The organism is Paracoccus niistensis (genome assembly GCF_042432925.1).
GTDB lineage: Bacteria > Pseudomonadota > Alphaproteobacteria > Rhodobacterales > Rhodobacteraceae > Paracoccus > Paracoccus niistensis.
The window spans coordinates 54855-108908 of sequence record NZ_JBHLWE010000002.1 but is presented as its reverse complement, the minus strand read 5'-3'; the positions used below and the strand labels follow the sequence as shown (position 1 = coordinate 108908).

At 69.7% G+C, this 54054-nt stretch carries 58 protein-coding genes and 2 tRNA genes (2 of these 60 running past the window's edge); 36 read left to right on the top strand and 24 right to left on the bottom strand.

What is annotated here, in order from left to right; genetic code table 11:
• A protein-coding gene (locus ACFFII_RS00635; RefSeq protein ID WP_377696948.1) for a glycosyltransferase crosses the window boundary here: on the top strand, positions 1 to 1267 show its 3' portion. The gene continues 1100 nt to the left of window position 1, outside the view; only the last 1267 of its 2367 coding nucleotides appear in the window; its start codon lies off the left edge, out of view; it ends in the stop codon at positions 1265 to 1267.
• A gap of 39 nt (positions 1268 to 1306) precedes the next feature.
• Here the strand turns inward: ACFFII_RS00635 and ACFFII_RS00630 are convergent, their stop codons facing one another.
• Positions 1307 to 1693: a DUF2147 domain-containing protein gene (locus ACFFII_RS00630; protein WP_377696947.1), complete on the bottom strand. Its 387-nt coding sequence runs from the start codon at positions 1691 to 1693 to the stop codon at positions 1307 to 1309.
• 139 nt (positions 1694 to 1832) lie between these two features.
• Between ACFFII_RS00630 and hisA the strand changes: the two genes are divergently transcribed.
• From hisA to ACFFII_RS00605, 5 genes are all read left to right on the top strand, one after another.
• The gene (gene hisA, locus ACFFII_RS00625; protein WP_377696946.1) at positions 1833 to 2549 is read left to right on the top strand and encodes a 1-(5-phosphoribosyl)-5-[(5-phosphoribosylamino)methylideneamino]imidazole-4-carboxamide isomerase; all 717 of its coding nucleotides are present in this window, start codon (positions 1833 to 1835) and stop codon (positions 2547 to 2549) included.
• A 164-nt stretch (positions 2550 to 2713) separates the two neighbouring features.
• Positions 2714 to 3241 carry a preprotein translocase subunit SecG gene (secG, locus tag ACFFII_RS00620; RefSeq protein ID WP_377696945.1) on the top strand — a complete coding sequence of 176 codons (528 nt, stop codon included), beginning with the start codon at positions 2714 to 2716 and terminating at the stop codon, positions 3239 to 3241.
• A 147-nt stretch (positions 3242 to 3388) separates the two neighbouring features.
• Positions 3389 to 5035, top strand: a complete 1647-nt coding sequence (gene pyrG / locus ACFFII_RS00615; protein WP_377696944.1) for a CTP synthase — start codon at positions 3389 to 3391, stop codon at positions 5033 to 5035.
• A 240-nt stretch (positions 5036 to 5275) separates the two neighbouring features.
• Positions 5276 to 5761, top strand: a complete 486-nt coding sequence (locus ACFFII_RS00610) for a hypothetical protein (protein WP_377696943.1) — start codon at positions 5276 to 5278, stop codon at positions 5759 to 5761.
• 45 nt (positions 5762 to 5806) lie between these two features.
• The gene (locus ACFFII_RS00605; protein WP_377696941.1) at positions 5807 to 5959 is read left to right on the top strand and encodes a hypothetical protein; all 153 of its coding nucleotides are present in this window, start codon (positions 5807 to 5809) and stop codon (positions 5957 to 5959) included.
• Between the two features lie 2 nt (positions 5960 to 5961).
• On the opposite strand, the gene mfd is transcribed toward ACFFII_RS00605, so the two are convergent.
• Complete coding sequence (gene mfd / locus ACFFII_RS00600; RefSeq protein ID WP_377696940.1) at positions 5962 to 9615, bottom strand: transcription-repair coupling factor; 3654 nt, start codon at positions 9613 to 9615, stop codon at positions 5962 to 5964.
• 54 nt (positions 9616 to 9669) lie between these two features.
• Positions 9670 to 10239, bottom strand: coding sequence for a hypothetical protein (locus tag ACFFII_RS00595; protein WP_377696939.1), 570 nt, complete (start codon positions 10237 to 10239; stop codon positions 9670 to 9672).
• Positions 10240 to 10364: 125 nt separating this feature from the next.
• Between ACFFII_RS00595 and hemB the strand changes: the two genes are divergently transcribed.
• Complete coding sequence (gene hemB / locus ACFFII_RS00590) at positions 10365 to 11369, top strand: porphobilinogen synthase (RefSeq protein ID WP_377696937.1); 1005 nt, start codon at positions 10365 to 10367, stop codon at positions 11367 to 11369.
• Between the two features lie 99 nt (positions 11370 to 11468).
• Positions 11469 to 12698 carry a glycosyltransferase gene (locus tag ACFFII_RS00585; protein ID WP_377696936.1) on the top strand — a complete coding sequence of 410 codons (1230 nt, stop codon included), beginning with the start codon at positions 11469 to 11471 and terminating at the stop codon, positions 12696 to 12698.
• A 51-nt stretch (positions 12699 to 12749) separates the two neighbouring features.
• Here the strand turns inward: ACFFII_RS00585 and ACFFII_RS00580 are convergent, their stop codons facing one another.
• The 4 genes from ACFFII_RS00580 to ACFFII_RS00565 all read right to left on the bottom strand — a co-directional run bounded on the left by ACFFII_RS00580 (position 12750) and on the right by ACFFII_RS00565 (position 15795).
• A complete protein-coding gene (locus ACFFII_RS00580; RefSeq protein ID WP_377696934.1) occupies positions 12750 to 13415 on the bottom strand; it encodes a lytic transglycosylase domain-containing protein in 666 nt (221 codons plus the stop codon).
• Between the two features lie 136 nt (positions 13416 to 13551).
• On the bottom strand, positions 13552 to 14067 hold the full coding sequence (gene ssb, locus ACFFII_RS00575) for a single-stranded DNA-binding protein (RefSeq protein WP_377696932.1): 516 nt from the start codon (positions 14065 to 14067) through the stop codon (positions 13552 to 13554).
• A gap of 67 nt (positions 14068 to 14134) precedes the next feature.
• Positions 14135 to 15235 (bottom strand): 3-dehydroquinate synthase, encoded by a 1101-nt coding sequence (gene aroB / locus ACFFII_RS00570; RefSeq protein ID WP_377696930.1) that lies wholly within the window; start codon positions 15233 to 15235, stop codon positions 14135 to 14137.
• A complete protein-coding gene (locus ACFFII_RS00565; protein WP_377696929.1) occupies positions 15232 to 15795 on the bottom strand; it encodes a shikimate kinase in 564 nt (187 codons plus the stop codon). The genes aroB and ACFFII_RS00565 overlap by 4 nt, the downstream gene beginning before the upstream one ends.
• 164 nt (positions 15796 to 15959) lie before the next feature.
• On the opposite strand from ACFFII_RS00565, the gene ACFFII_RS00560 reads away from it, so the two are divergent.
• From ACFFII_RS00560 to aat, 9 genes are all read left to right on the top strand, one after another.
• A complete protein-coding gene (locus tag ACFFII_RS00560) occupies positions 15960 to 16184 on the top strand; it encodes a hypothetical protein (RefSeq protein ID WP_377696927.1) in 225 nt (74 codons plus the stop codon).
• On the top strand, positions 16171 to 17784 hold the full coding sequence (locus tag ACFFII_RS00555) for a hypothetical protein (protein ID WP_377696926.1): 1614 nt from the start codon (positions 16171 to 16173) through the stop codon (positions 17782 to 17784). Before ACFFII_RS00560 ends, ACFFII_RS00555 begins: the two co-directional genes overlap by 14 nt.
• Entirely contained in the window at positions 17781 to 18806 is a 1026-nt protein-coding gene (locus ACFFII_RS00550; protein WP_377696925.1) for a tyrosine recombinase, read from the top strand. The genes ACFFII_RS00555 and ACFFII_RS00550 overlap by 4 nt, the downstream gene beginning before the upstream one ends.
• Positions 18807 to 18989: 183 nt before the next feature.
• Positions 18990 to 21011, top strand: coding sequence for a transketolase (gene tkt, locus ACFFII_RS00545; protein WP_377696924.1), 2022 nt, complete (start codon positions 18990 to 18992; stop codon positions 21009 to 21011).
• 112 nt (positions 21012 to 21123) lie between these two features.
• On the top strand, positions 21124 to 22035 hold the full coding sequence (locus tag ACFFII_RS00540) for a DMT family transporter (RefSeq protein WP_377696923.1): 912 nt from the start codon (positions 21124 to 21126) through the stop codon (positions 22033 to 22035).
• Positions 22032 to 23015 (top strand): lysophospholipid acyltransferase family protein, encoded by a 984-nt coding sequence (locus tag ACFFII_RS00535; protein ID WP_377696922.1) that lies wholly within the window; start codon positions 22032 to 22034, stop codon positions 23013 to 23015. Before ACFFII_RS00540 ends, ACFFII_RS00535 begins: the two co-directional genes overlap by 4 nt.
• A 51-nt stretch (positions 23016 to 23066) precedes the next feature.
• Positions 23067 to 23579 carry an acetyl-CoA carboxylase biotin carboxyl carrier protein gene (gene accB / locus ACFFII_RS00530; RefSeq protein ID WP_377696921.1) on the top strand — a complete coding sequence of 171 codons (513 nt, stop codon included), beginning with the start codon at positions 23067 to 23069 and terminating at the stop codon, positions 23577 to 23579.
• A gap of 9 nt (positions 23580 to 23588) precedes the next feature.
• Positions 23589 to 24944: an acetyl-CoA carboxylase biotin carboxylase subunit gene (gene accC / locus ACFFII_RS00525; protein ID WP_377696920.1), complete on the top strand. Its 1356-nt coding sequence runs from the start codon at positions 23589 to 23591 to the stop codon at positions 24942 to 24944.
• 97 nt (positions 24945 to 25041) lie between these two features.
• Complete coding sequence (gene aat, locus ACFFII_RS00520; RefSeq protein WP_377696919.1) at positions 25042 to 25758, top strand: leucyl/phenylalanyl-tRNA--protein transferase; 717 nt, start codon at positions 25042 to 25044, stop codon at positions 25756 to 25758.
• On the opposite strand, the gene ACFFII_RS00515 is transcribed toward aat, so the two are convergent.
• From ACFFII_RS00515 to ACFFII_RS00505, 3 genes are read right to left on the bottom strand one after another with little or no spacing between them, the layout of a single operon-like run.
• Positions 25665 to 26204 carry a DUF2155 domain-containing protein gene (locus tag ACFFII_RS00515; RefSeq protein WP_377696918.1) on the bottom strand — a complete coding sequence of 180 codons (540 nt, stop codon included), beginning with the start codon at positions 26202 to 26204 and terminating at the stop codon, positions 25665 to 25667. The genes aat and ACFFII_RS00515 overlap by 94 nt on opposite strands.
• On the bottom strand, positions 26201 to 26674 hold the full coding sequence (gene mlaD / locus ACFFII_RS00510; RefSeq protein WP_377696917.1) for an outer membrane lipid asymmetry maintenance protein MlaD: 474 nt from the start codon (positions 26672 to 26674) through the stop codon (positions 26201 to 26203). The genes ACFFII_RS00515 and mlaD overlap by 4 nt, the downstream gene beginning before the upstream one ends.
• A gap of 4 nt (positions 26675 to 26678) precedes the next feature.
• Entirely contained in the window at positions 26679 to 27053 is a 375-nt protein-coding gene (locus tag ACFFII_RS00505) for an NADH:ubiquinone oxidoreductase subunit NDUFA12 (protein WP_377696916.1), read from the bottom strand.
• A gap of 151 nt (positions 27054 to 27204) precedes the next feature.
• Here ACFFII_RS00505 and ACFFII_RS00500 point away from each other — a divergent pair, with 151 nt between their 5' ends.
• Together ACFFII_RS00500 and ACFFII_RS00495 are read left to right on the top strand one after the other, a co-directional pair.
• Complete coding sequence (locus ACFFII_RS00500; RefSeq protein WP_377696915.1) at positions 27205 to 28377, top strand: NAD(P)/FAD-dependent oxidoreductase; 1173 nt, start codon at positions 27205 to 27207, stop codon at positions 28375 to 28377.
• Between the two features lie 81 nt (positions 28378 to 28458).
• Positions 28459 to 29058, top strand: coding sequence for a (d)CMP kinase (locus ACFFII_RS00495; RefSeq protein ID WP_377696914.1), 600 nt, complete (start codon positions 28459 to 28461; stop codon positions 29056 to 29058).
• Between the two features lie 91 nt (positions 29059 to 29149).
• Here the strand turns inward: ACFFII_RS00495 and ACFFII_RS00490 are convergent, their stop codons facing one another.
• The gene (locus ACFFII_RS00490) at positions 29150 to 29611 is read right to left on the bottom strand and encodes a GatB/YqeY domain-containing protein (RefSeq protein ID WP_377696913.1); all 462 of its coding nucleotides are present in this window, start codon (positions 29609 to 29611) and stop codon (positions 29150 to 29152) included.
• A gap of 115 nt (positions 29612 to 29726) precedes the next feature.
• Between ACFFII_RS00490 and carA the strand changes: the two genes are divergently transcribed.
• A complete protein-coding gene (carA, locus tag ACFFII_RS00485) occupies positions 29727 to 30878 on the top strand; it encodes a glutamine-hydrolyzing carbamoyl-phosphate synthase small subunit (RefSeq protein WP_377696912.1) in 1152 nt (383 codons plus the stop codon).
• Between the two features lie 70 nt (positions 30879 to 30948).
• A complete protein-coding gene (locus tag ACFFII_RS00480) occupies positions 30949 to 33009 on the top strand; it encodes a glycosyltransferase (protein ID WP_377696911.1) in 2061 nt (686 codons plus the stop codon).
• 137 nt (positions 33010 to 33146) lie between these two features.
• On the opposite strand, the gene ACFFII_RS00475 is transcribed toward ACFFII_RS00480, so the two are convergent.
• Positions 33147 to 36017 (bottom strand): [protein-PII] uridylyltransferase family protein, encoded by a 2871-nt coding sequence (locus ACFFII_RS00475; protein ID WP_377696910.1) that lies wholly within the window; start codon positions 36015 to 36017, stop codon positions 33147 to 33149.
• Positions 36018 to 36279: 262 nt separating this feature from the next.
• Between ACFFII_RS00475 and ACFFII_RS00470 the strand changes: the two genes are divergently transcribed.
• The 3 genes from ACFFII_RS00470 to ilvN all read left to right on the top strand — a co-directional run bounded on the left by ACFFII_RS00470 (position 36280) and on the right by ilvN (position 39580).
• Positions 36280 to 37092, top strand: a complete 813-nt coding sequence (locus ACFFII_RS00470; protein ID WP_377697019.1) for an arginyltransferase — start codon at positions 36280 to 36282, stop codon at positions 37090 to 37092.
• 153 nt (positions 37093 to 37245) lie between these two features.
• Positions 37246 to 39009, top strand: coding sequence for an acetolactate synthase 3 large subunit (locus ACFFII_RS00465; RefSeq protein ID WP_377696909.1), 1764 nt, complete (start codon positions 37246 to 37248; stop codon positions 39007 to 39009).
• A 10-nt stretch (positions 39010 to 39019) separates the two neighbouring features.
• Positions 39020 to 39580: an acetolactate synthase small subunit gene (ilvN, locus tag ACFFII_RS00460; RefSeq protein WP_377696908.1), complete on the top strand. Its 561-nt coding sequence runs from the start codon at positions 39020 to 39022 to the stop codon at positions 39578 to 39580.
• Between the two features lie 168 nt (positions 39581 to 39748).
• On the opposite strand, the gene ACFFII_RS00455 is transcribed toward ilvN, so the two are convergent.
• Positions 39749 to 40549, bottom strand: coding sequence for a M48 family metallopeptidase (locus ACFFII_RS00455; protein ID WP_377697018.1), 801 nt, complete (start codon positions 40547 to 40549; stop codon positions 39749 to 39751).
• Positions 40550 to 40688: 139 nt separating this feature from the next.
• Between ACFFII_RS00455 and ACFFII_RS00450 the strand changes: the two genes are divergently transcribed.
• Positions 40689 to 40931 carry a DUF8831 family protein gene (locus tag ACFFII_RS00450; protein ID WP_090755727.1) on the top strand — a complete coding sequence of 81 codons (243 nt, stop codon included), beginning with the start codon at positions 40689 to 40691 and terminating at the stop codon, positions 40929 to 40931.
• Here ACFFII_RS00450 and ACFFII_RS00445 read toward each other — a convergent pair.
• Positions 40928 to 41188 (bottom strand): DUF167 domain-containing protein, encoded by a 261-nt coding sequence (locus ACFFII_RS00445; RefSeq protein ID WP_377696907.1) that lies wholly within the window; start codon positions 41186 to 41188, stop codon positions 40928 to 40930. The genes ACFFII_RS00450 and ACFFII_RS00445 overlap by 4 nt on opposite strands.
• Before the next feature lie 105 nt (positions 41189 to 41293).
• Here ACFFII_RS00445 and ACFFII_RS00440 point away from each other — a divergent pair, with 105 nt between their 5' ends.
• Both ACFFII_RS00440 and ACFFII_RS00435 read left to right on the top strand, forming a co-directional pair.
• A complete protein-coding gene (locus tag ACFFII_RS00440) occupies positions 41294 to 41860 on the top strand; it encodes a nitroreductase family protein (RefSeq protein ID WP_377696906.1) in 567 nt (188 codons plus the stop codon).
• The gene (locus ACFFII_RS00435) at positions 41857 to 42549 is read left to right on the top strand and encodes an EI24 domain-containing protein (RefSeq protein ID WP_377696905.1); all 693 of its coding nucleotides are present in this window, start codon (positions 41857 to 41859) and stop codon (positions 42547 to 42549) included. The genes ACFFII_RS00440 and ACFFII_RS00435 overlap by 4 nt, the downstream gene beginning before the upstream one ends.
• Here ACFFII_RS00435 and ACFFII_RS00430 read toward each other — a convergent pair.
• Both ACFFII_RS00430 and mce read right to left on the bottom strand, forming a co-directional pair.
• Positions 42530 to 42799 carry a DUF1467 family protein gene (locus ACFFII_RS00430; protein WP_377696904.1) on the bottom strand — a complete coding sequence of 90 codons (270 nt, stop codon included), beginning with the start codon at positions 42797 to 42799 and terminating at the stop codon, positions 42530 to 42532. The two genes, ACFFII_RS00435 and ACFFII_RS00430, sit on opposite strands and share 20 nt — an antisense overlap.
• Positions 42799 to 43203, bottom strand: coding sequence for a methylmalonyl-CoA epimerase (mce, locus tag ACFFII_RS00425; RefSeq protein ID WP_377696903.1), 405 nt, complete (start codon positions 43201 to 43203; stop codon positions 42799 to 42801). The genes ACFFII_RS00430 and mce overlap by 1 nt, the downstream gene beginning before the upstream one ends.
• Before the next feature lie 126 nt (positions 43204 to 43329).
• Between mce and ACFFII_RS00420 the strand changes: the two genes are divergently transcribed.
• Positions 43330 to 44061, top strand: a complete 732-nt coding sequence (locus ACFFII_RS00420; protein ID WP_377696902.1) for a response regulator — start codon at positions 43330 to 43332, stop codon at positions 44059 to 44061.
• Positions 44062 to 44113: 52 nt separating this feature from the next.
• Here ACFFII_RS00420 and ACFFII_RS00415 read toward each other — a convergent pair whose 3' ends face one another.
• A complete protein-coding gene (locus tag ACFFII_RS00415) occupies positions 44114 to 44383 on the bottom strand; it encodes a DksA/TraR family C4-type zinc finger protein (protein WP_377697017.1) in 270 nt (89 codons plus the stop codon).
• 207 nt (positions 44384 to 44590) lie between these two features.
• Here ACFFII_RS00415 and ihfA point away from each other — a divergent pair, with 207 nt between their 5' ends.
• The 4 genes from ihfA to ACFFII_RS00395 all read left to right on the top strand — a co-directional run bounded on the left by ihfA (position 44591) and on the right by ACFFII_RS00395 (position 46874).
• Positions 44591 to 44890, top strand: a complete 300-nt coding sequence (gene ihfA / locus ACFFII_RS00410) for an integration host factor subunit alpha (RefSeq protein WP_377696901.1) — start codon at positions 44591 to 44593, stop codon at positions 44888 to 44890.
• A 7-nt stretch (positions 44891 to 44897) separates the two neighbouring features.
• Positions 44898 to 45590: a MerR family transcriptional regulator gene (locus ACFFII_RS00405; protein ID WP_377696900.1), complete on the top strand. Its 693-nt coding sequence runs from the start codon at positions 44898 to 44900 to the stop codon at positions 45588 to 45590.
• A 67-nt stretch (positions 45591 to 45657) separates the two neighbouring features.
• Positions 45658 to 45735, top strand: a tRNA-Pro gene (locus ACFFII_RS00400).
• Positions 45736 to 45800: 65 nt separating this feature from the next.
• Entirely contained in the window at positions 45801 to 46874 is a 1074-nt protein-coding gene (locus ACFFII_RS00395; RefSeq protein ID WP_377696899.1) for a 2'-deoxycytidine 5'-triphosphate deaminase, read from the top strand.
• A gap of 3 nt (positions 46875 to 46877) precedes the next feature.
• On the opposite strand, the gene ACFFII_RS00390 is transcribed toward ACFFII_RS00395, so the two are convergent.
• The 5 genes from ACFFII_RS00390 to ACFFII_RS00370 all read right to left on the bottom strand — a co-directional run bounded on the left by ACFFII_RS00390 (position 46878) and on the right by ACFFII_RS00370 (position 50607).
• On the bottom strand, positions 46878 to 47096 hold the full coding sequence (locus tag ACFFII_RS00390) for a hypothetical protein (RefSeq protein ID WP_377696898.1): 219 nt from the start codon (positions 47094 to 47096) through the stop codon (positions 46878 to 46880).
• Between the two features lie 10 nt (positions 47097 to 47106).
• Complete coding sequence (gene scpB / locus ACFFII_RS00385; RefSeq protein WP_377696897.1) at positions 47107 to 47730, bottom strand: SMC-Scp complex subunit ScpB; 624 nt, start codon at positions 47728 to 47730, stop codon at positions 47107 to 47109.
• On the bottom strand, positions 47727 to 48494 hold the full coding sequence (locus ACFFII_RS00380) for a segregation and condensation protein A (protein WP_377696896.1): 768 nt from the start codon (positions 48492 to 48494) through the stop codon (positions 47727 to 47729). Before ACFFII_RS00380 ends, scpB begins: the two co-directional genes overlap by 4 nt.
• Before the next feature lie 150 nt (positions 48495 to 48644).
• On the bottom strand, positions 48645 to 49265 hold the full coding sequence (gene rpsD, locus ACFFII_RS00375) for a 30S ribosomal protein S4 (RefSeq protein ID WP_090757048.1): 621 nt from the start codon (positions 49263 to 49265) through the stop codon (positions 48645 to 48647).
• A 133-nt stretch (positions 49266 to 49398) separates the two neighbouring features.
• Complete coding sequence (locus tag ACFFII_RS00370) at positions 49399 to 50607, bottom strand: multidrug effflux MFS transporter (RefSeq protein WP_377696895.1); 1209 nt, start codon at positions 50605 to 50607, stop codon at positions 49399 to 49401.
• Positions 50608 to 50711: 104 nt separating this feature from the next.
• Here ACFFII_RS00370 and ACFFII_RS00365 point away from each other — a divergent pair, with 104 nt between their 5' ends.
• From ACFFII_RS00365 to ACFFII_RS00350, 4 genes are all read left to right on the top strand, one after another.
• Positions 50712 to 51137: a DUF1489 family protein gene (locus ACFFII_RS00365; RefSeq protein WP_377696894.1), complete on the top strand. Its 426-nt coding sequence runs from the start codon at positions 50712 to 50714 to the stop codon at positions 51135 to 51137.
• A 40-nt stretch (positions 51138 to 51177) separates the two neighbouring features.
• A tRNA-Gly gene (locus tag ACFFII_RS00360) sits at positions 51178 to 51251 on the top strand.
• A gap of 107 nt (positions 51252 to 51358) precedes the next feature.
• On the top strand, positions 51359 to 52114 hold the full coding sequence (locus ACFFII_RS00355) for a sulfite exporter TauE/SafE family protein (protein WP_377696893.1): 756 nt from the start codon (positions 51359 to 51361) through the stop codon (positions 52112 to 52114).
• 2 nt (positions 52115 to 52116) lie between these two features.
• Positions 52117 to 52464: a RidA family protein gene (locus tag ACFFII_RS00350; RefSeq protein WP_377696892.1), complete on the top strand. Its 348-nt coding sequence runs from the start codon at positions 52117 to 52119 to the stop codon at positions 52462 to 52464.
• On the opposite strand, the gene lpxB is transcribed toward ACFFII_RS00350, so the two are convergent.
• A complete protein-coding gene (lpxB, locus tag ACFFII_RS00345) occupies positions 52448 to 53602 on the bottom strand; it encodes a lipid-A-disaccharide synthase (protein ID WP_377696891.1) in 1155 nt (384 codons plus the stop codon). The two genes, ACFFII_RS00350 and lpxB, sit on opposite strands and share 17 nt — an antisense overlap.
• A 55-nt stretch (positions 53603 to 53657) precedes the next feature.
• On the bottom strand, positions 53658 to 54054 hold the end of the coding sequence (locus tag ACFFII_RS00340; RefSeq protein WP_377696890.1) for an LpxI family protein. 401 nt of this gene lie beyond the right edge of the window; 397 of the gene's 798 nt are visible here — the last part of the coding sequence; its start codon lies off the right edge, out of view; the stop codon is at positions 53658 to 53660.

The following is a 54054-nucleotide window of genomic DNA, read 5'->3' as shown; positions in this document are numbered from 1 at the left end:
GGCCGAGGCCATGCTGCGCCTGATCCGCGACCCGGCCTTGCGCGTGCGCCTTGGCGCGGGCCTGCGCGCCCATGTCGAGGCGACCTACTCGACCGAGGTCGTGATCCCGCAATGGCAGGCGCTGATCCACGAGGTGCTGGACGAGGTTCCTGCCGCGCCCCCGCCCTCGCTGTTCCGCAGCTTCGTTCTGGGCGGCTGGGAGTGCTCCACCCACCGGCGCGGCTGGGGTCCGCACCGCGACATCATGGCCGCGGTCGGCCATGACCGGCACGCGGCGCAGGACTACCGCCAGCTCGGCGGGCTGGGCATCCGCAGTTGCCGCGACGGCGCGCGCTGGCACCTGATCGACCGGGGCGGCGCCTATGATTTCTCAAGCTTCACCCCCATGGTCGAGGCGGCGCGGGACACCGGCACCCAGGTCGTCTGGGACCTGCTGCATTACGGCTGGCCCGAGGACATCGACATCTACCGTCCCGAATTCGTCCATCGCTTCGCCCGCTATGCCGGCGCCGTGGCCGAGCATGTCCGCGGGCTGACGGACGAGGTGCCCTTCTGGTGCCCGGTGAACGAGATCAGCTTCCATGCCTGGGCGGGCGGGGACGCGCGCTACCTCAACCCCTATGGCGCCGGTCGCGGCTGGGAGCTGAAGTGCCAGCTGGCCCGCGCCTCGATCGCCGCCATGATCGAGCTGCGCGCCGTGGACCCCCGCGCCCGCTTCGTTCATGCCGAGCCGCTGATCGCCATCCATCACGTGGACTGGTCCGGCCGTCCTCGGTGGGAGGCCCATGGCTGGCACGACGCCCAGTTCCAGGCCTTCGAGCTGCTGGGCGGCTGGATGTGGCCGCAGATCGGGGGCGATCCGTCCTTCGTCGATATCGTCGGCGTCAACTACTACTGGAACAACCAGTGGAACCACGGCGGCCTGACGGTGGACGTGGACGACGTGATCTATCGTCCGCTTTCGGACCTGCTGTTCGAGGTCTCGGCCCGTTATGGCCGCCCCATGCTGATCGCCGAAACGGGGACCGAGGGCGACCGCCGCGGCGCATGGTTCGACTACGTGGCCGCCGAAACCGCCCGCGCCCGTGTCCGTGGCGTCCCGGTCGAGGGGATCTGCCTTTACCCGGTGGCCGACCATCCGGGCTGGGACGACGACCGGATGTGCCCGAACGGGCTTCTGGGCATCGACCCGTCGAACGGCGGGCGCAGTGTCGATCCGGGGCTGGCGGCGGCCATCCGCCGCTCGGGGCTGGTCGCGCGCCGCTGACTTAATTGGCCGCGCCCTGCCCGGGCGCGGCCGCTTGTCTCATTTCAACTTGGTCCAGGTCTGCGACTTGCAGATCAGCCCGCCCGCGACGCAGCCCGACAGCTTCATCGATCCACCGCTGACCTGCGCCTTGCCGTTGTAGGTCTTGTTGTCGGCGGGCCGCAGGACCTTGCCTGCATAGGCGCCGCCGCCCGAGGGCGCCATGCCGATCACGATCTGCTTGCCGAGGTTGGGGGACTTGTACTCCTCCTTCCCCTTGAAGGTCTTGACGATGGTTCCGCAATAGGCGCCGCCGCAGGGCGCGATCTGGACCAGCGCGACCGCGCCCTCGTCGGGCTGGGTCTGCCAGATGCCCTCGATCGGGTCGGCGGCCAGCGCGGCCCCTGCGGCCAGTGCGAAGGCGGCGGCGAGCGAGATGGTTCTCATGGGGTCCTCCCTTGTCTCCCTGCCCACGATTGGTGTCGGGGGCAGGCCGTCGGGCAAGCGTGACGTGAAGTCAGGCCGCACTTTCCCCCCTGCCCCGCCTGTGGCATGGGGGGCCGATTGCCCAAGCGGAGCCCCAACGATGATCCTTTACCCCGCCATCGACCTGAAGGACGGCGCCTGCGTGCGGCTTCTGCGCGGAGACATGGAGGCGGCGACCGTCTTCGGCACCGACCCTGCCGCTCAGGCGCGGGCCTTCCGGGACGCGGGCGCGCGCTGGCTGCATCTCGTGGACCTGAACGGCGCCTTCGCAGGTCAGCCGGTGAACGGCGAGGCCGTGCGCGCGGTCCTGGGCGCCGTGGACATTCCCGTCCAGCTGGGCGGCGGCATCCGTGACATGGCCATGATCGAGGCCTGGCTGGAGCATGGCGTCGCCCGCGTCATCCTGGGCACCGTCGCGGTCGAAAACCCCTCGCTGGTTGACGAAGCAGCCCGCCGCTTCCCCGGACAGGTCGCCGTCGGCATCGACGCCCGCGGGGGCCGCGTGGCCACGCGCGGCTGGGCCGAGGAAACCGAGGTCGTGGCGACCGACCTTGCCCGCCGTTTCGAGGACGCGGGCGTGGCAGCCATCATCTATACCGATATCGACCGCGACGGGGCCATGCAGGGGCCGAACGTCCAGGCAACGGCGAATCTGGCACGGGCCGTGTCGATGCCCGTCATCGCCTCGGGCGGCGTGTCGCGGCTGGCGGACCTGATCGAACTGCGCAACACCGGCGTGATCGCGGGGGCTATCTCGGGCCGGGCGCTTTACGACGGCGCGCTGGACCTGGCCGAGGCGCTGGCGGCGCTGGGCTGAAAGGGCCACGGGTTCGCCCTGCACGGGTATCGGGCCAGGAAAAAGACCCTCGCGTTCCGTGACGTGACCGCTCGGCCGGAATGCACCGGCAGCCCGAGCGGCGGCTTGCCTTCCGGCAACCCCGTGCCTAGATAGGCGCGTTCCGAAACATAAGGCTGCCGCCCGTGGAAAACGTCGTCCTGACCGTGCATCTCATCCTCGCCCTTCTGCTGATCGGCGTGGTCCTGCTGCAGCGGTCCGAAGGGGGCGGCCTGGGCATGGGGGGCGGCGGTGGCGGTGTCATGACCGGCCGCCAGGCTGCGAACGCCCTGACGCGCGGAACCTGGATCATCGCCTCGGCCTTTCTGGTCACCTCGATCGCGCTGACCGTCATCGCCGCGCGCAACTCGGTCGGCGCCTCGGTCGTGGACCGGATCTCGCCCGCGCGCGAAAGCGCCCCGGCGGGCCTGCCGACCCTTCCCACCTATACCCCACCGCCGGGCGTGGGCCAGCCGGTCCTGCCGCCCGGCGCCGCGCCCGCCGCGACGGCGCCTGCCGTGCCGGCAGAGGCTCCTGCGGCGGCAGAGCCGGCCGCTGCCGCCCCTGTGCCCGCAACGGCCCCGGCAGTTGAACAGCCGGCGCAGGCGCCTGCCGAGGCTTCGGGCAACGTCATCACGCGGACCGTGCCGATCACCCCGGCGCCCGCGAACTGAACCACCAGAACCCGTGGCGCGCGGCACCCGCGCGCCCACAACACATCGCGGGTCCGTTGCGGCGTCGCGGAGAATCGGCTATGTCCCGACTCCCGTGATGGCGGTTGCGGACCGTTGCCGCATTGCCGAACTCACGGGGGCTTTCTCATGGCGCGTTACATCTTCATCACCGGCGGCGTGGTGTCCTCGCTGGGCAAGGGCCTCGCCTCGGCGGCACTGGGCGCGCTGTTGCAGGCACGCGGCTATACCGTCCGGCTGCGCAAGCTGGACCCCTACCTGAACGTCGATCCGGGAACGATGTCGCCCTTCGAGCATGGCGAGGTCTTCGTCACCGACGACGGTGCGGAAACCGACCTGGACCTGGGCCATTACGAGCGTTTCACCGGCGTGTCCGCCCGCCGCACCGACACGGTCAGCGCGGGTCGCGTCTATTCCAACGTGCTGGAAAAGGAACGCCGGGGCGAATACCTCGGCAAGACCATCCAGGTGATCCCGCACGTTACCAACGAGATCAAGGATTTCCTTGCCATCGGTGAGGACGAGGTCGATTTCATGCTGTGCGAGATCGGCGGCACGGTCGGCGACATCGAGGGCCTGCCCTTCTTTGAGGCCATCCGCCAGTTTTCCCAGGACCGCCCGCGCGGCCAGTGCATCCTGATGCACCTGACGCTGCTGCCCTGGCTCGCGGCCTCGGGCGAACTGAAGACCAAGCCCACGCAGCACTCGGTCAAGGAACTGCGCTCCATCGGCCTGCAGCCCGACGTGCTGGTCTGCCGGTCCGAGCAGCCGATCCCGGACCGCGAGCGCGCCAAGATCGCGCTGTTCTGCAACGTGCGCCCCGATGCGGTGATCCCGGCCTATGACCTCAAGTCGATCTACGAGGCGCCGATGGCCTATCACCGCGCGGGGCTGGACCGCGCCGTGCTGGACGCCTTCCAGATCAGCCCCGCCCCCAAGCCCGACCTGCGGCGGTGGGAGGACGTGATGGACCGCCTGACCAACGCCGAGGGCGAGGTCAAGATCGCCATCGTCGGCAAGTACACGCAGCTTGAGGATGCGTACAAGTCCATCTCCGAGGCGCTGACCCATGGCGGCATGGCCAACCGGGTCCGCGTGCGCCCCGAGTGGATCGCGGCCGAGGATCTGGAAAAGGAAGACGGCATCCATCTGCTGGACGGCTATCACGGCATCATCGTCCCTGGCGGCTTCGGCGAGCGCGGGACGGAAGGCATGATCGCCGCCGCGAAATACGCGCGTGAGAAGCACGTCCCCTACCTTGGCATCTGCCTGGGGATGCAGATGGCGGTGGTCGAGGCGGCGCGGAACCTTGCGGGGATCAAGGACGCGGGCTCCGAGGAGTTCGACCACGAGGCGGGCGCCGACCGCTTCACCCCCGTCGTCTATCACCTCAAGGAATGGGTGCAGGGCAACTACACCGTTCAGCGCAAGCTGTCGGACGACAAGGGCGGGACCATGCGGCTGGGAGCCTATACGGCCGTCCTGAAGTCCGGGAGCCGCGTCTCCGAGGTTTATGACGGTGCGACCGAGATCGAGGACCGTCACCGCCACCGCTACGAGGTGGATGCGAAATACCGCGAGAAGCTGGAATCCTGCGGGCTGATCTTCTCGGGCATGTCGCCCGACGGCCGCCTGCCCGAGGTGATCGAGATCGAGGGCCACCCGTGGTTCATCGGCGTCCAGTCGCACCCGGAACTGAAGTCCAAGCCCTTCGCCCCCGCGCCCCTGTTCGCAGATTTCGTCCGCGCCGCGAAGGAACAGGAACGGATGGTTTGATTCCTCCGCGAGGGTCAAGCCGCGCTTGGTTCGACCCTTCGCCATCCGGAAGACACGCCCGGCCCTTGAGGCCCTTATCCATGCTGAACAACGCTGGCACGCGCAGCAGGCTCGTGACGCTGCAGCCTGCGGAAATACATGCCTCATCCGCGATATCACTGGCCAGTCGCGACGATCTTCCCAAGCGCTCACCTGTCTGCCTGGTCTTGAGCGACCCGAAAGCATCTCTAGACTGAAGCCATGAAGAATCCGTCAGCATCGAGCCTGATCGCCGCCCTGCTGGTTGCCGCCTGGGCCGTCCCGGTCCTGGCGGATGCGCCGCTGTTCGTGGTCGATCCCTCGCAGGTGCCCTTTGACCTCGGCCCCGGCGCGCCGGCGAACCAGCCGTCGCATCGCGCGAACCTGCCGGGTGCACCGGGCAACAGCGGGGGCGCGCCGGGCAACGGCTCGGGGCTGCGAGCCAATGCGCCGGACAACCCCGCCAACGGCCCGGATGGTGGACGCGGGATCTGGGCGGGTGACGAGATGTTGGGCTACTACACCCGCAACGGCGGGACGCTGAACCTGTTCGATCTGCGCGGGCGGCGGGTGGCCTATCGGCCGGGCGGAGGGCACACGCGCTCGCTGTTCTCCCCGGACGGGCGCTGGTGCGGGACCGTGGCGGACACGGGCGGCGGCATGGCCTTCGGCATGACGCAGGCCTGTGTGGGGCGGTTCTTCCGCTGAAGGCGGCCTGTTGACGCAAACTCCCTGCGCGCCCATCTTTGGGCCATGCACATCCTGGCGGGACTTGGCTTTGCTGCGGCGATCCTGTGCTTCTACAGGGCGTGGCGGCTTGGCTTTCCGCAGCCTTGGGTGATCGCCGGGGTGGTCCTGTTCCTCTGCGCACGCCTGGCGTTCGAGATCGCCCGGCGCGGCATTTGAGCCTAGCGGCCTCGCGGCTTGCCCGAGACGCCGGGACGCGACACCTGTGACCAGCGCGTGCGCCCCACCTCGCCCAGCTTGGACGCCGGCTTGCCTGCTGGGACGCGCTGGCCTTGAACGGGCTTGGCGGCAGGCTGCGCCGCCTTGGCCTCGGAACGCGCAGGGGCCGGCTTGGGGGCAGCGGGCTTCTCGGCGGGGCGGGGCGAGTCCGGCTTGGCCGTGCCCGCCTTGATCTTGGCCGCCAGATCCTTGGCCACGGCAAAGGCGCCCTTGATGCGGTCGGCCTCGGTCGGCCAAGGACGGCTGACGACCAGCTTGTTGTCGCTGATCCGCGCCGCGCCCTTCTGCTCGTTCAGGAATTCCACCAAACCGCCCGGGTTCGGGAACTTGTCCTGATGGAACTGGATCGTCGCGCCCTTCGGCCCTGCCACCAGCGAAGAGATGTTCGCCCGCTTGGCCATCGCCTTGATGCGGATGACCAGAAGCAGCGTGTTCACCTCGCGCGGAAGGGGTCCGAAGCGGTCGATCAACTCGGCGGCGAAGCCCTCCAGCTCGACCTTGGTGGTCAGCTGCGCGAGGCGGCGATACAGGTCCAGCCGGACGTCCAAGTCCGGGATGTAGCTGTCCGGGATCGTCACCGGCACGCCTAGGTTCAGCTGCGGCGCCCATTCGTCGTCGGGGGTGCCCTCAAGCTCGCCCGATTTCAGCTTGGCAATCGTTTCCTCCAGCATCTGCTGGTAAAGCTCGAAGCCCACTTCCTTGATGTGGCCCGACTGCTCCTCGCCCAGCAGGTTCCCCGCGCCGCGCAGGTCGAGGTCCTGAGACGCGAGGTTGAACCCCGCCCCAAGCGAGTCGATGGAGCCGAGAAACTTGAGGCGCCGGATCGCTTGCGGGGTCAGCGGCACGCGCGGCTTGGTGGTCAGGTAGCAATAGGCGCGGGTCTTGGACCGGCCCACGCGGCCCCGGATCTGGTAAAGCTGCGCCAGCCCGAACATGTCCGCGCGCCAGACGATCATCGTGTTGGCCGTGGGGATGTCGAGGCCCGACTCCACGATGGAGGTCGCCAGCAGCACGTCATGGCTGCCGTCGTAGAAGGCGTTCATCCGCTGGTCGAGGTCGCCCGCCGCAAGCTGGCCGTGGGCGACGATGGTGCTGACCTCGGGCACGTGTTCGCGCATCCAGTCCTCGACCTCGGGCAGGTCCGACAGGCGCGGGACGACGAAGAAGCTCTGCCCGCCGCGGTATTTCTCGCGCAGCAGGGCCTCGCGGATGGTGACGCTGTCAAACTCCGACACGTAGGTGCGGATCGCGAGGCGGTCCACCGGCGGGGTGCCGATGACCGAAAGGTCGCGCACCCCCGTCAGCGACAGTTGCAGCGTGCGCGGGATCGGTGTCGCGGTCAGGGTCAGGACGTGGATGTCGGACCGCAGCTCCTTCAGCCGTTCCTTGTGGGCCACGCCGAAGTGCTGTTCCTCGTCGATGATGAGCAGGCCGAGGTTCTTGAACTTCACCTGCTTGGCCAGCACCGCATGGGTGCCGACGACGATATCGACCGTGCCATCGGCCAGCCCCGTCCGGGTCAGGGCCGCGTCCTTGGCCGAGACAAAGCGCGACAGTGGCCGCACGTTGATGGCGGTGCCCCGGAATCGTTCGGCAAAGCTGCGGTAATGCTGGCGGGCAAGCAGCGTCGTGGGAGCCACGACGGCGACCTGCATCCCTTGGCTTGCCGCGATGAAGGCCGCGCGCATGGCGACCTCGGTCTTGCCGAAGCCCACGTCGCCCACGACAAGGCGGTCCATCGGGCGGCCGGCGGAAAGATCCTCGGCCACGTCGGCGATGGCGGCGGCCTGGTCGTCGGTTTCCGCGTAGGGGAAGCGGGCGGCGAAGGCCTCCCACTCGTGGTGCTCGGGTTCCAGGACAGGGGCGTTGCGCAGCAGCCGTTCCGCCGCGACGCGCATCAGGCGGTCGGCGATCTGGCGGATGCGCTCCTTGAGCCGCGCCTTGCGGGCCTGCCATGCGCCGCCGCCGAGCTTGTCGAGCAGGCCTTCCTCATGCCCATAGCGGGTCAGCAGCTCGATGTTCTCGACGGGCAGGTAAAGCCGGTCGCCACCCGCATATTCCAGCGCCACGCAGTCATGCGGCACGCCCAGTGCGGTGATCGTTTCCAGGCCCCGGTAGCGGCCGATCCCGTGTTCGACATGGACCACGAGGTCGCCCGGCGACAGCGAGGTCGTGTCCTTGAGGAAGTTCTCGGCCCGCCGCCGCTTCTTGGCGCCCCGGATCAGGCGGTCGCCCAGAACGTCCTGTTCCGAGATCACCGCCAGCGGCCCGGTCGCCTGCCCGTCCGTGACGAAGCCTTCCTCGAGCGGCCAGACGGCGAGGCCCAGCGCGCCCTTGGTGTCCGGCAGGGCGCGGATGTCGTCGATGGGGACGCCGGTCAGACCCTCGTCGGACAGAAGCCCGGTCAGGCGCTCCCGCGCGCCTTCCGAAAAGCTGGCGACCACCACGCGGCGAGTCTTCTGCAATTCGCGGACATGGGTGGCAAGCGCGGCGAACAGGTCGGTCTTCTCGGCCTGCCGCTCGGGCGCGAAGTTGCGGCCCACGCGGCCGCCCGCGTCCAGCACGCCAGGCCCTGGCGGATGCGCCAGCACGGACAGCGCGATGGTGCGGTGCGCGGCCAGCCAGCGGCGCCATTCGCCCTCGTCGGCGAACATCGCGGTGGGCTCGACCGGGCGATAGACGCTGTCGGCGCCGCGCTTGCCCATCGCCTCGCGCCGGGCGTCGAACTGCTCGGAGATGGTGTCCCAGCGGGCGGCGCGGTGCTGCTCGATATGGTCGTCCAGCACCACGGACGCGCCGGGCAGGTAGTCGAAGAGGCTGTCCAGCCGCTCGTGGAACCACGGCAGCCAGTGTTCCATCCCGGCGACCTTCTGGCCTGCGCTGACGGCCTCGTACAGCGGGTCGTTCGCGCCGCCGCCATAGGCCGCGCGATAGTTCTGGCGGAAGCGGGTGATGGCGTCCTCGCCCAGGATCACCTCGGACATGGGCGCGATTTCCACGCGGTCCAGCGCCCCCAGGCTGCGCTGGCTGTCGGGATCGAAGCGGCGGATGCCGTCCAGCACGTCCCCGAACAGGTCCAGCCGCACCGGCCCGCCCGGTCCCGGAGGATAGATGTCGATGATCCCGCCCCGGATGGCATAGTCGCCCGGCTCGGTCACGGTCGGGGACTGGGAAAAGCCCATGCGCGACAGGAAGCCGCGCAGCTGCGCCTCGTCCAGCCGCTCGCCCACCTTGGCCATGAACGAGGCCGCCCGGACCGTTTCGGCAGCAGGCAGGCGCTGGACGGCGGCGTTGACAGTCGTCAGCAGCACGAAGGGCGGCCTGATCGCCCCGCTCGCCAGCGTCGCCAGCACCTGCAGGCGCTGCGCCATGATCTCGCCCGAGGGCGACACGCGGTCATAGGGCGTCGTGTCCCAGGCGGGCAGCTCCAGCACCGCCAGATGCGGCGCAAAGAAGGCCAGGGCCGCACGCATCGCAGCCATCCGGCGGTCGTCGCGGGCGATGTGGATGACGGGCGCGCCGCGCTCGGCCTCGCGCGCGATCAGCGCGGCGTCGAAGCCTTCGGGCGCGCCGGAAAGGATCAGGGTTTCGGGCATGGAGGCTGAGGTAAAGTGCGGGGGCGTGATGTCAAGCGGCCCTGCCCAACGCCGTCACAGCCCGTTCGGATGCGCGGCCATCCAGATCGTCCCCCAGATCGCCGCCGTTGCGACCGCCACGCCCGACAGCACCAGCGTGGCCCGCATATGCGCGGTGATCCGCGCGGCGATCTGCACCGCCGCTTCGACGACTGAAAGGCGGGCTCCCTCCGCCTCGGCCAGCGTCGCGCGCAGGCGCCCCGCCAGCTGGAGGCGCAGCCAGCCCAGCAGCATCAGAGGCGCCATCAGCAGCAGCAGCGCCTGTGCCAGTTCCAGGCCGTAAAGGAAGCCCAGCCCCGCGAGCATCGACAGCACGAAGGAGGCGACGCCCAGCAGCACCACCCCGTCGTCGCGCATCAGCTGCCAGCGCGGCGCGACCAGCGACACCCAATCGAGCAGCCGAAGAGCGGCGGCTTCGTCGGCTTGCCCCACCCCGCGGCGGTTCAGGCTGCGGACCAGTTCGGGCGGGATGCCCAGCGCGCCTCGGCTGACCCAGGTCCAGGTGACGGTCAGCATCAGCCAGTACCACACCGATGAAAAGGACCGCGTGTCCAGCGCCTCGATCAGCCCTGCCGTCCCTCCCATCAACCGTCTCTCCCGTGAAACCGCCGATCACCCTAGCCACGGGGGACCCGCGGCGGCAAGCCGGGCCGGTTGCACGAGGCGGCGCGGTCGTGGCAAGCAGGCCACTGTCCCGACAGGAGGCCTCCATGCCCGCCACCCCGATCATCGCGCCCTTCCCCGCCACGCGCCTGCGCCGGCTGCGCCGCACGCCTGCCCTGCGCGCACTGACGGCGGAACGCCATGTTTCGACCGAGAACCTCATCTGGCCGATCTTCGTGACCGAGATCCCGGGTGGCGAGGGCGAGATCCCCTCGATGCCCGGCGTGGAACGGCTGACGCTGGACGGGGCGAAGCGCGCGGCCGAACGGGCGATGAACCTAGGAATTCCCGCGATCTGCATCTTCCCGCATTCGGACCCCGACCTGAAAACCGAAGGATGCGAGCGCGCCTGGGACCCCGAGAACATCGGCAACCGCGCCATCCGCGCCATCAAGGAGGTCGCGCCGGACTTGGCGGTGATGACCGACATCGCGCTCGACCCCTACAACATCAACGGGCACGACGGATTCGTGCGCGACGGCGTGATCCTGAACGACGAGACGGTCGAGGCGCTGGTCCGCATGGCGCTGGCGCAGGCCGAGGCCGGGGCGGACATCCTGGGGCCATCAGACATGATGGACGGGCGCATCGGGGCGCTGCGCCGCGCCTTGGAACAGGCGGGCCACAAGGACGTGGCGATCCTGTCCTATGCGGCGAAATACGCATCCGGCTTCTACGGGCCGTTCCGGGACGCGGTCGGCGCCTCGGGGCGGCTGGTGGGCGACAAGAAGACCTACCAGATCAACCCCGCGAACCGGGACGAGGCCCTGCGCTGTGTCGCCCGCGATCTCGCCGAGGGCGCGGACATGGTGATGGTCAAGCCGGGGATGCCTTACCTAGACATCTGCCGCGAGGTGAAGGACCAGTTCGGCGCGCCCACCTATGCCTATCAGGTCAGCGGCGAATACGCGATGATGGAGGGCGCGATCCGCGCGGGCTGGCTCAAGCGCGAGGTGGTGATGGAAAGCCTGCTCTCGTTCCGCCGCGCGGGCTGCGACGGCATCCTGACCTATTACGCCCCGCAGGTGGCCGAAGCTTTGGCGCAACGCTGAAGCCTGGCCCACAGCCGGGGACAAGGGCGCATCTGTCATAACATTTTTTGGCGTGCTAGCGCGGCAGGATGAGATTTCCCTGCCTCGCTGGACCCCATCGTGCTTGATCCCGCTGTCCTTGACGCCGCCCTCGATCCTGTCGGGACAAAGGGCTCCTCTCCCCTGCCGACCCTTGGCGGAGTGCAGAAATCCCGTCCCTCGCGGATCGTCGCCGTCTCGGACTTCTGCTCGCAGGTTCCGCCCGAACCCTGCGCACCGCGCGAGCCTGCCCCCGGCGCCCTGCCCCTGCCTGCCGACCGCGCGCAGGTCCGCGTGACCGGCGGCTACCTTGAACGCCTGCCGCTGGCTGCGGTGGCCTCGGGACTAGTGGATGCCGCCGAAATCTGGAGCTTCGCGGGACGCGACGGGGAATCCGACTTCGACAGTGCCCGACCCTGCGGCACCCCCGATCCCGACCGGCCCGGCCTGACCCGCCGCGTCTTCCGGGCAAATGGCCCCGCCCCCTATGGCTCCGCCGAAGCGACGGCCCATGTCGCCGCGACCGGTGCGCCCGACGTGCTCTGCGTCTGGGGCCTTGGCGTCGATGCCGCGCTGATGGAGGCCTGCAAGGGCGCGATCACGATCTACAACTCCATCGACGCGCCCGCGCTGCGGCTGCCGGACGAGGTGGCGCGCCGCTTCGACCTGTTCCTGACGGGGGCCGAGTGGCAGTCGGACGAGATCCGCGCCCGCATTCCCGGCGCGCGCTGCCTGGTGCTGCCCATCGGCCCCGAGTTCGCCTCGGGCGATACCTTCCACCCGACCGGCGCCCCCAAGGACCGCGACGTGGTCTATGTGGCCTGCACTCAGCCCTACAAGCGCCACGACATCCTGTTCGACGCCTTGGAACGCCGTCCCGGCACCTCGGCGCTGCTGGTCGTGGGCTACGGCCACATGACCGAGGAGTTGCGCGCGGACGCCGCCCGCCGGGGGCTGGACGTCGAGATCGTGGGGCCGGTGCCGCATGACGAGGTGAACCGCCAGATCAACCGCGCGCGCATCGGCGTGGTCTGCGGCCAGCATGACGGCGCGCCCGCGATCCTGACGGAATACCAGCTGGCCGGTTTGCCGGTGCTGGCAAATGCGGATCTTGTCTGCGGGCTGCAGTACGTCACGCCCGAAACCGGCCTTGCCGCCGCGCCGGGCGAGGATTTCGCCGCCGCCATGACCCGGCTGATCGAGCGTCACGCCGACTATGACCCCCGCCCCCATGCCTTGGCGCATTGGGGCTGGCCCGCCAGCATCGTCCGGCTGAAGGCCGAGATCGACGCGATCCGGGCAGGACGCTGAACGAAAAAGGGCCGCCCCCGGCGGCCCCGCAGTAGTGCTGGCGTCGGCGGCTCAGCCGCCGGCGATGATGCGGACGTAGTTGCGCGTCTCGCGATAGGGCGGGATGCCCTTGTGCTTGGTGACGGCGCCCGGCCCGGCGTTGTAGGCCGCCAGCGCCAGCCGCCAGTCGCCGAATGTGTTGTACATCATCTTGAGATAACGCGCCCCGCCGTCCAGGTTCTGCACCGGGTCATGCGGATTCACGCCAAGCTTGGCGGCGGTCGCGGGCATCAGCTGCGCCAGCCCCGTCGCGCCCTTGTGCGAGCGCGCGCCCGCGTTCCAGCCCGATTCCTGCTGCACCAGCCGCAGGAACAGGTCTTCGGGGATGCCGTGCTTGCGGGCGGCCGCGCGGGCATGGGGCAGGTACTTGCTGCGCTGGTTGCCGGTATAGCGCGGGATCGCCCCGTTCGAGGTCGAGGCGCGGCCATCCAGGCTGATGACCGTCACGGTGCGCGACTTGCCCGTTTCCGGCCGCAGCTTCTGCGAGCGCTGGTATTGCGCGGCCAGCCGGGTGTCCATCAGCTGGGTCTGGCGCTGGAACTGCGTCGTCCTCGACTTCGAGGACGCCCCCCCCAGCCTGAGCCCCTCGGCCTGCGCAGGAACGGCCACCGCAAGGCCGGCAACGGCCAGCGTGGCGACCTTGACCAGCCGCGCCACGTTCACGATCACTGCACTCATCCGGGAAACTCCCTCGCCGTTTATCGTTTTGAGGGGAACGATACCCGAAACGAGCCGCACCGCCAGTCGCCGCATGCCCGCGCGGCAGAAAGGCTGTGCGCCATCGGCAACATTCTGCCGACCGGCGCACATCTTCTCAGAAGGGGATTTCGTCGTCGAAATCCGGCGCGCCGCGACCCGCGCCGCCCCCGCCCGAACCCGAGCGCGCACCGCCGCCGCCCGAGCCGCCGCGGTCGTAGTCGCCGTAGCCCTCGTTATAGCCGCCACCCTGGCTGCCACCGCCACCGCCGCCGCCCTGGCCGCGGCCGTCGAGCATCTGCAGCTCGCTGCGGAAGGGGCGCAGGGCAACCTCGGTCGAATAGCGGTCGGCCCCCGACTGGTCCTGCCATTTGCGGGTTTCCAGCTGGCCCTCGATATAGACCTTCATGCCCTTCTTCAGGTACTGCTCGGCCACGCGGACCAGCGGTTCGGAATGGATGACGACCGAGTGCCATTCGGTGCGCTCGCGCCGCTCGCCCGAGTTGCGGTCCTTCCACTGCTCGGACGTGGCGATGCGCAGGTTGGCGATCTTGCCGCCGTTCTGGAAGGTGCGGATTTCCGGGTCCTGGCCCAGATTGCCGACCAGGATGACCTTGTTGACGCTGCCTGCCATGTGCGGCTCCTTCAGGGGTATCGAATCCGCTCTTACTAGCGCGATGGTTAACGGGCGGTAAAGCCGATCATCGATCCTGCGAAAGCGTCGCGGCGATCGCCGCCGGGTCGATGTCCGAGGCGACGCAAGCCTGCCCGATCCCGCGCGCGAGGATCAGCCGCAGCCGCCCGTCCACGACCTTCTTGTCCTGCCCCATCAGGGCGATCAGCCCCGCGTCGTCGGGCAGATCGCCCGGGATGTCGGACAGCCGCGCAGGCATCCCCATTGCCGCGAGATGCGCGCCGACGCGGCTCGGGTCCTCCTGCGGGCAAAGCCCCAGCCGCGCCGACAGGTCGAAGGCCAGAGCGCAGCCGATGGCCACGCCCTCGCCATGCAGCAGGCGGTCGGAATAGCCCGTCGCGGCCTCGAGCGCGTGCCCGAAGGTGTGGCCGAGATTCAGCAGTGCGCGGTCGCCCTGCTCGGTCTCGTCGCGGGCGACGATGTCGGCCTTCATGGCGACGGAATGGGCGACGGCATGGATCAGGGCCTCTTGGTCCTGGCGCAGACGCGGGCCGTTCTCCTCGAGCCATGCGAAGAAATCCGCATCCCCCAGCAGGCCGTATTTCACCACCTCGCCATAGCCCGCGCGAAAGTCGCGATCGGGCAGCGTCGCCAGCACGTCCGTGTCGGCCAGCACGAGGCTCGGCTGGTGGAAGGCGCCGATCAGGTTCTTGCCCTGCGGCGAGTTGATGCCCGTCTTGCCACCCACGGAACTGTCCACCTGCGCCAGCAGCGTCGTCGGCAGCTGCACGAAGCGCACGCCGCGCCGCAGGATCGCCGCCGCGAAGCCGGCCAGGTCGCCGATGACCCCCCCGCCCAACGCGATCACGATATCGCGCCGCTCGATCCGCTCGGCCAGCAGCCATTCGACCGCGCGGCCCAGGTGGTCCCAGCTTTTCGTGGCCTCGCCGGCAGGCAGCGCCAGCGCCGCGGAGGCGATGCCCGCGCGGTCCAGCGCCGCCGTCAGCGCAGGCAGGTGCAGGGCCGCGACCCGCTCATCCGTCAGGATCGCCACACGCGGGCGCGACAGCAGCGGCGCGATCTCGTCGCCCGCGCGGGCGATCAGGCCGGGGCCGATGCGGACCTCGTAGGAACGGTCGCCCAGCCTGACGGGGACGGTGCGGATCATGCGGGCTCCAGGATATCGGGACGATGGGCGCGAAGGGCGTCGAGCACGCGCGTGGCGGTGGCTTCGACCGAATCGCTGTCCTGCACGGCCACGGTGACGTCGGCCAGTGCATAGACGGGGGCGCGCTCGGCCAGCAGGCGTTCCAGCGTGCCGCGCGGATCGGGCGTCTGCAGAAGCGGGCGGGTGGGTTTCTGCTTCACCCGCCGCCACAGCGTCGAAAGCTTGCAGTCGAGCCAGACCGACACCCCCGCCCCTGCGACAAGGGCGCGGTTCTCGGGGCGCATCCAGGCGCCGCCCCCGGTCGAGACGACGCCGGGCGGGCCGCGCAGCACGCGGGCCAGCACCTCGGATTCGCGGGCGCGGAAGAACTCCTCGCCGTCGCGGGCGAAGATCTCGGGGATGGTGGCGGCGGCGGCGGCCTGGATCTCGGTGTCGGTGTCGCGCACGGGCACGCCCAGGCGGCGGCCGAGTTCGGCCCCCACCGCCGACTTGCCAGCCCCCATCATGCCGATCAGCACGATGCTGCGTTTCACCGATCCCGCCCTGCGCGCACCACTCATGCCCGCTGAATGACGCGAGTTTTATCGAAACGCCATATGGTTTTCGCCACACCACCCCGGTCCCTGTCGGGGTCGCGGCTTTCGCCCGGGCGCGCGAAAGGGTATCGAGGATGGAAAAAGACCCTTCGCCCACGAGGCCGGGGCTGCGGACGAAAGGACAGACCATGCGGCTGCTGAAACTGATCGCCTTCCTTGTCGTGGCGGCTTTGATCGCGCTGGTGGGGTATGCCTATTTCGGCGACATGGCCGCGGATTCGCGGCAGATGCGGGTGCCGGTGGAACTGGACCTCGACCTGCCCGCCGCAGCACCTGCCGCCGCCACCCCGGCGCCTGCCGCGCCAGCCTCCGACACCCCGGAAGAGCCGAGCGATCCCGATGCGCTGGACTGACCTGACCCTTCTGGCGGCGCTGGCCGCCCTGCCTTCGGGCGCGGCACTGGCGCAGGGGCCGAGGGAACCTGCCGCGGCCAGCGACTGGCTGAAGGGCACCGCTCCCGCCAAGCCCCCCGTGACCGGCTGGCGCCCCGGCGACAGCGTGCCATTCGAGGCGCAGCGCCTGCGTCCCGTGGCGCCGGTCGCCCGCCCCGCGACCCTGAAGCCGCCGCGCGCGCTTGCGACGACCGCCGCCCCGCCGCCCGTGGGAGTCACGCGGCTGTCGGACGGCAACCCCGACACCAAGGGCGCCATCAGGGCCGAGGCCGCGCGTCTGCCCCGTGACCTCTGGGGTGCAGCCCCCGCAGGCCAGGTGGCCGAGGCGATCGCTGCTGCCAACCCGCGCCTGGCCGCGAACCGCGCGCTGCTCCAGCGCATCCTGACGGCACAGCTTGCGCCGCCCGCCGGCGCGGCCGGGGACGAGGGTCGGCTGTTTCTGGCCCGGGTGGACCGGCTGATCGCGGCCGGACGGCTGGAGGACGCCGAGGCAATGCTGCAATCGGCGGGCTGGACCGACGGGCCGCGCTTTGCCCGGCGCTTCGAGATCGCCCTTCTGCGCGACACCACCGACGAGGCCTGTGCCGTGATGGGCCAGCGCCCCGGCCTCGCCCCGGACCTGGGCGCGCGCATCTATTGCCTCGCCCGGCTGGGGGACTGGAGCGCGGCCGCCCTGACGCTGCACGGCGCCCGCGCCGCCGGCCTCATCGAGCCGCAGACGCTCGCGCTGCTCGAACGCTTCCTGGACGACGGTTCGGCGGATCTGAGCGACGCGCTGCCCGACCCGGCGCAGGTCACCCCGCTGGAATTCCGGCTGTTCGAGGCGATCGGCCAGCCCCTGTCCACGGCCGAGCTGCCCCTGTCCTTCGCCTGGGCGGACCTGAACGGTAACGCGGGCTGGAAGGCGCGGCTGGATGCGGCCGAGCGGCTGGCCCGCGCGGGTGCCATGGACCCGGCGCCGCTGGCGGCGGCCTATCTGGACCAACGCCCGGCTGCCTCGGGTGGCGTCTGGGACCGCGCGGCCGCGTTTCAGCGGATCGAGGCTGCGCTGGATGCGGGCGACACGGCGGCAATCTCGGCCGAGCTGCCGCAGGCGGCCTCTCTGTTCCTCGAGGCCGGGCTGATCGTCCCCTTCGCGCGGCTGGTGGGTCCCGGCCTTTCCGGCCTGACGCTGGACCCCGAAGCCGCCGAGGCCGCCGCGCACCTGCGCCTGCTGGTCGGGCTGCCGGAAACGCCGGGCGCCGACCTGCCCGCGCCCGACCGCGCGCTGATCGCGTTGGCGGCGGGCGATCCCGACGCAGCGGCGGCCTTCCCGCAGGGCAGCGCGGGCGCCGCCCATGCCGAGGCGCTGGCGGCCGAGCCCATGGCCGAGGCGCCGCCCGAGGGGCGCGGCCTTGCCCTGCTGGCTGCGATGGCCGACGTGGACGCAGGGCTTGATGGCGACGTTGCGCGCGCCAGCGCCGGCCTGCGCCGGATGGCCGAGCTTGGCCAGCCCTCGGACGCGCAGCAGGCGGCAGTCGAGCTGCTGCTGACCGAGCACATGGGCGGTCCGCGCAGGTGAGCACGCAGCGCCGCCCCGGCCGCCCGCCCGCACGGCAGGACAAGGGCCGCGCCGAAGACCTGCGCCGGATTGAGGCTTTCCTGGACGCCCAGGCGGCCGAGGCGGGGGCCGCGCGCAACACCCTTCTGGCCTATGGCCGCGACCTGGCCGACCTGGCCGCCTGGACCGCGCGGCACGGCCTGACGCTTGCCGCGATCACCCGCGACGATATCGAAGCCTACCTGTCGACCTGCGAGGCCGAGGGCCTGTCCCGCGCCACCCGCGCCCGCCGCCTGTCCGCCATCCGCCAGTTCACCCGCTTTTCCTTGGACGAGGGCTGGCGCGACGACGACCCGGCGATCCGGCTGTCCGGCCCCGGCCGCAGCCAGCGCCTGCCCAAGGTGCTGTCTCAGGCCGAGGTCGGCCGCCTGCTCGATGCCGTCCAGACCCACGGCGCGACGCCCGAGGACCGCGCCCGGAACACCGCCGCGATGGAGCTGATCTATGCCACGGGGATGCGGGTCAGCGAACTGGTGTCCCTGCCCGTCGCTGCGGTGCGTGGCGACCCCGAACTGCTGCTGATCCGCGGCAAGGGCGGAAAGGAACGCATGGTTCCGCTGACCGGCCCCGCCCGCGCGGCACTCGCCCGCTGGCTGGCGCTGCGCGACAGCGCCCCCGCCGACAGCGCCCTAGGCAGGCTGGCCGCGGGCAAGGGCGCGCGCTGGCTGTTTCCGGCCGCCAGCGCGGCGGGGCACATGACCCGGCAGGCCTTCCACGGGATGCTTGCCAATCTCGCCGCCGCCGCGGGCCTGCCGCCCGGCAAGGTCACGCCCCATGTCCTGCGCCACGCCTTCGCCACGCATCTGCTGGAAGGGGGCGCCGACCTGCGCGCGATCCAGACGCTGCTGGGTCACGCGGATCTCGGCACGACGGAGATCTACACCCACGTCCTCGACGAGCGGATGCGCGAACTGGTGCTGAACCATCACCCCCTCGCACAGCCGCCACTGTCCAAGGACACCCAGGCTCCATCTTCTTCGTGAAAACATCCAAGGCTTCCGAGCGCCTGGAGAACAGTCCCGTGGACTGTTTCCAGCGAGGAAGGTGCGAAGCCCGAGCGGGGCCGGCCCCCGCCCCACGCCGCCGCGTCAGCACGCCCGTTTGCCTTGCAACCAAGCCGGCCTCTGCCTATCACCCGCCCTGACATTCTTGCCCGGAGCCGCCCCATGCCCCTCACCGCGCGCCGCCTTGCCGATCCCGATCATTGGAGCCTCGCCAGCGCGATCCGCGTGCTGTCCATGGATGCGGTGGAAGCCGCGAACTCGGGCCATCCCGGCATGCCCATGGGCATGGCCGATGTCGCCACCGTGCTGTGGCGCAAGCATCTCAAGTTCGACGCCTCGGCGCCCCACTGGTTCGACCGCGACCGCTTCATCCTGTCGGCGGGCCACGGGTCGATGCTGATCTATTCGCTGCTGCACCTGACGGGGTTCGAGCAGATGACGCTCGACCAGATCCGCAACTTCCGCCAGTGGGGCGCGGCGACGGCGGGCCACCCGGAGTACGGCCATGCCGAGGGCGTGGAAACCACCACCGGCCCGCTGGGCCAGGGCCTTGCCACCTCGGTCGGCTTCGCCATGGCCGAAGCCAAGATGCGCGCCGAGTTCGGCGAGGAGCTGTGCGACCACCGCACCTGGGTCATCGCCGGCGACGGCTGCCTGATGGAGGGCATCAGCCAGGAGGCGATCACCCTGGCCGGGCACCTCAAGCTCGGCCGCCTGATCGTCCTGTGGGACGACAACAAGATCACCATCGACGGCGCGGTGTCGCTGTCGGATTCGACCGACCAGCTCAAGCGGTTCGAGGCGGCCGGCTGGCGCACGCTGTCCTGCGACGGCCATGACCCGGCGGACATTGACCGGGCGCTGACTGCCGCGAAAGAGGACGACGGCCGCCCGGTGCTGGTCGCCTGCAACACCACCATCGGCTATGGCTCGGCCAAGAAAGGCGGCACCTCGGGCGTCCACGGCTCGCCGCTGGGGGCCGAGGAAATCGCGGCCACCCGCCTCGCCTATGCATGGGAACACGAGCCCTTCGACCTGCCCGACGAACTCGTCGCCCGCTGGCGCGAGATCGGCGCGCGCGGCCGCGCCGACCGCGAGGCCTGGGCCGCCCGCGTCGATGCCTTGCCCGACACCCAGCGCAACGCCTTCGCCTCGCGCGTGGCCGGAGAGCCGAACGAGGTTCTCGCCCCCGCCATCGCCGCGCTGAAGCAGAAGGCCAGCACCGAAAAGCCCAAGGTCGCCACCCGCAAGGCGTCCGAGATGGTGCTGGAAGTGGTCAACCCGATCCTGCCCGAAACCATCGGCGGCTCGGCGGACCTGACCGGGTCCAACAACACCAGGACCCGCGACCTCGGCATCTTCGACGCGCAGAACCGCGCCGGGCGCTATGTCCACTGGGGCATCCGCGAACACGGCATGGCGGCGGCGATGAACGGCCTCGCCCTGCACGGCGGCTTCCGTCCCTATGGCGGCACCTTCCTGGCCTTCACCGATTATGCCCGGGGCGCGATGCGGTTGTCGGCGCTGATGGGCGTTCCGGTCGTCTATGTGATGACGCACGACTCGATCGGCCTCGGCGAGGACGGCCCGACCCACCAGCCGGTGGAACACCTGGCCATGCTGCGCGCAACGCCCAACACCTGGACCTTCCGCCCCGCCGACGTGGTGGAAACGGCCGAGGCCTGGGAACTGGCGCTGACGACCGACTCGACGCCTTCGGTCCTCGCGCTGTCGCGGCAGAACCTGCCGACCGTCCGCACGGAACACACGGCCGAGAACCTGACCGCCAAGGGCGCCTACATTCTCCGCGAGGCCTCGGCTGAGCCGAAGGCGGTCCTGATGGCCTCGGGCTCCGAGGTCGAGATCGCCGTCAAGGCCGCCGAGGCGCTGGAGGCCGAGGGCACGCCCACCCGCGTCGTCTCTGTTCCCTGCATGGAACTGTTCCGCGACCAGCCCGAGGACTACCGCGCCGAGGTCCTGCCCGAAGGCCCGGTCCGCGTCGCCATCGAGGCCGCCGTCCGCCAGCCCTGGGAGTGGCTGCTTCTTGGCGAGCGCGGCAGCTGGAAGCGCGCCGATTTCGTCGGCATGACCGGCTTCGGCGCCTCGGCCCCGGCTGACCGGCTTTACAAGGAGTTCGGCATCACGCCCGAAGCCACGGTGGCAAAGGTCAAGGCGCTGCTGTGATCCCCGCGACGCAGCCCTGCCGCATGGTTCCTCGCGCGGCAGGCTGTCTTTCGGCCCCAAATATCCCTCGCAGAGCGTCCGGCCATGGTGCCGGGCGCATGGGTCCACCCTGATGACGACCCTGCAAACCGAAACGGTCAGGGTCGCGAAACCCCGCTATTCGCAGCAGTCGCTGGGCATCCTCACGCTGCTCGGCTCGGTCTTCCTGTTCACGCTGATGGACGCGACCGGCAAGCACCTGACGCAGGCGGGCTATCACCCAGGCCAGATCATCTGGTGCCGCATGGCGCTGAACCTGATCATCGTCACGGTGGTGCTGGCCCCGCGCCTGAAACAGGTCGCGCGCTCGGCCTCGCCGTTGCTGCAGGTGGGCCGGGGGCTGACGCAGCTTGCCTCGATCGGGCTGTTCTTCACGGCGCTGCCCTTCATCGGGCTCGCCGAGGCGACGGCCATCATGGACATCAACCCGGTCCTGATCACGCTTGGCGCCGCGCTGTTCCTGGGCGAACGGATCGGCCCGCGTCGCGTGGCGGGCATCACCGTGGCGCTGGTGGGCGCGATGATCGTCATCCGCCCCGGCGCGGGCGTCTTCCAGCCCGCCGCCCTGCTGCCGCTGCTGGGGGCCGTCACCTATGCGGCGGGCGCGATCATGACGCGCATGGTGCGGGGGGATGGAACCGCGACCTCGATCCTGTGGGCCACGGGAGTGGCGACGCTTGGCGCGTCCCTGGTGGCGCCCTTCGTCTGGCAGCCCATCGCAAGCGGTGACCTGTGGGCCTTCGCGGCGATGGGGCTGCTTGGCACGCTGGCGCAGGCGCTGCTGATCCGCGCCTTCGCCATGGCCGAGGCTGCCGCCATCGCCCCCTTCGGCTACACCGGGCTGATCTGGGCCGGTCTCTGGGGCTGGCTGTTCTTCGGCGCGGTCCCCGATGGCTGGACGGTCCTCGGCGCCATCGTCATCGTGGCCGCGGGCCTTTACGTCTGGGCGCGCGAGGCGCAAGCCATGCAGGAACCGCAGCGATGACGCAGGGTGACGAGGAGCCGATCCCGCTTGCCGACCGGCTGAGCAGTGGCGCCTTCCGCCTTCTGGTGGGGCTGTTCCTGCTGATGCCCTATCGTCGCCGGGTGCCCGCGATGGGCTGGACCTTCGCCCATGTCGTGGCGCCCCTTGCAGGCTGGCGCAGGCGCATCCGCGACAACCTCGCGCTGGCCTGCCCCGACCTGGCTCCCGCGCAGGTCCGTCGCCTGACCCGCGCCGTCCCGGACAACGCAGGCCGCGCACTGATCGAGATCTACTCGGGGACGGAGTTCACTGCCCGCGTCGGCGCCGAGGACCGGCTGTCCGGGCCCGGCCTGCCCGCGCTGGAACAGGCAGCGGCCGCAGGGCGTCCGGTGATCCTCGCCTGCGCCCATTTCGGCAATTACGACGCCATGCGGGCGGCGCTGGCGGCGCGGGGCTGGAAGGTCGGCGCGCTTTACCGGCCCATGAACAACCGCGCCTTCAACCGCCATTATGTTCCCGCCATCGAGGCCATCGCGCAGCCGCTGTTCCCGCGCGGGCGTGCCGGGCTGGCGGGGATGCTGCGCTTTCTCAAGGGCGGCGGGATGCTGTGCCTCGGCTTCGACCAGTATGACCGGCACGGCGCGACGCTGCGCTTCTTCAGCCTGCCCAGCCAGACCGTGCTGACGCCGGCAGAGCTTGCCCTGCGCTATCATGCGCTGCTGGTCCCCGTTGCGGGCATCCGCCAGCCGGACGGCCTGAGCTTCCGGGTCGAGGTGGGCGAACCCGTCGCCCCCAGCAACCCCGAAACCATGATGCAGGCGCTGAACGACGACCTGGAAGGGCTGGTCCGCGCCCACATGGACCAGTGGTTCTGGGTCCACCGGCGCTGGAAGGACCTGTCGGGGCGCCCCGACGCGGACGATCCCCCGGACCTCGGAGCGCAGGGCCCTTCGGCCGCGCCGCCCGAAACGGTTTCCCTTGCCCCGCGCGAGGGTTTATAACGCCCGGCGAAAACGCCGCGACCCCAGAACGGCCCAAAGGCAGAGAAATAGATGAGCGAGAACGACCAGACCCGGCACCACGCGGGCGACACCGCCTTCATCCAGGCGCTGGCTGAGCTTCTGAACCGCAACGAGCTGACCGAAATCTCGGTCAAGCGGGAATACGGCGAGAACGACCGCCTGACCGTGTCGCTGTCCAAGCATGGCAAGCAGGTGGTCGTTCAGGGTGCGCCCGCGGCCCTGCAGGCGCTGCCCGCGCCGGCTGCGGCTGCCGCCCCCGCCGCTGCTGCCGCCGCACCTGCGGCGGGCCTTGACGATCCGGCCAGCCATCCGGGGGCCGTGACCTCGCCCATGGTCGGCACCGCCTACCTGTCGGCCGAGCCGGGCGCCGCGCCCTTTGTCACCATCGGCCAGCAGGTCGCGGAAGGCGACACGCTGATGATCGTCGAGGCGATGAAGACCATGAACCACATCCCCGCCCCCCGCGCCGGGACCGTGCGGCGCGTCCTGATCGACGACGGCACCCCCGTCGAGTTCGGCACTCCCCTGATGATCGTCGAGTAGGGCCCGCCCATGTTCGACAAGATCCTGATCGCCAACCGCGGCGAGATCGCGCTGCGGGTCATCCGCGCCTGTTCGGAGATGGGCATCGCCTCGGTCGCGGTGCATTCGACCGCCGACAGCGACGCCATGCATGTCCGCATGGCCGATGAATCGATCTGCATCGGCCCGCCGCCGTCCTCGGCCTCGTACCTGTCGATGCCGGCCATCCTGTCGGCCTGCGAGATCACGGGCGCGCAGGCGATCCATCCGGGCTATGGCTTCCTGTCGGAAAACGCCCAGTTCGTGCAGATGGTCGAGGACCACGGCATCACCTTCATCGGCCCGCGCGCGGAACATATCCGCATGATGGGCGACAAGATCACCGCCAAGGAAACCGCCAAGGCGCTGGGCATCCCGGTCGTGCCGGGCTCGGACGGAGGCGTCCCGGACATCGAGACCGCGCGCCGCGTCGCGGCCGGGATCGGCTATCCGGTCATCATCAAGGCCACGGCAGGCGGCGGCGGTCGCGGGATGAAGGTCGCGCAGGACGAAGCCTCGCTTGAGGTCGCCTTCCGCACCGCGCGGGCCGAGGCCAAGGCGGCCTTCGGCAACGACGAGGTGTATATCGAGAAATACCTCCAGCGTCCGCGCCATATCGAGATCCAGGTCTTCGGCGACGGCCGTGGCAATGCCATCCACCTGGGCGAGCGCGACTGCTCGCTGCAGCGCCGCCACCAGAAGGTGCTGGAGGAGGCGCCCGGTCCCGTCATCACCCCCGAACAGCGCGACCGCATCGGCAGGATCTGCGCCGACGCCGTGGCGCGGCTGCAATACGCGGGCGCGGGCACCATCGAGTTCCTGTTCGAGGACGGCGAGTTCTACTTCATCGAGATGAACACCCGCCTTCAGGTGGAACATCCCGTGACCGAGGCGATCTATGGCGTGGACCTCGTGCGCGAGCAGATCCGCGTCGCCGCGGGTGAGTCCATGAGCCTGCGCCAGGACCAGCTGTCGATTCGCGGCCATGCCATCGAGGCGCGGATCAACGCCGAGCGCCTGCCGAACTTCGCGCCCTCTCCGGGCCGGATCAGCCAGTATCACGCGCCGGGCGGCCTGGGTGTGCGGATGGATTCGGCGCTGTATGACGGTTATGTCATCCCGCCCTATTACGACAGCCTGATCGGCAAGCTGATCGTTCACGGACGCGACCGGGCCGAGGCGCTGGCCCGGCTGAACCGCGCCCTGAACGAGCTGATCGTGGACGGCGTGGACACGACCATCCCGTTGTTCTGCGACCTGTTGAAGGAACCGGACATCCAGCGGGGCGACTATTCGATCCACTGGCTGGAACGCTGGCTGGAACGCGAATACGGCAACCGAGGCTAGCCGGGCGGTTGTGCTGCCCGGCAATCCGCGCTTAGCTTTCCCCGGTTTTGTCTGGACGGGGGAAGCTGCCCATGCCGGGAACGCCTGACGGATGCGCATGTCCATGCTGACGGCGGCGATGCTGCTGCGGGGCTATGCGAACGGCGTCTTCCCGATGGCCTATTCGGCCGACGACCCGCAGCTTTACTGGTTTGACCCGCCCCGGCGCGGCATCCTGCCGGTGGGTGGCGTCCATGCGTCGCATTCGCTGCTGCGCAGCCTTGCGCGTGGAGGGTGGAGCGCCGATGCACGCCCCGATTTCGACGTGATCGTTGAGGCCTGCGCGGACCGACCCGAGACCTGGATCAACGCCCCGCTGCGCGACCTTTACGCCGAGCTGCACGCCCTGGGCCACGCCCATGCGCTCGCGGTCATGCAGGAGGGCCGTCTGGCCGGCGGCATCTTCGGGGTAACGCTGGGGGGCGCCTTCTTCGGGGAAAGCATGTTCTCGACCCGGACGAACGGATCGAAGATGGCGCTGATCTGGATCTCGGACCATCTGGCGCGCTGCGGCTTCACGCTGTTCGACACGCAATATCTGACACCCCATCTGGCGAGCATGGGCGGGCGCGAGATCAGCCGTCTCGACTACCAGTCGCGGCTGGGGCGCGCCCTACGCCGGGCCGCCGACTTCCACGCGCAGCCGCTCCGGTCGGCCGAGGCGCTGCTGGCCTTGCTGCGTCAGCCCTCGGCGTCCTCGTCCTCGACAGGCGTGAAGTCCCCGTCCGGGCCCATACCCTCGCCGCCCTCGGGCACGGCCGTGTCAGGCTCGTAGGTCAGATCCGGCCGCGCGGTCCCGGTGCCGTCGTTGCAGCCCACTACCCAGACGTCGTAGCGCGCGTCGTCCAGCGCCGACAGCGCGGGCGACGACGCGATCATCCAGCCGGTGAACAGGGCCGTGCGGCTGCGCAGGTCGGTGATGGTCAGCTGCGCGAAGGCGTCCGATTCGGGATCGTCGGCAGGATAGCGGCATTCGCCCAGCCGCACCTCGAGCCGCCCGAAGGTGACGGCCTCGCCCACGTTCAGCGGCAGGTCCGTGCTTTGCCCCGACACCTTGTCGAGGCCCCGCAGCAACGCGCCCTGTCCTTGGCCGACCCGACCGTCGATCAGAGGGGCCACGGTTTCAGCGCGTGTGCCGGGAGCCACGTCGGTGCTTCGGCTTGTCTGGGCCAGCGCCGGAACCGCTACGGCCAGCGCAAAGGCAAGGCCGAGGCGGATCACGGCTGATCCTCCGCATTATCCCCGCCCGCCTGCGAATCCACGAATTTCATCATCAGCCCCAACAGGCTGACCGCGCCCTGCACGTCCTCGATCTCGTCTCCGGGACCCAGGGTCTCCACCGCGCCGCCCGGCCGCAGCTCGATGTAGGAACCTCCCAGCAGCCCGTCCGACTGGATCAGCGCGGCGCTGTCAGTTGGCAGCACGATGTTCTCGGGCACCCGCAGCTCGGCCTCGGCGTAATAGGTTTCGGGGTTCAGCCGCACGTCCGACACGCGGCCCACGCGCACGCCCGCAAGGCGCACCTCGGTTCCGCGCTCGACCCCGTCCACGTTGGGAAAGGAGGCGACCAGCGGATAGGTGCCCTGCCCGCGCTCGCCCCAGCCGCCGACCGACCAGGCCAGGAAGCCCGCCGCGACGGCCAGCACGGCGGCGCCGACGACCAGCTCGGCCCGTTCCGCGCGTTCGGACATGGCCTTACTCGGGCTGCCAAGCGTCGTAGTCGCGCCGGGCCACCGGCTCGGCCCGGTACAGCGAACCCGCCGGGTGATAGGCTGCCGGCGTGCCGGTCATGTTCGGCACATGCGGCTTTTCCCAAGCCTTGCGCGGCAGGGGCGCGCGGCTGGGCGGCTCGGCATAGGTGTGGGTCAGCCAGCCGCGCCAGTCGGGCGGCACGCGGCTTGCCTCGGCCTCGCCGTTGTAGATCACCCAGCGCCGCTTGCCGCCGGGGGTCTGGTAATAGACGTTGCCCAGTTCATCCTCGCCGACACGGGTTCCATGGCGGGCGGTCCAGACCTGGGTGCCCAGGGTCTGGCCGTTCCACCAGGTCAGCACTCGATCGACGATCCACATGGGGCAACTCCGCTTGAGGCGCGCAATTTGGGCCTTGGTATCGCCGATCCCGGCCCCGAGGTCCAGCGCCTTGCATCTTCGTGAAGCACCCTTGCGCCCGGCAAGGGCTTGGGCAAATCCTGCGCCACCGACGGCAAGGGGGAATTGCAGAGTGACCGAGGTTCTGATCGCGGGCGGCGCGGTGATGGGCGCATCCGTGGCCTTCTGGCTGACCCGGCTGGACCCCGCGCTGCGGGTGACGGTGGTGGAACAGGACCCGACCTACGCCACCTGCTCGACCGCGCTGTCGGCGGCAGGCATCCGCTCGCAGTTCACCAACGAGATCAACGTTGCCATCAGCCGCTTCGGGATCGAGTTCATCCGCGATTTCGCCCGATGGACCGGACCTCAGGGCGGCGTCCCGGACCTCGGGCTGCGCGAGAACGGCTACCTGTTCCTGACCCAGACCGAGACAGGCGCGGTGCAGTTGGAAAGCCTGGCCGCGATGCAGCGCAGCCTTGGCGCCGGGACCGAGGTGCTGGACCGCGCCGGTCTGGCCGCGCGCTTTCCCTGGATGCAGCTCGACGACGTCGTGGCCGGTGCCTTCGGCCCGCGGGACGAGGGCTTCTTCGACAACATGGGCCTGCTGTCGGGGCTGAAGAACGCCGCCCGCGCGGCGGGGGCGGTGTGGGTGACCGACCGCGTGACCGGCTTCGAGCGGGAGGGCGACCGCATCCTGGCCGCGCATCTGGAAAAGGGCGGGCGGCGGCAAGCCGATGTCTTCGTCAACTGCGCGGGTCCGCGCGCGGCGGGGCTGATGCGATCCATGGGCCTCGACCTGCCGGTCGAGCCGCGCAAGCGCACGATCTTCGTGGTCGATGCGCCCGAGGCCCGCCATCCCGACGCGCCGCTGATCATCGATCCTTCGGGCATCTGGATGCGCCCCGAGCATGGCCAGTGGCTGGCCGCGACCGTTCCCGCCACCGACGGCCCCTGCGACGAGGACGACTTCGTCCCCCAGTCCAACCTGTGGGAGGATCACGTCTGGCCCGCCCTCTACGCCCGGGCCGAGGGCTTCGGCGCCGCCCGCGTGATCCGTGAATGGGCAGGGCATTACGCTTATAATAGACTGGACCAGAACGCAATTATTGGCCGCAACCCGCAGGTGCCGAACCTTTACCACGCCAACGGCTTTTCCGGGCACGGACTGCAGCAGGCCCCGGCCGTGGGCCGCGGCATCGCCGAGCAGATCGTGCATGGCGACTGGGTGACGCTGGACCTGTCGCCCCTAGGCGTGCAGCGGGTGCTGGACGGCCAGCCCTTTGCCGAGGCCGCCATCGTCTGAGCCCCGCCGCAGGGCAAGGCCCGGCTTCTCTCGGGCCGCCCCCTGTGGCAAGAGAGGCCGACCTGCAGCCGGAGAATGCCCATGCCCTTCACCATCGCCATCGACGGACCGGCCGCCTCGGGCAAGGGCACGATCGCACGCGCACTGGCGCAACGCTTCGGCTTCCTGCACCTCGACACGGGGCTTCTGTATCGCGCGGTCGGTGCGCTCGGCGGTGATCCGGTGGCTGCGGCCAGGGCGCTGACGCCCGAGGATCTGCTGCGCCCCGGATTGCGCTCGGCCGAGGCGGGCCAGGCCGCGTCACAGGTCGCCGCCATCCCCGAGGTACGCGCCGTGCTGGTCGATTTCCAGCGCCACTTCGCCGCGCAGGAACCGGGCGCGGTGCTGGACGGGCGCGACATCGGCACGGTGATCTGCCCGGGCGCGCAGCTCAAGCTTTACGTCGTGGCCGCCGACGAGACCCGCGCTGCCCGCCGCGCCGCCGAACTCGGCACCGATCCGGCCGAGATGCTGGCGCAACTGCGCGAGCGCGACGCCCGCGACGCTGCCCGCGCTACGGCCCCCCTGCGCGCCGCGCCCGACGCGGTGGTGCTCGACACGACAGCCCTGACCATTGACGAGGCCGTGGCCCGTGCCGTCGCCCTGGTCGAGGAACGGCTGTCCGCCCAGCCTGCACCCTGAGGCGCGCGCCCGGCCAACCGGGCACCGCCCAAAGCTCCTTCTTCTTCGTAGAAATATCCCGGGGGTCCGGGGGCAGAGCCCCCGCCTTCGGTCAGCCCATCAGCCGGGCCTTGACCAGCGCGCCTGCCGCGCCGAAGTCCATCTGCCCCGCGTGACGCTCGCGCAGCGCGCCCATGACCCGGCCCATGTCGCGCACCCCCGTGGCGCCAAGCTCGGAAATGGTCGCATCGATCGCCGCCTCGATCTCGGCGGGCGACAGCTGGCGCGGCAGGAACTCCTGGATCACGCCGATCTCGGCCTGCTCGCGCTCGGCCAGCTCCAGCCGCCCGCCTTCCTCATAGGCGCGGGCAGATTCCTGGCGCTGCTTGACCATGCGCGACAGCAGCGCGATCAGGTCCTCCTCGGTCAGCGCGCCGGCGGCATCCTCGCCGCGCTTGGCGATCTCGCGGTCCTTGATCGCCGCCCCGATCAGGCGCAGCGTGGACAGGCGCTGCCCGTCGCGGGCCTTCATCGCCTCTTTCGTCGCCGCCTGGATGCGCTCGCGCAGTTCCATGTCGTTCCTCGCTGTCTTGGGTCGGGCCACGCTTGCCCTTGCGGCAGGCACGGGTCAAGCCTTGACCCCATCCGCCGCATCCCTTAGCTCTCGCCCGATTTTCCGGGGGTTCGAGATGGAACAGAAACAGACCGCGTGCCTGGCTCTGGCCGACGGGACGATCTTCTATGGCCGAGGCTTCGGTGCGGTGGGCGAGGTCGTGGCCGAACTGGTCTTCAACACCGCCATGACCGGCTATCAGGAGATCATGACCGACCCCAGCTATGCAGCCCAGGTCGTCACCTTCACCTTCCCCCATATCGGCAACACGGGCGTCACGCCCGAAGACGACGAGGCGCCCGACCCGGTCGCGGCCGGCATCGTCGTCAAGTGGGACCCGACCGAGCCCTCGAACTGGCGCGCCGTGTCTGACCTCGCCGCCTGGATGGAACGGCGCGGCCGCATCGGCATCGGCGGCGTGGACACCCGCCGCCTGACCCGCGCGATCCGCCAGCAGGGCGCGCCGCACGTGGTGCTGGCCCACGACCCGGAGGGCAACTTCGACATCGAGGCGATGGTGGCCCGCGCCCGCAACTGGCCGGGACTGGTCGGCATGGACCTCGCGCGCGAGGTCAGCTGCACCCAGAGCTATCGCTGGGACGAGGGGATGTGGCGCTGGCCCGGCGGCTTCGGAGCCGAGCGTCCCGAAAAGCCCCTGCGCGTGGTGGCGCTGGACTACGGCGCCAAGCGGAACATCCTGCGCTCGCTGGCCGACGCGGGGGCGGATGTGACCGTCCTGCCCGCCACCGCCACCGCCGAGGAAGTGCTGGCCCACGATCCCGATGGCGTCTTCCTGTCGAACGGCCCGGGCGACCCGGCCGCGACGGGCGAATATGCCGTGCCGATGATCCAGACGCTGCTCAAGCGCGATCTGCCGATCTTCGGCATCTGCCTCGGCCACCAGATGCTTGCGCTGGCCCTGGGGGCGAAGACCGTCAAGATGAGCCACGGCCATCACGGCGCGAACCACCCGGTGCGCGACAAGGAAACCGGCAAGGTCGAGATCACCTCGATGAACCATGGCTTCGCGGTGGACGCGCAGACCCTGCCCGAGGGCGTGATCGAGACGCATGTCAGCCTGTTCGACGGGTCGAACTGCGGGCTCAAGGTCGCGGACCGCCCGGTCTTCTCGGTCCAGTATCACCCCGAGGCGAGCCCCGGTCCGCAGGACAGCGCCTACCTGTTCGAGCGCTTCGCCGAGGCCATGCGCGAGCGCCGGCAGGGCTGACGCCCCGTTAACGGTGGTTTAAGCATTTCGGGCCATCAAGGGGCAGGTTTCGACAGCCCCCAGGTGCCCGATGTCCGTCACGCCGATTCGCCGCAAGCTGCCGGGAACTCCTGCTGCGCCCGAGGCTGATCGGGCGCCGGTCCCGTTCCGCCCGCGCGTAGCCCGACCCGACGACCGGCCCGCGCCGCGCCCTTCCGGGCGCGACAGCCGACCCTTGGGGCAGATCCTGCTGGACGAGGGCGCGGTCGATCCGGGCAACCTGCTCAAGGCGCTGGTCATGCAGCGGCGCGAGACAGCGCGGCTGGGCGAGATCCTGCTGGCGCGCGGCTGGGTCACGCCGCAGGCGCTGTTCCGCGCCCTGTCGCGGCAATGGCGCACCAGCGTCATCGACCTCGCCGCCCTGCCCCCGGACGCACGGCTGATCGACGAGATGGGCGCGGACTGGTGCCTGACCCAGGGCGTCGTGCCCTGGCGGCGGACCGGTGGCGTGACTTTCGTGGCCGCCGCCTGGCCCGAGCGGTTCGAAGCCCTGCGCGGGCAGCTCGAAAAGCGGCTCGGTCCCGTGCGGATGCTGCTCTGCCCGGAAACCGACTGCATCCAGGCGCTGCTGGCCACCCGCCGCACCGCGCTGATCCGGCAGGCCGAGACCTGCGTGCCCCCCGAGCTCAGTTGCCGCACCCGGAACGAAGGACGGCTGGGCCGCATCCTGCTGGCGGTGATGGCCGCGTTGACGCTGGGGCTGTGGCTGGCCCCGGTGATGGTGCTGGCGCTGGTGAGCATTCTGGCAATCGGGACACTGGTGGCGACCACGGGGCTGAAGGCGCTGGCTTTCCGTGCGACGCTGCGCGGGCTGCGCAAGGCCGACGCCGCCCATCCGGATGCGGGACTGGAGGAGAAATGGCCCGTGATCTCGGTCATGGTTCCGATGTTCCGCGAGGAAGACATCGCCGACCGGCTCGTCGGCCGACTCGCCCGGCTGAACTATCCGCGCGAACTGACCGACATCCTGCTGGTGGTCGAGGAAACCGACGCGGTCACACGCCACGCGCTGGAGGGCGTGACCCTGCCCTTCTGGATGCGCGTCGTGACCGTGCCCGACGGCCCGATCCGCACCAAGCCGCGCGCACTGAACTATGCGCTGAACTTCTGCCGGGGCGAGATCATCGGCGTCTGGGACGCCGAGGACCGCCCCGAACCCGACCAGCTGCACAAGGTGGCCCGCCATCTGCATTTCGCACCGCCTCAGGTGGCCTGCGTGCAGGGCGCGCTGGACTTCTACAACCCGCGCACTAACTGGCTCGCCCGCTGCTTCACGCTGGAATACTCGGCCTGGTTCCGGGGCGTGCTGCCTGGGCTTGCACGCATGGGGCTGGTGGTGCCCCTGGGTGGAACGACCTTCTTCATCCGCCGCACAGCGCTGGCGCAGGCGGGCGGCTGGGACGGCTGGAACGTCACCGAGGACGCCGACCTTGGCGTTCGCCTGGCCCGCCTCGGCTATCGCACCGAGATCGTGGCGACGACGACGCATGAGGAAGCGAACTGCCGCGCACTCCCCTGGGTCAAGCAGCGGTCGCGCTGGCTCAAGGGCTTCGCGATGACCTGGGGCGTCCACATGCGCGCGCCTGGCCGGCTGGTGCGCGAGATCGGCTTCTGGCCGACGGTCGGCTTCCATCTGCAGATGTTCGCCACCGTCCAGCAGTTCATGCTGGCCCCCGTGCTGTGGAGCTTCTGGCTGCTGACCATGGGTCTTGGCCATCCACTGGGACCGCTGATGGACGGCTGGCTGGGCACGGGGGTGATCGCCACGTTCCTTCTGTCCGAGGCGCTCAACGTGGTCGTGGCGATCTGGGCCGTGCGGCGCACCCATCCGCACCTGATGCCCTGGGCACCCACGCTGTATTTCTATTTCCCGCTGGCCTGCCTTGCCGCGTGGAAGGCCGCCTACGAGATCGTCGCCAAGCCCTTCTACTGGGACAAGACCACCCATGGCGTCTTCGACCATGCCGCGGATGAGACCCCGGAAGCCCTGCCCGAAGGCGCGCTGATCCCCGTGCTGAACAGCCTGTCACCAGAAAGCAGCGAAGCGCCTGCGGCGACCATGCCGCTGCGTGTCGACGGCTCGATTGGGTGAGGACCGGCGAGCCGATCAGGCGCCTCGCAGGACCAGTGCCTTGCAGCGGCTCTTGCGTCCTTGTGGCATGGATCGGGCCTGCAGTTCTTGGCCCCTGAAGATACAATCTGTATCCGCCTGCTGCGGTCTTTCCGAGCTTACGGCACAGCCTCGGCCGCCTGGGTCAGGGCATCGATGATCCGGCCCGCCGAGTCGACCGTCGCGTCGAGCCGCGCCGCCAGTTCCTCCAGCGTGGCACAGGCCGTTTCCCGCAGCAGGAAATCCTGCCCGCCCCGGCCCAGCGCCTCCATGTCCAGGGGCCTGTCGGTCAGCAGGCGGCCCGCGCAATGCAGCCGCCACAGGAAGCGGTGGGCGACGGTCAGGTTGGTCGCGTCCTCGGTCCCGATCAGGGCCGCGCGGCGGCCCGCGCGGATCTGCATCCCCGCCCCGCGCGAGGGCGAGGCGCTGCGCAGCGCCAGCGACTGCGCGAGCAGTTCGATGTCCTGCAGGCGGCCCTGGCCGATCTTGGCTTCCCACCGCCCGTCCGGCGCCTTGGCCGCGAAGATCCGCTGCCGCATCTCCTCAAGATCGGGGATGACGCGCGGGTCCATCCCGCGCGCCGCCAGCACCTCGCGCCGCAGGGTTTCAAGGCGGACCGCCAGCGGCGCCTGCTCCTCGGCCTCGGGCTGCGGCGGCTCGGTCTGATCCGGCGAATCGGACAGGGCGCCCGGCAGCATCGCGATGACGCGGGCGCGGGTCAGGGCCAGATGCTCCCAAGTCCAGGCCTCCTCCATCTGGTAGGTGCGGAAGGATTCGAAGGCCGTCGCGACCGGCCCCTGCCGCCCCGAGGGGCGCAGCCGCATGTCCACCTCGTAAAGCCGGCCCGCCGCGGTGGGCGCGGTGACGGCGGTCAGCAGCGCCTGCGTCAGGCGCGCGTAATAGGCCCGCGTCGCCAGCGGCTTCGGCCCGGATGAGCCCTCGGCCCCCGCCGCGTCATAGATCACGATCAGGTCCAGATCCGAGGCCGCGTTCAGCTGCCGCGCGCCCAGCGAACCCATGCCCAGCACCGCCGCCCCATGCCCCGGCGGCGGACCGTGGCGGCGCGCGAACTCGGCCGTGACCAAGGGCGCCAGCGCCGCCAGTGCCGCATCGGCGATGTCGGCGTAATGCTGGCCCGCCTCCTCGGCCTCGACCAGCGCGCGCAGGTGGTGGACGCCCACGCGGAACTGCCATTCGTGCGCCCAGCGCCGGGCGGCGTCGAGCGCCCGTTCATATCCGCCGTCGGGCGCGGCCATCGTGCGGTCCAGCGTTGCCGACAGTTCCGCCCGCATCGCCTCGATCCTCGGCCAGGGGGCGAAGAAACTGCCCGCCAGCACCGCATCCAGCACCTCGGGGTGACGGGCAAGGTAGGCCGCCAGCCCCGGCGAGGTCGCGCAGATGTCGCCCAGCAGGTCGATCAGCGAGGGGTTCGACTCGAACATCGAGAAAAGCTGCACGCCCGCCGGAAGCCCGCGCAGGAAGCTGTCGAAGCGGCCCAGCGCCTCGTCCGGACGGCCGGAGCGGAACAGGCTGGACAGGACGCGCGGCTCGATCCGGGCGAAGACCTGCTGCGCGCGGACGGACCTGAAGGCCGGATAGCTCTGCCAGCCCTCGACCACCGCCGTCTGCTCGGCGCTGAGCCGGGGACGGTCGGCGACGGTCCCCGGCTCGAACAGGTCGCCGGTCAGCTCCTCGACGCGGTGCAGGCGCGACTCCAGCCGCGCGCACCAGTCCTCGGTTTCAGGCTCGCCTGCCAGCCGCGCCACGAGGCCCAGGGCCTCGGGCGTCGAGGGCAGCGTGTGGGTCTGGGCATCGTTCACCATCTGGATGCGGTGCTCGATCTCGCGATGCGCGCGGTAATGGGCGGACAATTCCTCGGCCACCTCGGCGGGAATCCAGCCCTTGTCCGCCAGCGCGGCCAGCGCATCGACGGTGCGGCGCGCGCGCAGGTCGGGATCGCGCCCGCCCGCGATCAGCTGGCGGGTCTGGGCGAAGAACTCGATCTCGCGGATGCCGCCGCGGCCCAGCTTGATGTCATGGCCCTGCACGCGGATGCCGTGCAGTCCCTTGTGGTCGCGGATGCGGCGGCGCATCTCGTGCGTGTCCTCGACGGTGGCGAAGTCGAGATGCCGCCTCCAGACGAAGGGCCGCAGCCCGTCAAGAAAGCGCTGCCCCGCTGCAAGATCGCCCGCGCAGACCCGCGCCTTGATGTAGGCGGCGCGTTCCCAACTGCGTCCCTCGGCCTCGTAGTAGCTCAGCGCCGCGCTGGCCGAGATGCAGACCGGCGTCACCGAGGCGTCGGGCCGCAGCCGCAGGTCGGTGCGGAAGACATAGCCCTGCGCGGTCAGGTCCGACAGCGTGGCCGCGGCCTTTCGCGTGGCGCGGATCAGGGCCGCGCGGACCTCGTGCTGGTCGGCGGGGGCATAGGCCGCGTCGTCGTAAAGGACGATCAGGTCGATGTCCGAGGAATAGTTCAACTCGCGCGCGCCCATCTTGCCCATGGCCAGCGCAAAGATCCCGCCCGCATCGGGCGCGGCCCCGGCCAGGGGCGCGGGCAGCTTGCCGCGCCGCGCCTCCTCCGCGACATGGGCCCGCAGCGCCAGGTCGGTCGCGCGGTCGGCCAGGTCGGTCAGAACGCCGGTCACCTCGTCCAGTGACCAGACGCCGCCCAGGTCGGCCAGCGCGGCATAAAGGGCCACGCGCCGCTTGGCCTGCCGCAGCGCGGGGCCGAGGTCGGCAGGGGACAGCGCCTCGAAGCCCTCGGTCTCGGCGAAGGCCAGCCAGGCGGCGGTCGGGTCGCGGTCCAGCGCCCCGGCCAGCCACTCGGCCTCGCGCTCGATCAGTCCGGCCAGATAGGGGCTGGAGCCTGCGGTCCCGCGCAGCAGGTCGGTCAGCCTGGGGGCGAGTCCCGGCAGCAGGGCGGCAGCGGTGGCGCCACGGTTCTCGTCGGTCGGAAGCGGCAGGCGGGTGATGCGGTCGGCGAAGCTCATGTCCCAAGCCTAAGGCCCAAGGACGCCGCGTCAATGCGAGGCGGCACCAGCGAAGTTCCGCTTACGTTCCAAAGCCCGTAGCCAAGCTGCGGCTTGCACTCGGCAAATCGCGCCCTAGGTCCTTGGCGAGTGCATCTTCTGTTGTTACCGTCCACGCAATTCCCGTCCTTGAGGCGAAGATCCGGCTGCCGCGCATGATCCCTGCTTTTCTCCGCTTCTCCGGTCCTGCGCCTTCCGCGACCTCCGGCCGGAAGGGGGAATGATGCGCCATACACCGTCCAGCGCGCCGCAGTTCTACGTCACGGCACCCCAGCCCTGCCCTTATCTGCATGGCCGGGCCGAGCGGAAGCTGTTCACCGCCCTGACCGGCGAGCGCGCGCGGGACCTGAACAACGCCCTGTCGCGGCAGGGCTTCCGGAGGTCGCAGAACGTGGTCTACCGTCCAAGCTGCGAAAGCTGCGTGGCCTGCATGTCGGCGCGCATCCGGGTCAGGGACTTCCAGCCCAGCCGCAGCCAGCGCCGGGTGATGCGACGCAATGCCGGCCTGCAGCGCCTGGGCACCAGCGCCTGGGCGACCGAGGAGCAGTTCGACCTGTTCCGCCGCTATCTGGACCACCGCCACGCGGATGGCGGGATGGCCGACATGGACATCTTCGAATTCGCAGCGATGATCGAGGAAACGCCCGTCCGCACCCGCGTTTTCGAATACCGCGCCCGCGCCGAGGAGGGCGAGCCCCTGGCCGCCGTTTGCCTGACGGATATCCTCGATGACGGGCTGAGCCTCGTTTACAGCTTCTACGACCCCGCACGGATCGCCGACAGCCTGGGCACCTGGATGATCCTCGACCACATCCAGATGGCGCGCGAGGCGGGGCTTCCCTATGTCTACTTGGGCTACTGGGTGCCGGGCAGCCGCAAGATGGCCTACAAGGCCGGCTTCGGCGCGCTGGAGATCCACAAGGGCGGCGTCTGGCAGGATATCGGCCGCCCCGAGGACCACGAGGGCGAGACTCATCCCCTGTCCATCGACCCCATCGTGGAACAGGTCGCGCGTATCCACCTGCCGCAGGACTGAAATCCGGGTTGCGCAACATTGTTGCGTTTTGCTCTGGCAGGCCGACATTTTTCTTTGGGTGCCATTGACCCTTGCTGCACTGCCGCCTAGCTTGCGGCGGCGCAGCAGAGCACTCGGCTCTGCCGCAGGTTTTCCGCGAACAGGGGGTCGGAGATGTCCCGAAGCATGACGGGTGCAAGGATGGTGGTCGAGGCGCTGCGCGATCAGGGCGTCGATACCGTATTCGGCTATCCCGGCGGCGCGGTTCTTCCCATCTACGACGAGATCTTCCAGCAGAACGACATCCAGCACATTCTGGTCCGCCATGAACAGGGCGCGGTTCACATGGCCGAGGGCTATGCCCGTTCGACCGGCAAGCCGGGCGTCGTGCTGGTGACCTCGGGCCCCGGCGCGACCAACGCGGTGACGGGGCTGACGGACGCGCTGCTCGATTCCATTCCGCTGGTGGTGCTGTCGGGGCAGGTTCCGACCTTCATGATCGGCACCGACGGCTTCCAGGAGGCCGACACCGTCGGCATCACCCGCCCCTGCACCAAGCACAACTGGCTGGTGAAGGACACCGACAGCCTGGCCGAGACGCTGCACCGGGCCTTCCACGTGGCGACCTCGGGTCGGCCGGGGCCGGTCCTGGTGGACATTCCCAAGGACGTGCAGTTCGCCACCGGCACCTATGTCGGCCCGAAGCAGGTCGAGCCCGCCCGCTACCAGCCGCCGCGCAAGGGCGATGTGGGCGCGATCACGCGCCTGGCCGAGCTGATCGAACGTGCCGAACGGCCGATCTTCTATACCGGGGGCGGCGTGATCAACTCGGGACCCGCGGCCAGCCAGTTGCTGACAGAACTGGTGGAAGCGACGGGCTTTCCGGTGACCTCGACCCTGATGGGCCTGGGGGCCTATCCGGGCAGCGGGAAGAACTGGCTCGGGATGCTGGGGATGCATGGCCTTTACGAGGCCAACATGGCCATGCATGGCTGCGACCTGATGATCAACCTGGGCGCCCGCTTCGACGACCGGATCACGGGGCGCGTTGCGGATTTCTCGCCCAATTCGGTCAAGGTCCATGTCGATATCGACCCCAGCAGCATCAACAAGGTGATCCGCGTCGATGTGCCCATCGTGGGCGACGTGGGCCATGTGCTGGAAGACCTGCTGAAGATCTGGAAGTCGCGCGGCCGCAAGACCAACCCCGCCGTCAAGCAGTGGTGGGCGCAGATCGAGCAGTGGCGCGCGCGGAAATGCCTGAGCTACCGGAACTCGGACAAGCTTATCAAGCCGCAATACGCGATCGAACGGCTGGAAGCGCTGACCAAGGGCCGCGACCGCTACATCACCACCGAGGTCGGCCAGCACCAGATGTGGGCAGCCCAATACCTGCATTTCGAGGGGCCGAACCGCTGGATGACATCAGGCGGGCTCGGGACCATGGGCTACGGCCTGCCCGCCTCGATCGGCGTGCAGGTGGCCCATCCCGAGGCGCTGGTCATCAACGTGGCGGGCGATGCCTCGTGGCTGATGAACATGCAGGAGATGGGCACGGCCGTGCAGTTCCGCGCGCCGGTCAAGCAGTTCATCCTGAACAACGAGCGCCTGGGCATGGTGCGCCAGTGGCAGCAGCTTCTGCATGGCGAGCGCTATTCCCAGTCCTGGAGCGAGAGCCTGCCCGACTTCGTCAAGCTGGCCGAGGCCTTCGGCTGCAAGGGCCGGCAGGTCAGTGATCCGGCCAGCCTCGACGACGCGATCCGCGAGATGATCGACTATGACGGTCCCTTCATCCTGGACGTGCTGGTCGAGAAGCACGAGAACTGCTTCCCGATGATCCCGTCGGGCAAGCCGCATAACGAGATGCTGCTGGGCGACCTGGAGGCGGCCGAGGACATCGGCACCGCCATCCAGTCCGACGGCGCGGTCCTGGTGTAAGGGGGCAATCATGTCGGCACTGAAACTGGAACGCGGCGCATCCAGCCATTCGGCCTATGACCTGCGCGACTATCATGCGGCGGGCGAAGAACGGCACACGCTGGCCGTGATCGTGGACAACGAGGCGGGGGCTCTGGCCCGCGTGATCGGGCTCTTCTCGGGTCGCGGCTACAACATCGACAGCCTGACCGTGGCCGAGGTGGACCACACCGGCCACCGCTCGCGCATCACGCTGGTCACGCGCGGCACCCCCGCCGTGATCGAGCAGATCAAGGCGCAGCTTGGCCGGATCGTGCCGGTGCACGAGGTCCATGACCTGACCGTCGAAGGCCCGGCCGTAGAGCGCGAACTGGGGCTGTTCAAGGTCATGGGCGGCGGCGAGAAGCGCGTCGAGGCGCTGCGGATCAGCGACATCTTCCGCGCGAAGGTAGTCGATTCGACGCTGGAAAGCTTCGTCTTCGAGATCACCGGCACGCCCGAGAAACTGGACGCCTTCGCCGACCTGATGCGCCCCCTGGGCCTGGCCGAGGTGGCGCGCACCGGCGTCGCGGCCCTGTCGCGCGGGCGCTGAGAAAGACCGCCGGACAGCCGGATTGAACCGCCGCACCGGGGGCTTCGCGCCCCCATCGTCATATATGACGATCCCGCGGGATATTTGGGCAAAGAAGAAGACGTCGGGCCGCTCGTCTGTCGGGCCCCATGAACACGGACCACGCGGACGTGCAGGCGCCGGTCGTCCCTAGCGCGCCCGGCCCGCGGACACGTCCGCCACGGCCTGCGCCACCCTCGCCTGCCGCTGCGCGCGCGAGGGGTGGGTGCCTAGGATCTTGTCGCCCGGATCGGGGATGCGGGCGAAGAACTCGGCCCCCCGGACCGGGTCGTAGCCCGCGTTCAGTGCCACGATCGCGCCGAGGTAGTCGGCCTGAAGCTCCCAGTCGCGGGAATAATAGCGCGCGCCTACCGAGGCGCCCATCTGCTGCGCTGCCCGGACCGAGGCCGGGTCCCCGCCCGAGGCCGCGACGATGCCCGACAGGATCGCAGCCCCCGCCGTCGCCGCGCCCGTGCGCTGGTCGATGTGGTTGAGGATGTGGTGCGAGGCCTCGTGCCCGACCGCGAAGGCCAGTTCGTCCGCGTTCTGCGCCACCGCGATCAGGGACAGGGTGAAGCCGATGATCGGGCGGCCGGTGCGGTCCAGCGTCTGGAAGGCATTGGGCTCAAGCCCCGGGCGGTCGTCCACCACGAACTGGAAATCGCAGTTGATGGGCGAGCGACGGCGCTGGACGCATTCATTCTCGATCACCGGCTCCATCGAGCGGATCACGGCGGCAAAGGTCATCGCCGCGCCTTGGGGCGTGCGCGGGTAGATGGGCGCAGCGGCCCGGATCACCGCGGCAGAGGCGGCGGGAACGCCCTCGGCCGGCAGCGGAACGCCCGGTTGCACGGCGCAGCCGGCCAGCACCGACGCGGCCGCCACGGCCAGGGACAGGGCCTTCCACGGGCGGACCGTCGCATCGCTGGCTGCCATCGGCTTCATCGTCATGTCGTCCACGCTGTCCCAAATGCCTGCCTGTCGGGCGCAATCTATCGACGAAGCCGCCTTCCTGCAAAGCCACGGGCTTGCCGGCGCCCCGGTCTCACGCGAATGTTGCCTCTTGCGCAACACTCGCCGGGGATCGCCCATGTTCACCATCGAGCACGACTTCGACGCGACAGTTATCACCCTGGTCGACGAGGCCCCGCCCGGAACCCGCCCGCTGAACGAGGACGTGGTGATCCTGTCCTTCGACGACCGCATCGTGATCGAGCAGATGGAGCCCGGGGGCGACGGCGTTTCGCGCATCGTCCTGACGATCGAACAGCTGAACGAGCTGCGCGCGGCGCTGAACCTGCCCGAAGGCAACTATCGGCTGGAACGCGGCTAGTCGATCCGGAACAACTTGTTGCGCGAGGTGGCACCACCCACCAGCGTCAGGCGCAAGGGCGCGATGCCCAGGGCGCGCGCCAGCAGCTTGCGGACGGCGGAATTGGCGCGGCCGTCCTCGGGCGGGGCGGTCACGCGGACATGGATCCCACCCCCCTCGTCCAGCACCAGCGCATCGCGTCCCCCGCGCGGCGTCACGCGCACCGCGATGCGGGCGCCGGGCTGGACGAGGGTGGACAGGTCGGGCGGGCGGCTCATGGGATTCTGCCTGCCGCCCTGCATCGTCCGGGTCAACCGCGGCTTTCCCTGCGCCTTTCCGACGGCTATGGCTTTGCCCGAACCCGGCCCCAGCGGAGCAGACCGATGCAGACCAGCAATCCCGACGTCCTCGAGTTCCTCAGCCGCCGCCGCTCGCATCCGCCCAAGACGCTGACCGGCCCCGGTCCCGACCGCGAGCAGCTGATGCAGCTTCTGACCATCGCCGCGCGGGTGCCCGATCACGGCAAGCTGGAGCCCTGGCGCTTTGTGGTGCTGGAACGCGACACGCTCGACCGCCTTGCGCCTCTGCTGGCGCAGCATGTCCGCGACAACGGCGGGGACGAGGCGGCAGCGGAAAAGGCGGCCAGCGCCTTCGCCTCGCCCGTTATCGTGGCAGTCGTGTCTGCACCGGTGGACAGCCCCAAGATCCCCCGCTGGGAACAGGAGCTGTCGGCGGGCGCAGTCTGTCTGTCGCTGCTGAACGCAGCGCTGGGCGCGGGATGGGGCGCGGCCTGGCTGTCGGGCCCGGCAACGGACGCGGCCTTCTCGACCGCGCACCTGGGCGTGCGCGAGGGCGAGCGCGTCGTCGGCATGATCCACATCGGCAGCCGCACGGGCGAGGTTCCGGACCGGCCCCGGCCTGACGTGCCCTCGAAGACGGTGTTCCTGTGATCTCTGCTGTCCGGGCGCTGGCGCTGGGCATCCTTGACCTGTTCCGTCCGCGCATCTTCGCGGTCGTGGCGACGGGGGTGGCGCTGACGCTGGGGCTGTTCATCGCGCTTCAGGTGCTGGCCTTCTGGGCCCTGCGCGCCTGGGGACCCGAGTCGATCTCGCTGCCCTGGCTCGGCAGTGTTCCCATTGGCGAGGCGCTGTCCTGGGGCTCGCTTGCGCTGTTTCCGCTGATGAGCCTGTTTCTTGCCGCGCCGGTCGCGGCAAGCTTCGCGGGCCTGTTTTCCGAACAGGTTTCGGAACGGGTCGAGGCCGCGCATCTTTATCCGCGCGGGCGTGGTCTGGGCTTCCTTGAAGGCCTGAGCGATTCGCTGGTGGTGCTGGGCGCGGTCGTGCTGGTCAGCATCGCGGTGCTGGTGGTGACGCCCTTTGTCGGCCCTCTGGCGCCGGTCCTGTTCTATGGCGCGAACGGCTGGCTGCTGGGGCGCGAGTTCTTCCACATGGCCGCCCGCCGCCACCTGCCGGCCGAAGGGGCCGATGCGCTGCGGCGCGACCGGGGCGGTGCGGTCACGGCCCTGGGGATCGGCATCGCGCTGCTGCTGACGGTGCCGCTGCTGAACATCGTGGTGCCGGTGTTGGCCGCTGCGGCCTACACCCACCTGTTCCACATCGTCAGCGCGAAACGCGGTTGAAGTTCATCATCTCCTGCCGGGTGATGAAGCCCGCGTCCAGGAACAGCCAGATCCCGCCCACGATGGCCGCCGCGATCACCGCCGCCCAGATCGCCTTGCGCCCGAGCATCGGGCGCTCGGGCGCGCCCACCGGCGTGCCGGGCACGACCTGACCCGCCTCTTCCTGACTGCGGTGACCGATCGGCAGCAGCAGGAACATGACCAGGAAGAACAGCGTCGCGAAAAGGACCAGCCCGCCGGTGAGGGTCATCAGACCTGCTCCAGCTCGATCAGGCAGCCGTTGAAATCCTTGGGATGCAGGAACAGCACGGGCTTGCCATGGGCGCCGATCTTCGGCTCTCCGGTTCCCAGGACGCGGGCGCCCTGCGCCTTCAGCGTGTCGCGGGCGGCCAGGATGTCCTCGACCTCGAAGCACATGTGGTGGATGCCGCCCGACGGGTTCTTGTCCAGGAAGCCCTGGATCGGGCTGTTGTCGCCCAGGGGATGCAGCAGCTCGACCTTGGTGTTCGGCAGCTCGATGAAGACGACGGTCACCCCGTGATCTGGTTCTTCCTGCGGCGCGCGGACGACCGCGCCCAGGGTGTCCCGGTATTGCGCCGCCGCGGCCTCGAGGTCGGGCACGGCGATGGCGACATGGTTCAGGCGTCCGATCATGAGGGCCTCCTTGCGTTGGGCCTTATCTAGTCGGCGCAAGGGCCAAGGGAAAGTCCGAAGCCATTAACCACGCATTAGGAAGGCGGGCGTAGCCTGGTCACATGCGCGATTCGAGGGGACGCCGCCATGCACCGGAACACCACCGCAGTTCACGATGAGATTCCGCTGTGGCGCGCCGCGCCGCCGGGCCGGCCGCTGACGGGGCTGACCGTCCTTGTGGTCGAGGATTCGCGCTTCGCGTCCGAGGCGATGCGCCTTCTCTGCCTGCGCTCGGGCGCGCGCATCCGCCGCGCCGACTGCCTCCGCACGGCGGCCCGCCACCTGCAGATCTATCGCCCCGCCGTGGTGATCGTGGACATGGGCCTGCCCGATGGCAGCGGCGCGCAACTGATCGCGCAGCTTGCCGCGATGTCGCCGCGCGTGCCCGTGGTGCTGGGCCTTTCGGGCGATCCGGAAAACGAGGCCGAGGCGCTGGCGGCAGGTGCCGACGGCTTCATCGGCAAGCCGGTCGAAAGCCTGGCGCACTTCCAGCATGCGATCCTGTCGGCCCTGCCGCCAGAGGCGCGCCCGACCGGCCTGCGCATGGTCAGCGAGGAAACGGTGCATCCCGATCCGGGCGCGCTGCGCGATGACCTTGCGCATGTGGCCGAGGTGCTGGCCTCGTCCTCGGACACCGGCGCGATCGACTATATCGCCCGCTTCCTTGCAGGCGTCGCGCGATCCGCGAGAGACGAGCCGCTGGAACAGGCCGCGACGGCGCTGGCGCGCGATCATTCCGCAGGCCGGGCACTGGCGGCGGACCTCGCCCGGATCAGCGGACTGGTGCAGGACCGCCTTGCCGCGGCAGGCAGCGCATAGGCGCCCGTTACGGGCGCAATCAGCCCCGCTTGGCGCGATACAAACAGCCGCCCTACTTGAGCAGGCTGTCCTTGGATGCGCGGCGGTTCATCCCGCCCGTGGGCCGGAGCACGCGGTCAGCCTCGGACTGACAGGAGATGCACAGCTTGACGCCGGGCTGCGCAAGGCGGCGCGCCTCGGGGATGGGCTCTCCGCAATCGGCGCATTCCGGCAGGCTCTCGCCTCCCGCACGGTTACGCAGCCGCATCCGCGCCAGGGCCTCCTGGGTGCTGACCTCGATCTGCTCGTTGACCGCGCCGTCCGTCGCCCAGCCACCCGCCATTCCACGCTCTCCCGCTTCCAGCCGTCGCACCTGAAGGATGTAGGCAAGTTCGCCCGCAGGGCAAGAACCACTTGCCCGTGCCCGAAAGCCGCGCAAGAGGGTTGTCCTGAAAGGTTTTCCCTCGACCAAATCTGGAACGAACCGGTCTCGGCATGGTTGACTTGCAGACTCCGGGACAACAATCTGTGACGAATGAAAGGCCCGCGCATGAGCGAAAAGACGCTGACCCGAATGGACCTGGCCGAAGCGGTGTTCCGGGAAGTGGGGCTGTCCCGCCACGAAAGCGCGCAGCTGGTCGAAAGAGTGCTGGGCCATATCTCGGACGCCCTGGTGCGGGGCGAGCAGGTCAAGATCTCGTCCTTTGGCACCTTCTCGGTGCGTGACAAGAACGAGCGCATCGGCCGCAACCCCAAGACGGGCGAGGAAGTCCCGATCACCCCTCGCCGCGTTCTGTCCTTCCGCCCGTCGCACCTTATGAAAGAACGCGTCGCGGCGGGGAACAAATAGGCGCCGCATGAAATCTCCGCAGGCCTTCCGCAGCATCGGCGAGGTTGCGCGGCTTGTGGGCGTGGCCACCCATGTGCTGCGCTACTGGGAAACGCAGTTCCCGGCACTCGCGCCCGTCCGTCGTCCCGACGGGCGGCGCTATTACCGGCCTGACGACCTGCTGCTGGCAGCGGGGCTGTGCGAGGTCATGCGCGAGGAGGGCCTGACCATCCGTGGCGCCCAGCGCCTGATTGCGCTGGACAAGGGGGCGGCCCTGCGCGAACGCGGCCGCCTGCGGCTGGAAGCCGCTGCCGATCAGAAGGCCGCGGAAGCAACCGGCAGGCGCAAGGCCGCACCTCGGGCAAGGGCGCAGCGGACCACGGGGCAGGCCGGCGGTGCGGCCAGGGTCCAAGGGGAAGCCCATTGCCCGACAGGCTCTGCCTTGCCGCGTCAGGACGGGCAGGTGGCCGACCACGAAACCAACGGGTCCGAGGTCATGGAGGGCGCCGCACTGTCGCCCCCAGTCAGCACAGACGAGCAAACCGCAGATGCTCCTGGCTCGGCGGAAGCTGTGGAACCCGCCCCGCCCCAGGATTGCTCCGCCTGGCTCGACCGGCTGACCACCACCGCCGCGGCCCTGCGCGCGCGCGCACATCCCCTGCCCCCCGATGCGCGTCCCCTGCATGACGCCCTGCGGCGGCTTCAGGACGACCGCTCCTGATCCTTGTGCGGAAATCGCCCCAGAGGCCCTTGTGCAGCCCCTCGGCTTCGATCTATACGGCTCGCGTCGGGCCGTGGCGCAGTCTGGTTAGCGCGTCCGTCTGGGGGGCGGAAGGCCGCGAGTTCGAATCTCGCCGGCCCGACCATCACGAAACGCCCACCCTTCGGGGTGGGCGTTTGACAATCAAGGGCTTGGCAGAGGCGTGTTGAGATGAACGGCGTTCTTCCCGACAGCGCGCTGCGCAAGCTGATCGAGGATGGCGCGATCCGAGCGCCCATCGACTTCACCCCCGACCAGGTGCAACCCGCCAGCCTCGACCTGCGCCTTGGCACGACCGCCTGGCGGCTGCGAGCCTCGTTCCTCGCAGGGCGCGGCCGCAGCGTGGCGGACCGGCTGGCCGATTTCGAGATGCACCGCATGGACCTGACCCATGGCGCGGTGCTGGAAAAGGGCTGCGTCTACCTGGTCCCGCTGCTGGAACGCCTGACCCTGCCCGAAGGGATCGAGGCGGTGGCGAACGCCAAGTCCTCGACCGGGAGGCTCGACCTGCTGACGCGGCTTGTCACCGACGACGGGACCGAGTTCGACCGCCTGCCCGCCGGCTACGACGGCCCGCTTTACGCCGAAATCTGCCCGCGCAGCTTTTCCGTCCTGGTGCGTCCGGGGATGCGGCTGAACCAGTTGCGCCTGCGGCAAGGCCATGCCGTCCTGGACGACGCCGCGCTGGCCGCGCTGCACGCCGCGCAGCCCCTTGTCGATGGCGAGCCCCTGATCGACCAGGGCCTGGGTTTCTCGGTGGACCTGCGCCCGGTCGCCGGCACTCTGGTGGGTTATCGCGCCCGTCCGCATACCGGTGTCATCGACCTCGACCGGATCGGCGGCTATGCCGCCCGGGATTTCTGGGACGAGCTTCATGGCGAGGACGGGCGCCTGATCCTCGACCCCGGCGCCTTCTACATCCTTGTCAGCCGGGAAACGGTCTCGATCCCGCCGGATCACGCCGCCGAGATGTCGCCCTATCTGGCGATGGTGGGCGAGTTCCGGGTCCATTACGCGGGCTTCTTCGATCCCGGCTTCGGCCACGGCCCGACGGGTGCAGGCGCGCGCGGGGTGCTGGAGGTCCGCTGCCACGAGGCGCCCTTTGCGCTGGAACACGGGCAGGTCGTCGGGCGCCTGGTCTATGAACGGATGAGCGCCCCGCCGGAGCGGCTTTATGGCCACGGCATCGCCTCGAACTACCAGGGGCAGGGCCTGAAGCTCGCCAAGCAGTTCCGGCAGGGCTGAGGCTCAGCGCAGCTTGCGCGTGATGCGGGCGGCCTGACGGGCGCGCTTGACGGCCTGGCGCGCGGCCTTGGCCTGCTTGGCGGCCGCGGGCGAAGGCTTGCCATCCGCCGTGGCGCCGCCGGTCCGCCGCGTGGCCAGGTCGATGCCCTTGTTCATCCCCCAGTTCATCAGCCGGCGGGTCAGCATCCGGCCGATGGGGCCGAAAAGTCCGTTCAGGTTCATGCAGCAGTCCTCAGTCGCCGAAGAGATCATCCCCCGGCTCATCGCGCGGAATATCGGTGGCCTCCGTCCTTCCCGCAAGACCCGCCGGCCTGTTGTCCAGAAGGCCCGCCGCACGCAATTCGGCCAGTCCGGGCAGATCCTGGGTGCTGGCAAGTCCGAAATGATCCAGGAATGCCTCGGTCACCACAAAGGTGACCGGGCGGCCCGGGGTCTGCCGGCGGCGGCCAAGGCGGACCCAGCCGGTCTCGATCAACTGGTCCAGCGTGCCGCGGCTGACGGCAACGCCGCGGATCTCCTCGATCTCGGCGCGGGTGACGGGCTGGTGATAGGCCACGATCGCCAGTGTTTCAGTGGCGGCGCGGGACAGGCGTCGGGCTTCGACCACCTCCTCCTGCATCAGGAAGCCAAGGTCCGCGGCGGTACGGAAGGCCCAGGCGTCGCCAACCCGTTCAAGCTCAACGCCCCGGCCGGCGTAGCGCGCCCTTAGCCGACGCAGCGCCTCGGACGGGTCCGAGCCCGCCGGAAGGCGCGCGGCCAAGTCGCGCAGGGTCATCGGCTGGGCCGAGGCGAACAGCAGCGCCTCGACCATGCGCTCCTGCTGGTCGAGGGGCGGCGGGAAGGATGGCCCGCTCATCGCGCACGCAGGGTGATAGGGGCAAAGGCGCCGCCTTGCCGCAATTCGACGCGGCCCTGCCGGGCCAGTTCCAGCGAAGCGGCAAAGGTCGCGGCGGCGGCCGAGCGTCGCCGGGCGGGCGTATCCTCCCATCCCGCGGGCAGGAAGCGGGCGAGGTCGGTCCAGCTGCCCGCATGGCCGATCAGCCGCCGCATGCGGTCCAGCGCATCCTCGAGCGTCCAGATGTCGCGGCGGTCATAGGCGTAGGGGCGGAACTCGTCACGGGTCCGCAGGCGGGCATAGGCTTGCAGGATATCGATCAGCCCCGCCTTCCAGGTGACCGAGCGGACGCGCGCCACGGTTTCCGGGACGCCCCGTGCAAAGCGGTCCTGTCCCAGCCGTGCACGCCCCATCAGCCGCGCCGCCGCCTCGCGCATGGCGTTCAGCCGCTCCAGTTGAAAGGCCAAGTGCGCGGCGAGATCCTCGGCCGAGGGCTCCGCAGCCTCGGGCTCGGGCGGCAGCAGAAGTCGGGATTTCAGATAGGCGAGCCAGGCCGCCATAACGAGGTAATCCGCCGCCAGTTCGATCCGCAGGCTGCGGGCCTGTTCGATGAAGGCGAGGTACTGTTCGGCCAGGGCAAGGACGCTGATCTGCATCAGGTCCACCTTCTGCCTGCGCGCCAGCGTCAGCAGCAGGTCCAGTGGGCCGTCGAAACCCGGCACGTCCACGATCAGGGCATCGTCCGGGCGCGTGGCGGGATCGGTGTTCGCGGGCGCAGAAATCATGGCGCACCCTTCGGACCCTCTGGGGCCGCTGTCAACGACCCTCGAACCCTCCAAGGCAGCAGGACAGCTCGGGCAAAAGTATTGCAAAGACAAATAAAACAAAAAGGCCGCCCTGAAGGACGGCCTTTCCGAAAACCCGCAGGAACCGGATCAGTTCTGGGCGTAGTATTCGACGACCAGGTTCGGTTCCATCTGCACCGCGTAGGGCACGTCGCCCAGCGCAGGGGTGCGCACGAAGGTCGCGGTCATCTTGTTGTGGTCGACCTCGATGTAGTCGGGGACATCACGCTCGGCCAGGCCCACGGCTTCCAGCACGATGGCCAACTGGCGCGACTTCTCGCGGACGGCGATCACGTCGCCTTCCTTGACGCGGTACGAGGCGATGTTCACGCGCTGGCCGTTCACGGTGACATGGCCGTGGTTCACGAACTGGCGCGCGGCCCAGATGGTCGGCACGAACTTGGCGCGGAAGACCACGGCGTCCAGGCGACGCTCGAGCAGGCCGATCAGCATCTCGCCCGTGTCGCCGCGCTGGCGCTCGGCTTCCGAGAAGATGCGGCGGAACTGCTTTTCGGTCAGGTCGCCATAGTAGCCCTTGAGCTTCTGCTTGGCGCGCAGCTGGGTGCCGAAATCCGACAGCTTGTTCTTGCGGCGCTGGCCGTGCTGGCCGGGGCCGTATTCCCGCTTGTTCACCGGGGACTTGGCGCGGCCCCAGATGTTTTCGCCCATGCGGCGGTCGATCTTGTACTTGGCAGAGGTGCGTTTCGTCACCGCTGATCTCCTTCGTCACGAAATGAAGGGCGTTGTCCTTCTCCCCTTCCGGGGCGACAGGTTTCCCCTTGCGGGGTCCACCAACACCAATGGAAGCGGCGCTTATAGAGGCGCGGACAGCAGAGTCAACCGCTCACTTCATCCGGCCCATGATGAGCCAGGCCAGGGTCGAGCAGATCACCGCCGCCAACGCGACCGGGATCGCCGTGCCGTCATAGGCCAGCCCCACCGGCGCCGCGATGGCCACCGCGCCCAGTGTCGAGATGGCCGAAACGACCGAGGCCGTCAGCCCCGCGATATGCCCCATCCGCTGCATGGCCATGGCGTTGAGGTTGCCGAAGGTCAGCCCCGCCATCATGAACAGTCCCACGGCCCAGAGGAAGAACACGGGGAAGCGCAGGCTTTCGGGCAGCACGTCCGTCATCAGCAGCAGCAGGAACAGCGCCGACACCCAGATCTGGACCGCATAGGCCCCTCGCGCGATCCGGCGCATCCCGATGCGCATCACCAGGCGCGAGTTGATGAGCGTGCCCGTCCCCGCCAGGATCGCCATGGCCGCGAACCACAGGGGAAACTGGCCGCCCTTGCCGTAGGCTTCCCCGAACAGTTGCTGGGCAGAGGAGAGCAGCGCGAACATCTGCCCGAATCCCAGGGAGATGGTGATGGTGCTCAGCACCACCTGCCTGTCTGACAGCACCTCGCGCACCCCGGTCCACAGCGTCCCGACCTGCAGGGGGCGGCGCGCGACAGGGGGCAGCGTCTCGGGCTGGCGCAGGGACAGCCACAGCCAGCCGATCGCGCCGAACAGGATGAAGCCGACAAAGACGCCGTGCCATCCCATCAGGCGGATGAAGCCGACGCCGATCAGCGGGGCAAGGGCCGGCACGATCATGAAGACCATCATGATGAAACTGGTGATCCGCGCCATCTCGCGGCCGGAATAAAGGTCGCGCACCAGGGCCGTGCCCACGATCCGGGGCGCGGCCGCGCCCAAACCTTGCGCGAAACGCGCTGCCAGCAGCAGTTCCAGCGAATTCTCGAACAGCGCCACCGCCGAGGCCACGAGATAGACAGCGAAGCCAATCGCCATGGCGGGCTTGCGCCCGATTGCGTCCGAAACGGGGCCCGCGAACAACGTGCCCAGGCCCATGCCGGCCATGAAGCTGGTCAGGATCAGCTGCGCGCGATTCACGTCGTCGGGCGTCAGTTGCGCCGCGATCTCGGGCAGCGCGGGCAGCATGGCATCCATCGAGAATGCGACGGTGGCGAACAGGAATGCGAGCATCGCGATCAGCTCGCCCTGCGGCAGCCGGCGCGACGCCCGAACGGTGTCGGTGGTCATGGGAATATCCTTTCCCCAAGGCTGCTACGCCCTCGCCCCGGCACCCGCAACCCTGCGGCGTCCGGCCCCTGTTAACCTTTGAGGGCGTCGCCTATATCGCCGCCATGACCACCCCCTCCCTGCACATGATGAAGCTTTGCGTGGGCGCCCCCCACCCCGAGTCGCTGGAACGCTGGCAGGCCGAACGCTTCGGCGACGGCCCGGCCGAGCACATCACCCGCATGTGGCCCAAACGGGCCGAGGAGCTGCTGGCCGGCGGCTCGATCTACTGGGTCTTCAAGGGCACCATGTTGGCGCGCCAGCGCATCCTGGACCTGCAGCAGCGGACGGGCGGCGACAACATCACCCGCTGCGCCCTGATCCTGGACCGCGAGGTGATCCGCGTCTCGGCTGTCCCGCGCCGTGCGTTTCAGGGCTGGCGCTACCTGACGCCCGCGGACGCGCCGCCCGACCTGCCCGCCGGCCGCGCGGCGGAATCGCCGCTGCCGCCGAAACTTGCGCGCGAGCTGGCCGAGATGGGGCTGCTCTGAGCTTGACCGGCGCTGCGGCCCGCGCTATCGGAAACGCGTCGCGGGTGTAGCTCAATGGTAGAGCAGAAGCTTCCCAAGCTTACGACGAGGGTTCGATTCCCTTCACCCGCTCCATTCCCCTGATCGCCTGAAGTTTCGCCCAGCGGAAACGCGCGGGCCTCGCGCTTGCCGTTCGGGTGCCGTCCCGCCACCCTTGCCGCGACTTCAGCCAAGGGTGCGACGTGACCGATTATCTTCTGCTGCTTGTCGCCGGGTTTCTCGGCGGGATGCTGAATGCCGTGGCAGGAGGGGGCACGTTCATCGTCTTCCCCGCGCTGGTCTTCACCGGCGTGCCGGTGGTCATGGCCAATGCCACCAGCACCGTGGCCGCCCTGCCCGGCTATCTTGCCGCCACCCTTGGCTTCCGGCGCGAGGTGGCACTCATCCCGCGCGACATCATGCTGCGGCTGACGATCTGGACGCTGGTCGGCGGCGCCCTCGGCTCGGCGCTGCTGCTGGTGTCCTCGAACGAAACCTTCGCGGCCATCGTGCCCTTCCTGCTGCTGGCGGCGACGCTGATCTTCCTGGCGGGGCCGCGGCTTCATGCCTTCACCTCGCGGTTCCGGGGGGGCGTCACGGCCTTCGGCGCGGGCACGCTGCTGCCGGTCGCGATCTACGGCGGCTATTTCAACGGCGGCCTCGGCATCGTGTTGCTTGCGCTCTTCTCACTGTGGGGGATGACCGACATCCACACGATGAACGGGCTCAAGACCTGGCTGTCCTTCGCCTTGTCCACCATCAGCCTGGTGATCTTCGCAGTGGGCGGTCAGATCGCGTGGCTGCCCTGCCTGGTCCTTGCCATCGGCGCCATCGCGGGCGGGTTGGGGGGCGCGCCCGTCGCGCGGCGCATTCCCGTTCCGGTGCTGCGCGGGTTGATCGCCGTCGTCGGCTTCGGCATGACGGCGCTATTCTTCTGGCGCCTCATCAACGGAGCATGAACATGGCGGACATCAAGCGGATCGAATGCGGAACCCGGATGAGCGAGGCGGTGATCCACAACGGCGTGGTTTACCTAGCCGGACAGGTCGGCAACCCCGGCGACAGCGTGGCTGACCAGACCCGGGAAGTGCTGGCCCAGGTGGACCGCCTGCTCGCGGAAGCGGGGACGGACAAGACCTGCATCCTCAAGGCACAGATCTGGCTGGCCGACATCGCCGACTTCGCCGAGATGAACGCCGTCTGGGACGCCTGGGTGCCGCAGGGCCACTGCCCGGCCCGCGCGACGGGCGAGGCGAAGCTGGCCACCCCCGACTACAAGGTCGAGGTGATCGTCACCGCCGCGCTGTAACGGCCCCCATCACCGAACGGGCCGCCCGCAAGCCGGGCGGCTCTCCGCCGCGGCCCAACCGCTGCATCGTCAGGTCCATGGCGGCCATCTGCTCGGCTCGCGCGTCCGCGTCGTCCAGCAGGCGCAGCAGCGCGTTGGCCATAGGTCCCGGCTGGCAGCGCCGCCCCAGGAACTCGGGGACGACGCGGGTCTCGCTGACAAGGTTCACCAGCGTCACCGTGTCGGTCTTCAGCAGCATCCCGATCAGGGCACGGCTGACCGGCGCCATGTCGTAGCCGATCACCATGGGCACGCCATTGGCGGCCAGTTCCAGGCTGACCGTCCCCGAAGCCGCCAGCGCCAGATCGGCGGCGGCGAAGGCGGCGCGCTTGTCCGCCTCGCCCTGCACGACGACGGGGGCAGTCGGCCAGCGCCGGACCATCCCCCTCACCATGTCCGCCACGCCCGGCACGGTCGGCAGCACGACCCGCATCTCGGGCACGCGGTCGCGCAGTCGCATCAGCGCCTCGTCGAAGCGGGGGCCCAGCCGCTCGACCTCGCCCCGCCGCGAACCCGGCAGGCACAGGACCAGCGGCGCATCCCCCGCGATGCCATGGCGTGCACGGAAGGCAGCCGCTTCGGCCGGCGAGGCCAGCGGCTCGGCCACGACGGGGTGGCCCACGAAGTCGCAGCTCATGCCCGCCGCCTGCATCAGCGGCGGCTCGAAGGGCAGGATCGCCAGCACATGGTCGATGACCTGCGCCATCTTCGCCGCCCGCCCCGAGCGCCAGGCCCAGACCGAGGGCGCCACGTAATGCACGGTGCGGATCTGGGGCGCGGCCGCGCGCACGATCCGCGCGACCCGCAGCCCGAAATCGGGGCTGTCGATGGTGACCAGCACATCGGGTGCCGCGTCGATCACCGCCTGCGCCGTCTGCGCGATCCGGCGCTTGAGCGCGCGGTATTTCGGCAGAATCTCCCAGATGCCCATCAGGCTCAGCTCGGACATGGGGAAAAGGCTTTCCAGGCCCTGCGCCGCCATGCCCTCGCCGCCGATGCCCCGGACCTCAAGAGCGGGGTCAAGCTCGCGCAGCCCTGCGATCAGCGCGGCCCCCAAGCGGTCGCCCGAGGGCTCGCCCGCGATCAGGAAGGCCCTCATGCCCCCGCCCGCAAGGTCAGAGCAGCAGGGACTTCCTCGTGACTCGAATGCTCCGTCACTCCATTGCCCACAGGAACAGCCCCGCATCCTCTGCCGCAGCGAGGGTCGCCTCGCGGTCCAGCAGCAGAACGCCGCCCGCCGCCCAGGCGATCCCGGCAAGCCCGGCCCGCACCGCTTGGGCCACCGTGTCCGGCCCGATCGCAGGAAGGTCGATACGCCGGTCCTGCGCGGGCTTGGGCGCCTTGTACAGCACTCCCTTCGCGCCACGCGCATCCGGCCGCAGCCCTTGGTGAAGGGCGGCAAACTCCAGCATCGCCTCGGTCCCCGGCAGGGTTTCCAGCGCCAGGCACAGGCCCTGCGCAACCACGCAACCCTGCCCGATGTCCAGGGGGCCTGTCGCGGCAAGGATCTCGGCCGCTCTTGCCGCATCCGTCCGGTCGGCGGCAGAAGGC

Excerpts from the sequence above, each read along its gene's own strand:
- ACFFII_RS00630 (WP_377696947.1), bottom strand. The coding sequence starts at position 1,693 with ATGAGAACCATCTCGCTCGCCGCCGCCTTCGCACTGGCCGCAGGGGCC.
- hisA (WP_377696946.1), top strand. The coding sequence starts at position 1,833 with ATGATCCTTTACCCCGCCATCGACCTGAAGGACGGCGCCTGCGTGCGG.
- pyrG (WP_377696944.1), top strand. The coding sequence starts at position 3,389 with ATGGCGCGTTACATCTTCATCACCGGCGGCGTGGTGTCCTCGCTGGGC.
- ACFFII_RS00610 (WP_377696943.1), top strand. The coding sequence starts at position 5,276 with ATGAAGAATCCGTCAGCATCGAGCCTGATCGCCGCCCTGCTGGTTGCC.
- ACFFII_RS00605 (WP_377696941.1), top strand. The coding sequence starts at position 5,807 with ATGCACATCCTGGCGGGACTTGGCTTTGCTGCGGCGATCCTGTGCTTC.
- mfd (WP_377696940.1), bottom strand. The coding sequence starts at position 9,615 with ATGCCCGAAACCCTGATCCTTTCCGGCGCGCCCGAAGGCTTCGACGCC.
- ACFFII_RS00595 (WP_377696939.1), bottom strand. The coding sequence starts at position 10,239 with ATGGGAGGGACGGCAGGGCTGATCGAGGCGCTGGACACGCGGTCCTTT.
- hemB (WP_377696937.1), top strand. The coding sequence starts at position 10,365 with ATGCCCGCCACCCCGATCATCGCGCCCTTCCCCGCCACGCGCCTGCGC.
- ACFFII_RS00580 (WP_377696934.1), bottom strand. The coding sequence starts at position 13,415 with ATGAGTGCAGTGATCGTGAACGTGGCGCGGCTGGTCAAGGTCGCCACG.
- ssb (WP_377696932.1), bottom strand. The coding sequence starts at position 14,067 with ATGGCAGGCAGCGTCAACAAGGTCATCCTGGTCGGCAATCTGGGCCAG.
- aroB (WP_377696930.1), bottom strand. The coding sequence starts at position 15,235 with ATGATCCGCACCGTCCCCGTCAGGCTGGGCGACCGTTCCTACGAGGTC.
- ACFFII_RS00565 (WP_377696929.1), bottom strand. The coding sequence starts at position 15,795 with ATGAGTGGTGCGCGCAGGGCGGGATCGGTGAAACGCAGCATCGTGCTG.
- ACFFII_RS00560 (WP_377696927.1), top strand. The coding sequence starts at position 15,960 with ATGCGGCTGCTGAAACTGATCGCCTTCCTTGTCGTGGCGGCTTTGATC.
- ACFFII_RS00555 (WP_377696926.1), top strand. The coding sequence starts at position 16,171 with ATGCGCTGGACTGACCTGACCCTTCTGGCGGCGCTGGCCGCCCTGCCT.
- tkt (WP_377696924.1), top strand. The coding sequence starts at position 18,990 with ATGCCCCTCACCGCGCGCCGCCTTGCCGATCCCGATCATTGGAGCCTC.
- ACFFII_RS00540 (WP_377696923.1), top strand. The coding sequence starts at position 21,124 with ATGACGACCCTGCAAACCGAAACGGTCAGGGTCGCGAAACCCCGCTAT.
- ACFFII_RS00535 (WP_377696922.1), top strand. The coding sequence starts at position 22,032 with ATGACGCAGGGTGACGAGGAGCCGATCCCGCTTGCCGACCGGCTGAGC.
- accB (WP_377696921.1), top strand. The coding sequence starts at position 23,067 with ATGAGCGAGAACGACCAGACCCGGCACCACGCGGGCGACACCGCCTTC.
- accC (WP_377696920.1), top strand. The coding sequence starts at position 23,589 with ATGTTCGACAAGATCCTGATCGCCAACCGCGGCGAGATCGCGCTGCGG.
- aat (WP_377696919.1), top strand. The coding sequence starts at position 25,042 with ATGTCCATGCTGACGGCGGCGATGCTGCTGCGGGGCTATGCGAACGGC.
- mlaD (WP_377696917.1), bottom strand. The coding sequence starts at position 26,674 with ATGTCCGAACGCGCGGAACGGGCCGAGCTGGTCGTCGGCGCCGCCGTG.
- ACFFII_RS00505 (WP_377696916.1), bottom strand. The coding sequence starts at position 27,053 with ATGTGGATCGTCGATCGAGTGCTGACCTGGTGGAACGGCCAGACCCTG.
- ACFFII_RS00495 (WP_377696914.1), top strand. The coding sequence starts at position 28,459 with ATGCCCTTCACCATCGCCATCGACGGACCGGCCGCCTCGGGCAAGGGC.
- ACFFII_RS00490 (WP_377696913.1), bottom strand. The coding sequence starts at position 29,611 with ATGGAACTGCGCGAGCGCATCCAGGCGGCGACGAAAGAGGCGATGAAG.
- carA (WP_377696912.1), top strand. The coding sequence starts at position 29,727 with ATGGAACAGAAACAGACCGCGTGCCTGGCTCTGGCCGACGGGACGATC.
- ACFFII_RS00480 (WP_377696911.1), top strand. The coding sequence starts at position 30,949 with ATGTCCGTCACGCCGATTCGCCGCAAGCTGCCGGGAACTCCTGCTGCG.
- ACFFII_RS00475 (WP_377696910.1), bottom strand. The coding sequence starts at position 36,017 with ATGAGCTTCGCCGACCGCATCACCCGCCTGCCGCTTCCGACCGACGAG.
- ACFFII_RS00470 (WP_377697019.1), top strand. The coding sequence starts at position 36,280 with ATGCGCCATACACCGTCCAGCGCGCCGCAGTTCTACGTCACGGCACCC.
- ACFFII_RS00465 (WP_377696909.1), top strand. The coding sequence starts at position 37,246 with ATGTCCCGAAGCATGACGGGTGCAAGGATGGTGGTCGAGGCGCTGCGC.
- ilvN (WP_377696908.1), top strand. The coding sequence starts at position 39,020 with ATGTCGGCACTGAAACTGGAACGCGGCGCATCCAGCCATTCGGCCTAT.
- ACFFII_RS00455 (WP_377697018.1), bottom strand. The coding sequence starts at position 40,549 with ATGACGATGAAGCCGATGGCAGCCAGCGATGCGACGGTCCGCCCGTGG.
- ACFFII_RS00450 (WP_090755727.1), top strand. The coding sequence starts at position 40,689 with ATGTTCACCATCGAGCACGACTTCGACGCGACAGTTATCACCCTGGTC.
- ACFFII_RS00445 (WP_377696907.1), bottom strand. The coding sequence starts at position 41,188 with ATGAGCCGCCCGCCCGACCTGTCCACCCTCGTCCAGCCCGGCGCCCGC.
- ACFFII_RS00440 (WP_377696906.1), top strand. The coding sequence starts at position 41,294 with ATGCAGACCAGCAATCCCGACGTCCTCGAGTTCCTCAGCCGCCGCCGC.
- ACFFII_RS00430 (WP_377696904.1), bottom strand. The coding sequence starts at position 42,799 with ATGACCCTCACCGGCGGGCTGGTCCTTTTCGCGACGCTGTTCTTCCTG.
- mce (WP_377696903.1), bottom strand. The coding sequence starts at position 43,203 with ATGATCGGACGCCTGAACCATGTCGCCATCGCCGTGCCCGACCTCGAG.
- ACFFII_RS00420 (WP_377696902.1), top strand. The coding sequence starts at position 43,330 with ATGCACCGGAACACCACCGCAGTTCACGATGAGATTCCGCTGTGGCGC.
- ACFFII_RS00415 (WP_377697017.1), bottom strand. The coding sequence starts at position 44,383 with ATGGCGGGTGGCTGGGCGACGGACGGCGCGGTCAACGAGCAGATCGAG.
- ihfA (WP_377696901.1), top strand. The coding sequence starts at position 44,591 with ATGAGCGAAAAGACGCTGACCCGAATGGACCTGGCCGAAGCGGTGTTC.
- ACFFII_RS00405 (WP_377696900.1), top strand. The coding sequence starts at position 44,898 with ATGAAATCTCCGCAGGCCTTCCGCAGCATCGGCGAGGTTGCGCGGCTT.
- ACFFII_RS00395 (WP_377696899.1), top strand. The coding sequence starts at position 45,801 with ATGAACGGCGTTCTTCCCGACAGCGCGCTGCGCAAGCTGATCGAGGAT.
- ACFFII_RS00390 (WP_377696898.1), bottom strand. The coding sequence starts at position 47,096 with ATGAACCTGAACGGACTTTTCGGCCCCATCGGCCGGATGCTGACCCGC.
- scpB (WP_377696897.1), bottom strand. The coding sequence starts at position 47,730 with ATGAGCGGGCCATCCTTCCCGCCGCCCCTCGACCAGCAGGAGCGCATG.
- ACFFII_RS00380 (WP_377696896.1), bottom strand. The coding sequence starts at position 48,494 with ATGATTTCTGCGCCCGCGAACACCGATCCCGCCACGCGCCCGGACGAT.
- ACFFII_RS00370 (WP_377696895.1), bottom strand. The coding sequence starts at position 50,607 with ATGACCACCGACACCGTTCGGGCGTCGCGCCGGCTGCCGCAGGGCGAG.
- ACFFII_RS00365 (WP_377696894.1), top strand. The coding sequence starts at position 50,712 with ATGACCACCCCCTCCCTGCACATGATGAAGCTTTGCGTGGGCGCCCCC.
- ACFFII_RS00350 (WP_377696892.1), top strand. The coding sequence starts at position 52,117 with ATGGCGGACATCAAGCGGATCGAATGCGGAACCCGGATGAGCGAGGCG.
- lpxB (WP_377696891.1), bottom strand. The coding sequence starts at position 53,602 with ATGAGGGCCTTCCTGATCGCGGGCGAGCCCTCGGGCGACCGCTTGGGG.